The organism is Jutongia sp., assembly GCF_057878315.1.
Window position 1 is genome coordinate 1 of record NZ_DBLXSO010000016.1, and the last position, 56,012, is coordinate 56,012.

69 protein-coding genes and 1 pseudogene are annotated in these 56,012 nt (G+C 44.0%); 64 read left to right on the forward strand and 6 right to left on the reverse strand.

Features of this window, described 5'->3' with window-relative positions:
- Positions 1-372 precede the first annotated feature (372 nt).
- The 13 genes from ACZLMD_RS05370 to ACZLMD_RS05430 all read left to right on the forward strand — a co-directional run bounded on the left by ACZLMD_RS05370 (position 373) and on the right by ACZLMD_RS05430 (position 12,274).
- Positions 373-1,104 carry a LytR/AlgR family response regulator transcription factor gene (locus ACZLMD_RS05370; protein ID WP_022306740.1) on the forward strand — a complete coding sequence of 244 codons (732 nt, stop codon included), beginning with the start codon at positions 373-375 and terminating at the stop codon, positions 1,102-1,104.
- A gap of 199 nt (positions 1,105-1,303) precedes the next feature.
- Positions 1,304-2,236, forward strand: coding sequence for an Ig-like domain-containing protein (locus tag ACZLMD_RS05375; RefSeq protein WP_489495243.1), 933 nt, complete (start codon positions 1,304-1,306; stop codon positions 2,234-2,236).
- A 557-nt stretch (positions 2,237-2,793) separates the two neighbouring features.
- Positions 2,794-3,213: a hypothetical protein gene (locus tag ACZLMD_RS05380; protein ID WP_022305838.1), complete on the forward strand. Its 420-nt coding sequence runs from the start codon at positions 2,794-2,796 to the stop codon at positions 3,211-3,213.
- A 107-nt stretch (positions 3,214-3,320) separates the two neighbouring features.
- On the forward strand, positions 3,321-4,667 hold the full coding sequence (locus ACZLMD_RS05385) for a hypothetical protein (RefSeq protein ID WP_022305839.1): 1,347 nt from the start codon (positions 3,321-3,323) through the stop codon (positions 4,665-4,667).
- Positions 4,664-5,557, forward strand: coding sequence for an ABC transporter permease (locus ACZLMD_RS05390; RefSeq protein ID WP_022305840.1), 894 nt, complete (start codon positions 4,664-4,666; stop codon positions 5,555-5,557). The genes ACZLMD_RS05385 and ACZLMD_RS05390 overlap by 4 nt, the downstream gene beginning before the upstream one ends.
- Positions 5,550-6,410 carry a hypothetical protein gene (locus ACZLMD_RS05395; protein ID WP_022305841.1) on the forward strand — a complete coding sequence of 287 codons (861 nt, stop codon included), beginning with the start codon at positions 5,550-5,552 and terminating at the stop codon, positions 6,408-6,410. The genes ACZLMD_RS05390 and ACZLMD_RS05395 overlap by 8 nt, the downstream gene beginning before the upstream one ends.
- 30 nt (positions 6,411-6,440) lie before the next feature.
- Positions 6,441-7,079 (forward strand): ATP-binding cassette domain-containing protein, encoded by a 639-nt coding sequence (locus ACZLMD_RS05400; RefSeq protein WP_022305842.1) that lies wholly within the window; start codon positions 6,441-6,443, stop codon positions 7,077-7,079.
- A gap of 11 nt (positions 7,080-7,090) precedes the next feature.
- Entirely contained in the window at positions 7,091-8,872 is a 1,782-nt protein-coding gene (locus tag ACZLMD_RS05405) for a hypothetical protein (protein ID WP_489495244.1), read from the forward strand.
- 12 nt (positions 8,873-8,884) lie between these two features.
- Positions 8,885-9,727 (forward strand): ATP-binding cassette domain-containing protein, encoded by an 843-nt coding sequence (locus tag ACZLMD_RS05410; RefSeq protein ID WP_489495245.1) that lies wholly within the window; start codon positions 8,885-8,887, stop codon positions 9,725-9,727.
- A complete protein-coding gene (locus ACZLMD_RS05415) occupies positions 9,709-10,344 on the forward strand; it encodes a hypothetical protein (protein ID WP_118560842.1) in 636 nt (211 codons plus the stop codon). The genes ACZLMD_RS05410 and ACZLMD_RS05415 overlap by 19 nt, the downstream gene beginning before the upstream one ends.
- Before the next feature lie 86 nt (positions 10,345-10,430).
- Complete coding sequence (locus ACZLMD_RS05420; RefSeq protein WP_489495246.1) at positions 10,431-11,171, forward strand: hypothetical protein; 741 nt, start codon at positions 10,431-10,433, stop codon at positions 11,169-11,171.
- 131 nt (positions 11,172-11,302) lie between these two features.
- A complete protein-coding gene (locus tag ACZLMD_RS05425) occupies positions 11,303-11,722 on the forward strand; it encodes a hypothetical protein (protein WP_489495247.1) in 420 nt (139 codons plus the stop codon).
- A 408-nt stretch (positions 11,723-12,130) separates the two neighbouring features.
- On the forward strand, positions 12,131-12,274 hold the full coding sequence (locus ACZLMD_RS05430) for a hypothetical protein (protein WP_022305848.1): 144 nt from the start codon (positions 12,131-12,133) through the stop codon (positions 12,272-12,274).
- Positions 12,275-12,388: 114 nt separating this feature from the next.
- Here ACZLMD_RS05430 and ACZLMD_RS05435 read toward each other — a convergent pair whose 3' ends face one another.
- Positions 12,389-13,942: an Ig-like domain-containing protein gene (locus tag ACZLMD_RS05435; RefSeq protein WP_158577215.1), complete on the reverse strand. Its 1,554-nt coding sequence runs from the start codon at positions 13,940-13,942 to the stop codon at positions 12,389-12,391.
- Positions 13,943-14,213: 271 nt separating this feature from the next.
- Here ACZLMD_RS05435 and ACZLMD_RS05440 point away from each other — a divergent pair, with 271 nt between their 5' ends.
- The 4 genes and pseudogenes from ACZLMD_RS05440 to ACZLMD_RS05455 all read left to right on the forward strand — a co-directional run.
- Entirely contained in the window at positions 14,214-14,606 is a 393-nt protein-coding gene (locus tag ACZLMD_RS05440; protein WP_022305850.1) for a type II toxin-antitoxin system RelE family toxin, read from the forward strand.
- Positions 14,607-14,849: 243 nt separating this feature from the next.
- Positions 14,850-15,203 (forward strand): spore coat associated protein CotJA, encoded by a 354-nt coding sequence (locus ACZLMD_RS05445; RefSeq protein ID WP_022305851.1) that lies wholly within the window; start codon positions 14,850-14,852, stop codon positions 15,201-15,203.
- The gene (locus ACZLMD_RS05450; protein ID WP_022305852.1) at positions 15,200-15,448 is read left to right on the forward strand and encodes a spore coat protein CotJB; all 249 of its coding nucleotides are present in this window, start codon (positions 15,200-15,202) and stop codon (positions 15,446-15,448) included. The genes ACZLMD_RS05445 and ACZLMD_RS05450 overlap by 4 nt, the downstream gene beginning before the upstream one ends.
- Before the next feature lie 66 nt (positions 15,449-15,514).
- Positions 15,515-15,610: pseudogene (locus tag ACZLMD_RS05455) on the forward strand (manganese catalase family protein); the annotation flags it as partial.
- 50 nt (positions 15,611-15,660) lie between these two features.
- Here the strand turns inward: ACZLMD_RS05455 and ACZLMD_RS05460 are convergent.
- The 4 genes from ACZLMD_RS05460 to ACZLMD_RS05475 form a co-directional block, all read right to left on the reverse strand.
- Positions 15,661-17,145 (reverse strand): recombinase family protein, encoded by a 1,485-nt coding sequence (locus tag ACZLMD_RS05460; RefSeq protein WP_489495249.1) that lies wholly within the window; start codon positions 17,143-17,145, stop codon positions 15,661-15,663.
- Between the two features lie 187 nt (positions 17,146-17,332).
- Positions 17,333-18,397, reverse strand: a complete 1,065-nt coding sequence (locus ACZLMD_RS05465; RefSeq protein ID WP_178413775.1) for an Abi family protein — start codon at positions 18,395-18,397, stop codon at positions 17,333-17,335.
- Between the two features lie 301 nt (positions 18,398-18,698).
- Entirely contained in the window at positions 18,699-19,436 is a 738-nt protein-coding gene (locus tag ACZLMD_RS05470; RefSeq protein ID WP_489495250.1) for an SHOCT domain-containing protein, read from the reverse strand.
- Between the two features lie 256 nt (positions 19,437-19,692).
- Positions 19,693-20,088, reverse strand: a complete 396-nt coding sequence (locus ACZLMD_RS05475) for a helix-turn-helix transcriptional regulator (RefSeq protein ID WP_489495251.1) — start codon at positions 20,086-20,088, stop codon at positions 19,693-19,695.
- A gap of 142 nt (positions 20,089-20,230) precedes the next feature.
- On the opposite strand from ACZLMD_RS05475, the gene ACZLMD_RS05480 reads away from it, so the two are divergent.
- Together ACZLMD_RS05480 and ACZLMD_RS05485 are read left to right on the forward strand one after the other, a co-directional pair.
- Positions 20,231-20,440, forward strand: coding sequence for a helix-turn-helix transcriptional regulator (locus ACZLMD_RS05480; protein ID WP_489495252.1), 210 nt, complete (start codon positions 20,231-20,233; stop codon positions 20,438-20,440).
- A gap of 39 nt (positions 20,441-20,479) precedes the next feature.
- Positions 20,480-20,830, forward strand: a complete 351-nt coding sequence (locus tag ACZLMD_RS05485; protein WP_489495253.1) for a hypothetical protein — start codon at positions 20,480-20,482, stop codon at positions 20,828-20,830.
- A 185-nt stretch (positions 20,831-21,015) separates the two neighbouring features.
- Here ACZLMD_RS05485 and ACZLMD_RS05490 read toward each other — a convergent pair whose 3' ends face one another.
- Entirely contained in the window at positions 21,016-21,624 is a 609-nt protein-coding gene (locus tag ACZLMD_RS05490) for a hypothetical protein (protein WP_489495254.1), read from the reverse strand.
- A gap of 151 nt (positions 21,625-21,775) precedes the next feature.
- Here ACZLMD_RS05490 and ACZLMD_RS05495 point away from each other — a divergent pair, with 151 nt between their 5' ends.
- From ACZLMD_RS05495 to argJ, 45 genes are all read left to right on the forward strand, one after another.
- The gene (locus ACZLMD_RS05495) at positions 21,776-21,973 is read left to right on the forward strand and encodes a hypothetical protein (protein WP_489495255.1); all 198 of its coding nucleotides are present in this window, start codon (positions 21,776-21,778) and stop codon (positions 21,971-21,973) included.
- A 144-nt stretch (positions 21,974-22,117) separates the two neighbouring features.
- Entirely contained in the window at positions 22,118-22,534 is a 417-nt protein-coding gene (locus ACZLMD_RS05500; RefSeq protein ID WP_489495256.1) for a hypothetical protein, read from the forward strand.
- Between the two features lie 138 nt (positions 22,535-22,672).
- Positions 22,673-22,897 (forward strand): hypothetical protein, encoded by a 225-nt coding sequence (locus tag ACZLMD_RS05505; RefSeq protein ID WP_489495257.1) that lies wholly within the window; start codon positions 22,673-22,675, stop codon positions 22,895-22,897.
- Complete coding sequence (locus tag ACZLMD_RS05510) at positions 22,884-23,222, forward strand: hypothetical protein (protein WP_489495258.1); 339 nt, start codon at positions 22,884-22,886, stop codon at positions 23,220-23,222. Before ACZLMD_RS05505 ends, ACZLMD_RS05510 begins: the two co-directional genes overlap by 14 nt.
- Before the next feature lie 119 nt (positions 23,223-23,341).
- Positions 23,342-24,802, forward strand: coding sequence for a rolling circle replication-associated protein (locus ACZLMD_RS05515; RefSeq protein ID WP_489495259.1), 1,461 nt, complete (start codon positions 23,342-23,344; stop codon positions 24,800-24,802).
- 26 nt (positions 24,803-24,828) lie between these two features.
- A complete protein-coding gene (locus ACZLMD_RS05520; protein WP_489495260.1) occupies positions 24,829-26,250 on the forward strand; it encodes a ParB/RepB/Spo0J family partition protein in 1,422 nt (473 codons plus the stop codon).
- Complete coding sequence (locus ACZLMD_RS05525; protein WP_178413784.1) at positions 26,243-26,608, forward strand: HNH endonuclease; 366 nt, start codon at positions 26,243-26,245, stop codon at positions 26,606-26,608. The genes ACZLMD_RS05520 and ACZLMD_RS05525 overlap by 8 nt, the downstream gene beginning before the upstream one ends.
- A 22-nt stretch (positions 26,609-26,630) precedes the next feature.
- A complete protein-coding gene (locus ACZLMD_RS05530; protein WP_489495261.1) occupies positions 26,631-26,798 on the forward strand; it encodes a hypothetical protein in 168 nt (55 codons plus the stop codon).
- Between the two features lie 4 nt (positions 26,799-26,802).
- Complete coding sequence (locus ACZLMD_RS05535) at positions 26,803-27,183, forward strand: hypothetical protein (protein ID WP_118560363.1); 381 nt, start codon at positions 26,803-26,805, stop codon at positions 27,181-27,183.
- 32 nt (positions 27,184-27,215) lie between these two features.
- A complete protein-coding gene (locus ACZLMD_RS05540; protein ID WP_489495262.1) occupies positions 27,216-28,088 on the forward strand; it encodes a prohibitin family protein in 873 nt (290 codons plus the stop codon).
- 88 nt (positions 28,089-28,176) lie between these two features.
- Positions 28,177-28,518, forward strand: coding sequence for a hypothetical protein (locus ACZLMD_RS05545; protein ID WP_489495263.1), 342 nt, complete (start codon positions 28,177-28,179; stop codon positions 28,516-28,518).
- Positions 28,463-28,813: a hypothetical protein gene (locus tag ACZLMD_RS05550; protein WP_147403684.1), complete on the forward strand. Its 351-nt coding sequence runs from the start codon at positions 28,463-28,465 to the stop codon at positions 28,811-28,813. The genes ACZLMD_RS05545 and ACZLMD_RS05550 overlap by 56 nt, the downstream gene beginning before the upstream one ends.
- A 311-nt stretch (positions 28,814-29,124) precedes the next feature.
- Positions 29,125-29,364 carry a hypothetical protein gene (locus ACZLMD_RS05555; protein ID WP_489495264.1) on the forward strand — a complete coding sequence of 80 codons (240 nt, stop codon included), beginning with the start codon at positions 29,125-29,127 and terminating at the stop codon, positions 29,362-29,364.
- Positions 29,361-29,813 carry a single-stranded DNA-binding protein gene (locus ACZLMD_RS05560; RefSeq protein WP_489495265.1) on the forward strand — a complete coding sequence of 151 codons (453 nt, stop codon included), beginning with the start codon at positions 29,361-29,363 and terminating at the stop codon, positions 29,811-29,813. The genes ACZLMD_RS05555 and ACZLMD_RS05560 overlap by 4 nt, the downstream gene beginning before the upstream one ends.
- An 11-nt stretch (positions 29,814-29,824) precedes the next feature.
- Positions 29,825-30,094: a hypothetical protein gene (locus ACZLMD_RS05565; RefSeq protein WP_489495266.1), complete on the forward strand. Its 270-nt coding sequence runs from the start codon at positions 29,825-29,827 to the stop codon at positions 30,092-30,094.
- On the forward strand, positions 30,088-30,501 hold the full coding sequence (locus ACZLMD_RS05570) for a hypothetical protein (protein ID WP_489495267.1): 414 nt from the start codon (positions 30,088-30,090) through the stop codon (positions 30,499-30,501). The genes ACZLMD_RS05565 and ACZLMD_RS05570 overlap by 7 nt, the downstream gene beginning before the upstream one ends.
- A gap of 5 nt (positions 30,502-30,506) precedes the next feature.
- Positions 30,507-31,055, forward strand: coding sequence for a hypothetical protein (locus tag ACZLMD_RS05575; RefSeq protein WP_489495268.1), 549 nt, complete (start codon positions 30,507-30,509; stop codon positions 31,053-31,055).
- A gap of 134 nt (positions 31,056-31,189) precedes the next feature.
- Complete coding sequence (locus ACZLMD_RS05580) at positions 31,190-32,005, forward strand: terminase small subunit (protein WP_489495269.1); 816 nt, start codon at positions 31,190-31,192, stop codon at positions 32,003-32,005.
- A gap of 13 nt (positions 32,006-32,018) precedes the next feature.
- Entirely contained in the window at positions 32,019-33,398 is a 1,380-nt protein-coding gene (locus ACZLMD_RS05585) for a terminase (protein ID WP_489495270.1), read from the forward strand.
- Between the two features lie 73 nt (positions 33,399-33,471).
- The gene (locus tag ACZLMD_RS05590) at positions 33,472-35,055 is read left to right on the forward strand and encodes a phage portal protein (RefSeq protein WP_489495271.1); all 1,584 of its coding nucleotides are present in this window, start codon (positions 33,472-33,474) and stop codon (positions 35,053-35,055) included.
- Positions 34,991-35,209 carry a hypothetical protein gene (locus tag ACZLMD_RS05595; RefSeq protein WP_489495272.1) on the forward strand — a complete coding sequence of 73 codons (219 nt, stop codon included), beginning with the start codon at positions 34,991-34,993 and terminating at the stop codon, positions 35,207-35,209. Before ACZLMD_RS05590 ends, ACZLMD_RS05595 begins: the two co-directional genes overlap by 65 nt.
- 11 nt (positions 35,210-35,220) lie before the next feature.
- Positions 35,221-37,071: a phage minor capsid protein gene (locus ACZLMD_RS05600; protein WP_489495273.1), complete on the forward strand. Its 1,851-nt coding sequence runs from the start codon at positions 35,221-35,223 to the stop codon at positions 37,069-37,071.
- Positions 37,064-37,324 (forward strand): hypothetical protein, encoded by a 261-nt coding sequence (locus ACZLMD_RS05605; RefSeq protein ID WP_489495274.1) that lies wholly within the window; start codon positions 37,064-37,066, stop codon positions 37,322-37,324. The genes ACZLMD_RS05600 and ACZLMD_RS05605 overlap by 8 nt, the downstream gene beginning before the upstream one ends.
- Positions 37,325-37,393: 69 nt before the next feature.
- Positions 37,394-37,618: a hypothetical protein gene (locus ACZLMD_RS05610; protein WP_489495275.1), complete on the forward strand. Its 225-nt coding sequence runs from the start codon at positions 37,394-37,396 to the stop codon at positions 37,616-37,618.
- A 45-nt stretch (positions 37,619-37,663) separates the two neighbouring features.
- Positions 37,664-37,825, forward strand: coding sequence for a Thoeris anti-defense Tad2 family protein (locus ACZLMD_RS05615; protein WP_489495276.1), 162 nt, complete (start codon positions 37,664-37,666; stop codon positions 37,823-37,825).
- Positions 37,826-38,041: 216 nt separating this feature from the next.
- A complete protein-coding gene (locus ACZLMD_RS05620) occupies positions 38,042-38,704 on the forward strand; it encodes a hypothetical protein (protein ID WP_489495277.1) in 663 nt (220 codons plus the stop codon).
- Positions 38,705-38,730: 26 nt separating this feature from the next.
- A complete protein-coding gene (locus tag ACZLMD_RS05625) occupies positions 38,731-39,708 on the forward strand; it encodes a hypothetical protein (protein WP_489495279.1) in 978 nt (325 codons plus the stop codon).
- An 11-nt stretch (positions 39,709-39,719) separates the two neighbouring features.
- Entirely contained in the window at positions 39,720-40,091 is a 372-nt protein-coding gene (locus tag ACZLMD_RS05630; RefSeq protein ID WP_489495280.1) for a head-tail connector protein, read from the forward strand.
- Between the two features lie 11 nt (positions 40,092-40,102).
- Positions 40,103-40,441 (forward strand): hypothetical protein, encoded by a 339-nt coding sequence (locus ACZLMD_RS05635; protein ID WP_489495281.1) that lies wholly within the window; start codon positions 40,103-40,105, stop codon positions 40,439-40,441.
- Positions 40,441-40,824 (forward strand): hypothetical protein, encoded by a 384-nt coding sequence (locus ACZLMD_RS05640; RefSeq protein WP_489495282.1) that lies wholly within the window; start codon positions 40,441-40,443, stop codon positions 40,822-40,824. The genes ACZLMD_RS05635 and ACZLMD_RS05640 overlap by 1 nt, the downstream gene beginning before the upstream one ends.
- The gene (locus tag ACZLMD_RS05645) at positions 40,818-41,237 is read left to right on the forward strand and encodes a minor capsid protein (protein ID WP_489495283.1); all 420 of its coding nucleotides are present in this window, start codon (positions 40,818-40,820) and stop codon (positions 41,235-41,237) included. The genes ACZLMD_RS05640 and ACZLMD_RS05645 overlap by 7 nt, the downstream gene beginning before the upstream one ends.
- 2 nt (positions 41,238-41,239) lie before the next feature.
- A complete protein-coding gene (locus tag ACZLMD_RS05650; protein WP_489495284.1) occupies positions 41,240-41,674 on the forward strand; it encodes a phage tail tube protein in 435 nt (144 codons plus the stop codon).
- Positions 41,675-41,832: 158 nt separating this feature from the next.
- A complete protein-coding gene (locus ACZLMD_RS05655) occupies positions 41,833-42,132 on the forward strand; it encodes a hypothetical protein (protein ID WP_489495285.1) in 300 nt (99 codons plus the stop codon).
- Positions 42,110-42,475 (forward strand): Gp15 family bacteriophage protein, encoded by a 366-nt coding sequence (locus ACZLMD_RS05660; protein ID WP_489495286.1) that lies wholly within the window; start codon positions 42,110-42,112, stop codon positions 42,473-42,475. The genes ACZLMD_RS05655 and ACZLMD_RS05660 overlap by 23 nt, the downstream gene beginning before the upstream one ends.
- Positions 42,476-42,663: 188 nt before the next feature.
- Entirely contained in the window at positions 42,664-45,852 is a 3,189-nt protein-coding gene (locus ACZLMD_RS05665; RefSeq protein ID WP_489495287.1) for a phage tail protein, read from the forward strand.
- Between the two features lie 13 nt (positions 45,853-45,865).
- Positions 45,866-46,318, forward strand: coding sequence for a DUF6711 family protein (locus ACZLMD_RS05670; protein ID WP_489495288.1), 453 nt, complete (start codon positions 45,866-45,868; stop codon positions 46,316-46,318).
- 13 nt (positions 46,319-46,331) lie between these two features.
- On the forward strand, positions 46,332-48,935 hold the full coding sequence (locus ACZLMD_RS05675; protein ID WP_489495289.1) for a hypothetical protein: 2,604 nt from the start codon (positions 46,332-46,334) through the stop codon (positions 48,933-48,935).
- A 14-nt stretch (positions 48,936-48,949) separates the two neighbouring features.
- Complete coding sequence (locus ACZLMD_RS05680) at positions 48,950-50,065, forward strand: hypothetical protein (RefSeq protein WP_489495290.1); 1,116 nt, start codon at positions 48,950-48,952, stop codon at positions 50,063-50,065.
- 15 nt (positions 50,066-50,080) lie between these two features.
- Positions 50,081-50,905: a hypothetical protein gene (locus ACZLMD_RS05685; protein WP_489495291.1), complete on the forward strand. Its 825-nt coding sequence runs from the start codon at positions 50,081-50,083 to the stop codon at positions 50,903-50,905.
- Positions 50,902-51,582, forward strand: coding sequence for a hypothetical protein (locus ACZLMD_RS05690; RefSeq protein WP_489495292.1), 681 nt, complete (start codon positions 50,902-50,904; stop codon positions 51,580-51,582). Before ACZLMD_RS05685 ends, ACZLMD_RS05690 begins: the two co-directional genes overlap by 4 nt.
- Positions 51,583-51,675: 93 nt before the next feature.
- Positions 51,676-52,200 carry a phage holin family protein gene (locus ACZLMD_RS05695; RefSeq protein ID WP_489495293.1) on the forward strand — a complete coding sequence of 175 codons (525 nt, stop codon included), beginning with the start codon at positions 51,676-51,678 and terminating at the stop codon, positions 52,198-52,200.
- Positions 52,184-52,813 carry a M15 family metallopeptidase gene (locus tag ACZLMD_RS05700; protein ID WP_489495294.1) on the forward strand — a complete coding sequence of 210 codons (630 nt, stop codon included), beginning with the start codon at positions 52,184-52,186 and terminating at the stop codon, positions 52,811-52,813. Before ACZLMD_RS05695 ends, ACZLMD_RS05700 begins: the two co-directional genes overlap by 17 nt.
- A 34-nt stretch (positions 52,814-52,847) precedes the next feature.
- Complete coding sequence (locus ACZLMD_RS05705; protein WP_489495296.1) at positions 52,848-53,411, forward strand: manganese catalase family protein; 564 nt, start codon at positions 52,848-52,850, stop codon at positions 53,409-53,411.
- 314 nt (positions 53,412-53,725) lie between these two features.
- Positions 53,726-54,595, forward strand: a complete 870-nt coding sequence (locus ACZLMD_RS05710) for a phosphoribosylaminoimidazolesuccinocarboxamide synthase (RefSeq protein ID WP_022305854.1) — start codon at positions 53,726-53,728, stop codon at positions 54,593-54,595.
- Positions 54,596-54,746: 151 nt separating this feature from the next.
- Positions 54,747-55,988: a bifunctional glutamate N-acetyltransferase/amino-acid acetyltransferase ArgJ gene (argJ, locus tag ACZLMD_RS05715; protein ID WP_022305855.1), complete on the forward strand. Its 1,242-nt coding sequence runs from the start codon at positions 54,747-54,749 to the stop codon at positions 55,986-55,988.
- The last annotated feature ends 24 nt before the right edge of the window (positions 55,989-56,012 follow it).

Genomic DNA, 56,012 nt, shown 5'->3' on the forward strand with positions numbered 1-56,012 from the left:
GTTTTGTTTCTGTCGTTATGAATGTAATGGGATACAACCGTTATTCGACCTGTGTGGCGCTCGGAGTGATATTGACCGGTGTGCTGCAGCTGCCGGTGATTATCAGGAAGATAATGCGATGATATCGTGCCGTGCATTATACACAGAGGATCGGAAGCGTGTCTTACACGGATTGTATGAACCGTAATCTACAGGGTGGAGTAGAAGGGTTTTAACGATACAAAATTATAGTAACAACAGCACATTTGAGTATGTAAAATATCAGGTGCCGTTTTCCGGGAGGGGTTCGGAAAGTGGCATGATTTGAAAAATTAAAAGATCATTTATAAAGATACAAAATTATTATAATTCAGCAGGGTTAAAGAGGACAAAATGTTTAATATAATTTTTTTGGATAATAATCTGCAAGATTTACAGAGAACAAAGGAATATCTTGAGTCTGTACAGAGCGAGATAAAATATGATGTTAATATAAAATATTGTCATGAAGAAAGTCAGATGTTTCAAATTTTAAATGCAAAAACCTCTCCATACGATATATTTGTGACAGATATAAAAATGCGGAATTTATCGGGCATAGATATTGCCCAAAAAATTAGGGATGAGCAGAAGAATGCAATAGTGATATTTATGACTTCCTATACGAAGTATGTGTATCAATCTTTTGAGTATGCAGTGTTTCGTTATATTCGAAAGGATCATATGAATGAGGAATTGCTGCCGGCATTACAAGCAGCGTGTGAAAAACTTGCAGTTTCCAGACGAACATATATCATTATTAAGAATACCCAGGGAATTCAAAAAGTAAAGAGCAGTGATATTATGTATTTTGAATTAGAAAACAGAAAATGTATTATTTATACCAGAGAGGAACGGATAGAAGCATGGAAGAATATAACACAGTTAAAAAACGAATTGGGGGAAGAGGTTCAGTTATTCATAGAGATATACAGAGGATGTATGGTGAATAAAAAACATATAAAAAAGGTTTGGAAAAATGAGAATAAACTGGTTCTTGACAATAACATTGAGTTGTCCATCAGTAGAAGAAAAAAGAAAGTCGTTGAGGAGACAATGGTTGAATATTGGAATAAGCATAAATAGTGGGAAATAAGTATATCATGAAACGTCTATTTGGTTTGATGAGGTTTTGTAGTATGCAGTATTAAGAAAAGCTTAAATAACCAATATGACAATCAGAATGACCGAATAGATAATGTATGACATTTGTAATAAAATATGTGTTAAAATAAACAACAATTTACGCAAGAAACATTCACAAGAAAAACAAGGAGGTAGCTTTATGAAAAGAATCGTATCAATGGTAACCGCAGGAGCGTTGATCGCAACACTGATCGTGCCTGCTAATGTGGTTTCCACACAGGCAAAAATGAAAAAGCAGACAATTTCACTGACGGTTGGAGCAGTGAAGAAACTGCAGGTCAGCAAATCATTCGCAAAGAAAAATGTGAAATGGAAAAGCAGTAACAAATCGGTTGTCACCGTGAACAAATCCGGCAAAATCAAGGCAGTATCTGTTGGAAAAGCCAATGTCACAGCAAGAACAACCGGGAAAAAGGGTCAGCTTGCCGCTAAATTTGTGATCAAGGTGACAAAGAAAAAGGTAGAAGCAACGACAGCTCCGGCAACGACAACGGCACCGCAGGTAACACAGACGCCGGTTGCAACGCAGGCACCGGTTACAACACAGTCGGCAGCACCGCAGGTAACACAGACACCGGCACCAACGACAACACCGACACAGTCACCGAATGCGGATCTGGATATTTCAAAGGAATCGATTGATCTGATCTATACGACTGCAGAAGCAGCATATGCAGCAAAGAAACTCGAAGCCAAAGCATCAAAGAACAACAAGGCAGCGGCAGTTGCAGAGAAGTTAAAGAGTCTGGATGATGAGTATTTCCAGAAGTATACGGTTGCATTGGTAGGAGTGCCGGTTACCGATGGTTATGATGTAACATTAACTTCCACAGAGCAGAAGGATCAGGACATGGTCATCAATCTGCAGGCAGATTGGACAGCGAAAAATGGGATTGTCACAACTGTAATAGAAACGCAGTATGTTTTGGTGGAGCTTCCGTGGAGACTTCCGGGGATTGATACCGTAACAACACAGTTGACATATCATAATGACATGAGTTCAGCTGTTGACGGAAAAACGGTAGAGGTTTGTAAGATTAAGGTAGAATCGCTGGTTTGGCCGGAGAATTAAATGCAGAGAATTATTGTGCATAGCAGAAAAATCAAAGAATGAAATATTTAACAGGAGATTGTAAATCACTCTCTTATCAAGAAACGCCCGTTCCGGTAAAATACCGGTTCGGGCGCTTCCTCTATCTTTAAATTTATATTACGGATTGTTCTAAAAATCAAAATAAAATAACCAGTTAGTCAATAAAAGATACCTAATAGACGATGTATGACATTTATGAATAGAAATGTGTTAACATAAAAACAGAAAGGAGGAATAGAATATCAATAAGGCTGTTGAAAGAATAGTAAATGTTTAGAAAAACAAACGATTAACAATATAATATCGGTATCTATGTTTTGTTTTTGGAAATGAATGTTCCTAAACAGCTTCAAAAAGTATCACAGAAGAAACAAAAGCTTAGTTAAAAAGAGCAAAGAGAAATGGAGGGATGTAAAAAGAAGATTTAAATCTGGTAAAATGACAGTTTTGATGTTATATGACAGCTCATGCCAGAAAATATTTGACAGCAACTTATTTATAATTAAAGTTATTTATTTTGAAGGGAGATATGTATTATGAAAAAATTTAAAAAAACTATGAGTGTTTTGGCGGTAGCATTAATTGCAGCATTAGGGATCGGAGGTGCCAATGTAGGAGCGACAAGCTGGGCGGTTTCTCATGCAAATTATTCGGGTGCACCTAGTTCTGAAGGTGTTGCAAAAAGCATTATTGTTAAGCAGCGAGCAAAAGGTGCAACTGCAACGTGTAATTATAGCACTCACACGAATAGCAAGGCTACAACGGGTTATACATATATTCGCTGTGAAAATTATACTATGACTAAGAAAACAATAACGAATACAGGTAAAGCTACTTGCAACCCAAGTGTGGGAAGTCCGATTGCTAACATTTCGGTACAGTATAAAGTGTCTGCTTATACTCCGACAACAAATGATACATACAATTCTCAAGGAAACATTGTGGCAATAAATTAATAGCAAGTAATAAAGGATAAGTTTTTATAATAACAAGATCCACCAGATTCACATTGTTATGAGGATCTGGTGGACAAAATTATATAGGTATTATTAGGGGGAAGCTTATGAAGAAGACAACAATATACCTGACATTGTCAGTAATCGTGCTCCTTTGCTTTACCGGCTGCGGTGGAGGAAAGAATCATGGAACAGAGAGCAGGAAGCAAGTAGATAAGACATCCGCAGTAGATTTGCATATCAGCGATGACAAGGTGATAGATACGATCAATTCCTGTTCGAATCTTCAGGTCTCAAAGGAACTTTCCGTGAAGCTTCCATCAAAGAAGACGAGTGTATATCAATATACTGCCGATTATAACTTTGATGTGGATATGAAAGATTATGACAGTGAGTTTCGAGAAATGTTTCGATATTTATTCCCGGATCATTCTATGAATGAGAATCACCTGCTGTATAGTGGCGGAAGTTCGAAGCTGGAGTATGATGACGAGACGGGAGAACTTGTTCAGGATTATAATAAGGTGAAGGACTGGAAGGATCAGATTCTTTCCGGGAAAGAAGGACGAGTTTATTATATTTATGATGATACATGGAATGAAAACATGACGGAGTGGAAGCCCTCTGTTTGTCTGGAGCTTGGTAATCCGATCGGGTATGGGTACGGAACGGTTAATAAAGGGAAAACAGTTGCCCTCAATGGCAGTAAAGTTGAAAATGATGATACGCATGAGAAAGTGTATCCGGGACTGGATGGATATGATCCATCGGCTTACTTAGAATATGTTGCATCATATTCTCCGGACAGCACCGAGAAGTACCAGTTAGAGGATCGTAAAATTGCTGTCTGCGATGCGGTAAAATTTCTGGAAAAGTACATAAACAGTCTTCCAGGTGCAGGAGACAAGACGGCGAAAACAGTTGTGACAGAGGTGGATGTATACCGTGTAACAAAAAATATCTATGGATATAATATGATAACGACGAAGGAGTATGAGGGGATTCCTTTTGATTATATGAGAGCAGGAGAATATGAGGGACGTCTGGGATATGACAAGTATTCTTCGCTGATCGGTAACGCATTTATGGTAGAAAGTAAAGATGTCGATATTATAGATGGCTTTTATCTGAAGGAAAATGCGGTCAATAGAACAAATCTGTCGGAGATTATATCATTAGAAAGTGCGATCAAATCTGTCAGTAGCCAAATGACAGAGCATATCAAATTTAAGGTGAATGAGATTGAACTTGTCTATGCACAGCAATTTGCCAGAACAAAGAATGGATATATTGATACGGAGCATTCGTCTGCAAAGATTACGCCGGCATGGAAGATTACACTGGAAAATACAAACGATGAAATGACATATGTCTGTTATCTGGATGCGGCAGACGGACAAAATTACCGGTATGCCATGATACCGACAAAGTGGTGGAAAGGGAACGGAAAATGATACTGCGGAATATCAAAACGGATTTTCGGAAAATTCTGAGTGGATATGGTTTTTATCTGTGTATTATCTTTACCTGTCTGCTGTGTTTTGCGGCATACATTTATGAAGATGGCGTTACAGGAAACAAGTATTCTGTATTCCGCTCGCTGCTGACCTTTGACCGGCAGTTTATGTTGGATGATACAATGTTCTGCTCCTTTGAGGTTGTCCGGAATGGTGCGGGAAACTGGCTGTTTTTGTTTGTCCCGATCATTGCTTCCTTTGCCTTTGTGCCTCTGGTCTGCGATGAACATGAAGCGAAATCGGTACGTTTCGAGGTGTTTCGGACGAATCGGTTTTGTTATTATACATCCCGGTTTATGACAGGCTGTTTATGCGGAGGACTTGCAGTCATGATTGGATTTATCATTTTTGTGCTGGTCGTTCATGCGTTATTTCCATCTATCAACGCATACAGTCCCGAGTTGCAGACGCAATACAAAGAAATGATGGCAGCAATACATATACAAATTTCGGGCACACATTATATTCAGACGATTATGGTTAAAGTCGGCGGAATGTTTTTGTATGGTATGTTTTGGGCGGCACCGATTATGATGATGACAGCTCTGATCCGCAACAAATATCTGGTAATGTGCATTCCGTTTTTTATAAAATATGGAATCAACCAGACCTGCGAAAAAATACGATGGCGTATGTTGGAAGATCCGGAAAAAGTAAGTACATGGCTTCGGCGTATGACTGCATTTCTGGATCCGGATCAGTTGACGGATCTGGCAGGGAGTGGAAGTCAGATCGGAGAAGTACTGCTATACCATGGTTTGCTGGTGCTGTTTTTCTATATTGTGTATCTGGTGGTGCAAAGCAGGAGGGTTGATTGCGGTGAATAAAAGTATAAAGTGTATTCTGGCAGTTGCCAGAAGCGAATACATCAAATGGATTACAAACCCGAGAGTTATCATTGTGCCGGTTTTGCTGGTGTTTATGCGGATCCTTGCGGTGGAACCGCTGTTGACCCGGGCGGCAAAGCTGGGAGCGGAGCTGGAACGGATGGAGCCGTTCGTTGCAATCGGCAATTCGGGAATGCTGGTCATGCTTATGCCCTGTGTGTTTCTGGTACTGATCAGTGATTATCCGAAGGTGACAGGTAATACATTATTCTTCTTGCAGAGAACAGGGCGGTTTAACTGGTTTGCAGGGCAGCTTGTGTTCCTTATGATGACGATTCTTACATATCTGGGGGTTGTATTTGGAGGAAGTCTTTTGATGACAGGCGGTGATTTTACCGGAAGATGGAGTGATGTTGTTACGAAGTACAATGCAAATTTTCCGGATGAAGCAAACAGCTTTACTGCCCGGCTTTTGCCGTCCAATCTGTATAATCAGATTCCGCTGCGTGTGACGGTGATACAGACATTGTGTATGATGTGTGCATATTTGTTTCTGATCTGCCTGATCATTTATTTCTTTAAATTAAAACATGTTCAGACACTTGGACTTCTTGTGGCAGTTTTTGTGATCGCTGCCGGTGTTGTTACATGTTCATTGAAAACGGATACAATGTGGCTGTTTCCGATGGCAAATACGATTATCTGGCTGCATTATGATACGATTCTGAATGCGCCGAAAATGCCGGTGTGGTGTTCGTTTGCTTATTTTATGATTGCTATCGGTGTGATGCTGGTGCTTACTGCCCGGGCAGTGCATCGGATGGAATTATTTAATGTCGAACAGGTGGAATAAGGAGCTGTAATCGGAAAGGAATGGATCATTATGAAAGATATTATTGAGGTCAGAGGGCTCAGTCTTACGATCGGCAAAACGGCGATATTGAACGATGTGACGGTTTCTCTGGAAGCCGGAAAGATACATGGACTGATCGGCAGAAACGGCAGCGGTAAAACGATGCTGATGAAATGCATATGCGGATTTATCCGACCGACCCGGGGAGTGGTGGTCGTGGACGGGAAGAGAGTTGGAAAGGATGTGGATTTTCCGAAAAATATGGGGATCATCATTGAGACGCCCGGCTTTATTCCGTATTATTCCGGCTACAAAAATCTTAAGCTGCTGGCGGGGCTTCGGAACAAGATTGGCAAAGAGGAGATTATTCAGGCGATGGAGAGGACAGGGCTTGATCCGAAACTGAAGCGGCATGTGAAAAAGTATTCTCTTGGAATGCGGCAGAGGCTGGGTCTGGCACAGGCGATCATGGAGGATCCGGATATTCTGATTCTGGATGAGCCGATGAACGGGCTTGATAAGGACGGGGTTGAGGATATGCGACGGTATCTGATCGACCTGAGAGAGCAGGGGAAAACGATACTGATCGCTTCGCATTCTTCTGAGGATATCTCAGTATTATGTGATGCGGTCTATGAAATGGAGAAGGGTGTATTAGCAAATAGATAGTGGAGAGTGAAATGATAAAAACCAGTGTGATCCGATTTCTAAAAAGTCCCATCAAGGCAGGAGTGCTTCTTGTCTTCTGGGGCTGTGTGTCTTATTTTCTGTTTACGACCAAAATATACTGGAACGAAGTCAATAGACCGATTGATCTGATGATGGAGATTTTACCGTATATTTTTCTGGTTTATCTGGTGATTGCATACGAGTGTTTTTACGACATCAAACGTTTTCATATGGAGGAGCTGCTTCTTGGAAACGGACAACTGCTGCGGGCGCAGGGGAAAGAGTTTGTTGTATTATTAGGGGCGGATCTGCTGGGCTCCGTTTATCTGTTTGCATTTCACATTATGTGTTACAGTCAGGCGGATGTGCTTTGTAAAGCACTTGTCCTGTACACGGTGAGGGTTATCTTTATATACATATTTCTGATGATTCTGGTGGCCATATGTATCGGCTGGGTAATATCACTGGTTACCAGCCGGTTATATGGTCTGGCGTTGATCGCTCTTACATTTTATGTTTTCGATATGAGCTTTTTGTCGCTGTTAAGCAGTATGTCGGACAAGCATGAATTTCTGTGGAAACTGACAACGTTATTTAGCTTTTTCTTTCAAAGCAGACGTGGAATCTGCAGGGATGCGGATTATCTGTTGACGGCAGAAAACGTACATATTTACCGGGCGTTATTTTTTGCGTGTTTCATGCTGGCAATCATATTGTGGAAGCAGGCGGGACGAAAGGCTTGGAGTGTTGTTTCCGGAATGTTGGCAGTGACCTTTCTGGCGTTGTTTTTTCAGCCGACAGGAGCCGTTTATTTTATGATGAATATTCCGAATACATGGGACTCTGTGTCGTATGTGGAACGATACCGGCAGGCGGAATATTCCGATATTTCTCTGACGAAAAAGGGACAGAATAAGAAGGCTTTTCAGGTGGAGAGTTATGATATGAATGTTACGGTGACGGATCAGTTTCAGGCAGAAGCTTGTGTGGTTCCGACAGATGGGACGCAAAAGGAGTATCCGTTCACGCTGCAGTATATTTTTCAGGTTGATCAGGTGACGGATGAGCGGGGAGAGAAGTTGACTTTTGAGCAGGATGAGGATTATCTTCTGGTTCATAATTCCCGTGGGAAGCTGCATTCGATCCGGATTGTTTATCATGGTACGACCAAAGGCTTTTATGCAACGACGCAGGGAATGATGCTACCTGCCAATTATGCATATTATCCGATGCCGGGATGGCACAGGATCTTTTTGGAAAGTGGCGATCCGTATCCGGGGCTGAAAGGAAAGATCGTGGGCGACGACTGCTTTTCAAGGGAGGTATTTTCGGAGGAGACGGATTTTAAAGTGACGCTGCGGTGCAAAGGAAAATATCCGGTTGCCTCGAATCTAAAGACGCTCGCGCAAACAAAGGAGCATGGATTTGTGGTATGGAAGCTTTCCGGGAGAAGTGATGGCATCACGTTGATAGGAAATTCTTATCTTGTGGAGAGGAACATAGAAGGAGTGCGGGTGATATGTTCCCGTCTGGATTGTGAAAATGTTTCAAAATATAAAGAGCTTTTTCGCAAAATTGATCAGGAAACGAAATATTCCATGAAAGGGAAAACGTTTATTGTATCGCCGGATTATAATTATATTAACTGGTGCGTTGCAAACGATCACATTGTGGATACTTTGCTGGGAGAACGTGATATCATTGAGACATTAAACACAGGAATGCTGTATCCGGCAGAGGATGATACAGAGGTTAAACTGGGTATCGATAATTGGATAGAATCTTTAGAATAATGAGGGAAGTTTATGGAAACAAGGAATAGCTTGCAGTTAAAAGAGGTCAGAAAATCATTCCGGCGCAAAGAAATCCTGCATGGGATCAGCTGTGATCTGGAGAATGGTGTTTATGGTCTGCTCGGCACAAATGGAGCAGTGAAAACAACTCTGATGAGATGTATGACGGGGTATTATCAATATAAGGGAGATATTATTTTAAATGAAAGCAATGTCCGCAAAATGGGACTCAGGAAAATCGGATATCTTCCGCAGAAGTTTGTCGGATACCCGGAGCTTTCGGTATATCAGATGCTGGAATATTTCTGCAATATCAAAAAGCTTTCGAGAAGAGAGTGGAAGGATCAGATTGATCAGAGTCTGACCTATACGAATCTTGAGGACAAAAGGGACGCAAAGATTAGGACGTTGTCCGGAGGAATGGTGCGAAGAGTGGGAATTGCGCAGGCAATCCTGGGAGATCCGCAAGTGATTCTTTTGGATGAGCCGACATCAGGACTGGATCCGGAGGAACGAAACCGGTTCAAGAATGTCATTGACAATATTTCTGACGGAAGGATTGTTATCTTGTCCACGCATATCGTAGAGGATGTTGAGGCGAGCTGCGATAAAACAATTGTAATGGCAGATGGAAATTTTATTTATCAGGGAGATACCCTGGAGCTTTGCAGATATGCAGCCGGAAGGATCGTCGAGGTGGATGAGGAACAGGTGAAACAGGGAATTGATGGTGAGATTGAGAAGACATATCTCAAAAAGGGAAGAAAAATGCATCGTGTCATTCTGAGAGAAGCTGTTTCAAATGCGCTGGAGTCGACAGTGGAGGATGGTTATATATGCTTATTGAAAAAATAATGAACCGTTTTGACAGGACGGCGTTACAGTGGAGAGGAATGGGACCGTTAAAGTATCTTCCGTTTCTGGTGTGTTATGTTCTGGTTCCGGTTACGATTTACATACTGCAGTCTGCGGGGACAACGTATCATCTGCTGGATACCATGTGGAATCAGATAGCGCTGATCTATCCGATCATGGCGGCGTGGTGGACGGCGCTTTGTGTAGAGCCTGTCATGGGGCAGGAGGGAGAACTGTTCGGCTTATATGAGAGGAATAAATGGGTGGATGTCCTGATTTACTTTGTGCTGTATGACATTATGATCGTACCGGTATGTCTGTGGATCATGAATCGATGGCCGGATTATATCTACCCGGAAGATTTTATTGGTTTATTTATACAATGCTTCTTTTCGGCGTGTCTGGTCTATGGGATTGCATGCCTTGTTCGTTCGGTGGCGGTTTCTTTTTTGGCGATGCTGATCTTTAATCTGTTCCTGAACGGAAGGATTTCGTATATTTTAGTGGATAATCTGGATCTGCAGACCGGCAATATATTCGGACCGGCGGCATTGATCCTTACCGGTGTGATTTTCCTGATCCTGGGTAAGGAGATGCAGGAGAGAGGGAATTTATAATATTTAAATTACCCTGCAACATTTCTGCGACAAGCGCCACAGATAAACAGAAGAACCGATGAAATTCCTTGCAAGGAGGGGATCGTATGAAGAAGAAATATGTGGTCGGGGTGGTTTGTCTGGTGGCGGTGATTCTGTTCGTGCTGGTTGATCAGAGGAATCAGCAGGCATTGAAGAAGCAGGAAGAGGCTGAAATTGGGGAGACGGATGTACGGGCGGATTATGATGTTTTAAGAGCGGGGGAGCTTGAAATGGACCGGGTGACGGATGATTATCTGATCTCGGTGAAGGATCTGCTGGAACGCAGATCGGACGGGAAAGAGATTCGCGGAATGATCTGGTCGGTCGGACAGGAGCTGACGAAGAAAAAGAGCGGTAAATTATATGTGTCAGCGAGACCTGTGTATCTCTGGGATGCCGGGCAGAGCAAGGTCTACGAAAAGCAGGTCCTTTTGATCGTGTTTGATGAATCATTGTCGAAGATGGGGTACTGCAAGCTTACCTTCGATCGTACGAAGTCCGGGGATCAGCGAAGTCTTGCGGATGTGGAAGGAACTACGCTGGAGGACGCATGGTATTTGCGGCAGAATCCTTCGCAGGAGTATGTTTATGTGAGCGTGAGCAGGGATGACACCGAAAAGTCTGACTGGAGGGAGAATGTTCTGATGGACAGTGACAGCTCGATCGTGACCGGCACTAATGGCTGGGGATATTTTTCGGTGACGGCGAAGGGGGATTATTTCGGAGCGATACGGAAGGTGAAAGGGCTGACATTTTCTTATGACAGCCTGATGAAGCCGGAGAACCTGATCGAGATCACGGAGTGACGACTGCGGAGGAGTAAAGGGGCTTTTACTTGCTCCCTTGCCGGCTTGACGGGAGATGCGGGTGGTCCGAAAGGGGGACGTGACAAAACGTTTAAAATTTGATAAAATGTAGTCGAAACGAGGTATCACAGATGAGAGAGACTTATAAGATGAAGCGGTGGATGAGTATCTGCCTGATCGTGGTTTTATTCCTCTCAGGGATGTGTTTTGAGAAGGTCAAGACAGATCCTGAATTTGGTGTGTCCAAAACTGTGACGTCCGGCGTATTCCAGAGTCTGCAGAATCCGACAGACAGTCAGGATATGTGTTCGTCCGAGCAGCTTGGCGATTCGATGCTGCGCAGTACGGGCGAGGTTCTCAGACGGACCGAATCCGGTCAGAGGAACCGTACATTTTCAAAGCTTAGCTCCTTTGTGAAGCTGGGCGTGGCTGCCGGTGGTGCTTCGGACAATATATTCCGGAGCCGGGCAATGAATGCCGCAGGCGCAATCGTGACGTGTGAGTCAGTGATCATCGCATACATACATCAGCAGGACGGTTCTAAAGGCTGATATCATTCCTATCTATGATGCAATCGGGCAATCTGAGGCATCCGTCAGGGATACCTTTTGCCATGTACCGCATCATTCTGTTTTCAGAGACGGCAGTATGCCGTTTTCCGTCCGGAATCGGACATTTCAATGTTTTATATGAGGAGTTGCTTCTTCGGGAGAAAGGGGCTTCTTTCGGTATGAATTTTATGATGCAATGAAGCAATCCGTAGCATCAGTTGGGGTCAAAAGGTATTTTGCCCCAACATCATTTTATAAAGGTATGAATTAATATAAACGGAATAAATGCGGCAGCAGGCGGTGGAAGTGGAGAAGCCGGCGGCTGCTGCCGGTGATGCGCCTGCGGTCACGACAGGCTGCAGGCCTTTATTAAGCTGCGTCACGCAGTGAAAGAAAGGTTGATAATCAATGAAAATTTTAGGAATGATATTATTAGGAATTGGAGGAACATTTGGTATTGCACTTGTAGGAGGCACGGTTGTTGGTATGATCGGTGTGATCCTCTACAAGATTTACCGCAAGCTTCGTTATAATATTTCGCTGTACAATTAGAAGTGCTTTGAAGTATGATGCGAGAGGAAGGCGCGATCATGCGGCAAATGGTCTGATAAGGGGGTGTCCCAATATTGGGACACCCCCTTTGAAGTGCTAGTGATGTATGAGAAATTATTTTTTTACAGTGATCTGAACAACGACCTTCTTACCGTTGGACAGAGACAGTGTAATCTTACATTTTCCCTTCTTTTTGGCGGTAACAACGCCCTTGCTGTTGACCGTTGCAACCTTAGGGTTGGAGGTCTTTAAACGAACCAGACCGACATAACCCTTTGTGATCGTGTATTTGATCTTCTTTGATTTCTTCACCTTGATCTTCAGCTTCTTCTTGGCAACCGTGATCTTGTAGACCTTCTTCGCCGGTGTGGCAGTTGTGGAAGGAGTGGTTGTCTTACCCGGAGTCGGTGTCGTGACAGGTGTCCGTGTTGAAGCCGGTGTCTGCGTTGGCACCGGTGTTGCGGTTGGAATCACAACAACCTTTTCGATAACGCCGGACACCGTGAATGGAACCATCACATACAGTCCATCGGCCGTCTCAAGGCGGGCAACGTATTTACCGTTCTTCTTGATCGTTGTTGAAGTGCCGTTGATAACATTTACCCGGTTGGAGGTATTCCAGAATGTGTCGCTCATCACAATGGATGGATCATAATCTCCCTCCATAACACGGATCGTTCCGGTTTCTCCCTGGAAGGTAACGTTGGCACCGGAAGCATCGGCATTCAGTGTGTTGGATGTTACGGAGAAGCGTGGTGCATCCGGAATGAATCCAAGATATGTCGTAAAGGAAAGAGAATTGGTTCCGTTCCAGCGGTTGCCACGGTAATAGTAAGTTCCCGGTGTCAGATAGCAGCTATACATTGTGTCCTGCGTGCTCTGGAGGGTTTTTCCCTTGAAGATACGGGATGTGATCGCCGTGTCAGAGAAAAGCTCCCAAGTGATATAGTCATTTTCGCAAAGAGGCATCGCCAACAGCCAGCCGCTTTCCTCGACAACGAAGCTGTGTACATTACTGTAGCCCTTCCAGTCAGTCGTGATCGTGTCTGTCGTAATGGAAGCTTCTGCGTTGACAGCGGAGGTCAGATCCTCTTTCTTGCTGATGACCGGAACAGTCACATCGGTTGTAATGGTAAAGTCCGGGCGTACATTGGTGTAGCGCAGACCACCGGACTTAGCCGGGATAAAGCCGATGAAGGAAGAGATTGTCAGGGGATTGGTTCCGTTCCAGCGGGATGCCTGATAGTAGTATGTACCGGCGGCTATCGTATAAGAAGAAATCTCGTCGCGGCTGGAATCGCAGCCGTCCGCCTTAAACACAGGAGTCGTTTTGGCAAGGTCCATATAGACGGTGCCTTTGGCATAGCCCTCCGGGCTGATCGGTGCCACAAGAAGTGTACCCGGACATGGGAGGTTGATCTCATACAGAGGTGTATCTCCGCTCCAGTCCGTTTCAATGATATCCTGCGAGCTTGCCGGATAGTCGTTGTCAATGTAGCTGCGGAAATCCGCTACGTTTTCCACAATGGCATAATCAAGTGCCTGAATCACGTCAGCCGCTGCGGCATGTTGTGGCTTCGCTGCGTAGAAATCGCCGGAGGTAATCACCATGGCGGCGGACAAGGCGCAGACGATGATGTTTCGGAAAAGTTTGTTTCTTTTTTTCATAAATACCCTCATTTCTTTCATTTGTTCATGTGTTTCGTGTCAAAATGCTTCGATTTAAGTATATGGGGAAAGAAATGGGAAGTCAATGGAAATGGAGGGTGATGAGAAAATTTTACATGGATTACATATCCTCTTGATCATATTAACATCGAGGGGGATAAACTTATATGTTGATAAAACAATGTTTATATTGTTTTTTACATGAATCAGGGGTATACTCTATTAAATATCAGGTAATTATGGAGTTGTGATTGAGGGTGGTATATCTGATATGAAAGAAATTAAATATTCTAAGCAGGCAATCAAATTTTTAAAGAAACGTGATATGGTTACCAGGAAACGTATCGTGAACGCAATCAATCATCTTCCGGCTGGAGATGTTAAAAAGTTGCAGGGAGAAGAAAATTACCGCTTGCGGGTAGGAGATATTTATATGTCAGCAATTAAGGAACGAATTATGGGAGCGGTTGCTGTTATGAATGATAATGAAGCTGAGATTGTGTGGGATTTGATCATCCATAATTTTCCGCTACGCTCTTGGGATAATATAGAGACTGTTGCACCTGACGAGTGGGACAGAGTGATGTTGAGGGAAATACATGATGATCCGGATTGCAAAGAATTTGTTTCGAGTGAGGCTGCACTGAAAGAATTAGGTTTGTAGGCAGTATCAGGAGGCTGAATCGACATAATATATTGCTATAAAAGGTAACACCTTGCATAAAAGCAGAGGTGTTACCTTTTTCGTATTTTGATCCTTTTTACTCAAGCGAACGCTTTGATAATTATTTCGTCAAGACAATTCATGTCATCCAATTATCTGTAAACGATTTTTCGTTCCTGCATATATTAAAAGTATCACGGAAATATTCCTGATATTTCAAAAAAGCAGAAAGGAAGTATATCTATGAACTCAATGAATGGATGCCGCGGGAATATGGGATGCCGCGGAAACAGAAATTGTCGTGCCGTTCCGGAATCCTGCGACTGCATGCCGGACAATGTCCCATCCTGCAATATGACTCCTCAGGACGCCGCATGCCGCACGGCAGAGGGACAATGCCGGAATGATTCTGCCGGTGACAGCTGTACCGATCCTCTTTACGGCATGCCTCTCGCCATCGGCTATGTCCCGTGGCAGCAGTGGCGCAAAATCTACGATCCGGCAGATGGTCTCGCCAATGGAACGATCTTTCCGGAATTGAATTTGCAATTTTATGGATGCATCCCGCAGGGCTGCGCAAAAGGAGGCAGATTATGAGCAAGGATCAGATGCGATTACTGAAATATATCTCCCAGGTCAGCTTTGCTCTGACGGAGACAAACCTCTATCTGGACACCCACCCATGCGATAAGGTAGCACTGAGTTATTATCAGATGGTAAAAAAGCAGCGTGAGGAGGCAGTGCAGGAATACAGCGAGAAGTATGGACCGCTTCAGGCGGATCAGGTAAACTGCAAGGATTACTGGACATGGGTTGAAACCCCGTGGCCATGGGAGCTGTGACATTTACCGGCTCGCGTTTCTGACATTTTAATTTCATATTTAATAAAATAGAATGGAGTTTGTCATATGTTTAATTATGAAAAAAGACTGGAATATCCGGTTCATATTACCAGGACAGATCCGAAGGCGGCGATGGTGATCATCAGTCAATACGGCGGTCCGTATTCGGCAAGTTTAGGGGTGGAACAAAGCCCCTGTTTTCGGGGCTTTGTCTATTTTGAAATCTTTTCGATGGAAGTATTCAGGAAGCAGTCAAGCGTTCCGGCTTCCTTGTCATATACGAAATGATCAAACACTTTTCTTAATGAATTTCCCTTTACAATATAATCCTGATCCGGATCCTGCAGGACGGTCAGAAGATGATTCATATCAATCTGCTGATATCTTTCCTTGATGGGAGTTACTTTATGGGTATCGGCAAGCTGCTGTTCCAGTTCATCCCGTTTTTTCTGCAGGAGAGCTTTATTCTCCCGGTACTCCTCCAGTGAATCAATGCCGGAGATATAGGCATCCTTGATCCGGCGTTCCTTTTCGGACAGTTTGGAAAGCTCTCCGGTAAGGTATATGGTATCGTCTGCCTGCGGAGTATCCGAAAAGTGATACATCAGGTCAAAGGACTGTCCAAAATGGATAATAGCCTCCATCACCATCTGCTCCAGAGCGGCAGCAGAGATATACGAGTTGTGATCACACATTCCTTTGATGTGCTTCCAACACTGGAAGAATGGTGCAGCGTGTTTCTTCTGGCCGCCCTTGTTGTATCCCAGGGAAGCACCACAGGAGGAACAAAGAACCATACTGGAAAGCCAGTGCTTCGTAGCCACGACGCTTCGCTTTCGGCCGAAGCTGCTTGTGGTGCGTGCCTTTGCAAGAAGGCGTCCGGCAGCAGCAAAGGTATCTGCAGATATAATGGGTTCGTGCTGGCCATCGGACAGGATCACGTCTCCTGTATCCTTGCGCCGGTTCTGGTTCCGGTCGTAGAAGTTCCATCGGATCTTGCCGATATAAAACGGATTCTCCAAAATATAGGTAACGGTCCGGGTTTCCCATCGACCGCCCCGGTTGGTGGTGATCCCCTGCCGGTTTAATGTGCTTGCGATATCGTTCCGGCTCATATGCTGCTGGGTAAACATCCGGAAGATACGGCGGACCAGCTCCGCCCGTTCCGGATCGACCTGTGGTATCTCGCCACGTTTCTTGGTATATCCGATAGGAGGATTGGAGTTATAGCCGCCATTTAGAGCATTCTGCGTCATTCCGCGCATGACCTCCCCAGAAAGATTCACCAGGTAGAACTCGTCGGACCACTCGATCACCATCTCGATCAGCCGGCCATACATTCCTTCAATAATCGGTTCGGAAATGCTAATTACGTCTACATTACATTTCTTCCGGAGGATGGACTTGTAATAGGTGGCCTCATCCTGATTGCGGGCGAACCGGGAAAATTTCCAGAGCAAAACGGCATCGTAGGGGTGGCTTTTGTCTTTGCACGCAGCAATCATCTCTTGGAATGCCGGCCGCTTCTCAGAGGACTTGCCGGAGATGCCGTGCTCCTCCATATAGACATGGGTGAGAAGCATATCATGAGCCTGTGCGTATTCCTTGATCAGGCGAAGCTGACTGTCTGGGGAAAGCTCCTCCTGCTTGCCGGTAGAGACTCGAATATAGGCGCATACTTCTTTTAATTGTTTCATACGATCACATCCTTATCCTATGTTTATCTAAAAATGGGTACAAAAAGAACACCTGTTGCGTTGAATCGGGTGTTCTGATGTGATACAATATGCTTGTTTGGGGCATTCTGTATGTATTGCGTATCACATCAGAGTGTTTTTATCAGCAGTCCGGATTGCCGTCCGGGCTGTTGACTTTATTCTATGATTAACAACATTTTTTGCAAGGCGAATATCCTTGTTCTTCGGCTTCTTGCAGTTCTAATATTTGGCTGTTTATCATTCCGCTACAATGACGATTGCGATGATATTTTTTGTTGTTTTTATGAGGACATATGTAAACGGTATCCTGTAATGTGATGTTTAGATTTAATGTATTTCCTATAAAATCAACATCTTGAGGGTAGTCTTTTAAATGCCTGTTTAGTTCACGGTCAAGAGAATTTCGCAAACGCCCAAAAGGTGAATGGTAACGGAGTAAATTTAATAAAAACAATAATAATCCAATACCGTTTTCTTCTGCGGTGACCGGATTGCCAAAAATCTCAGTAAATCTCAATCGACTTCTTGATGTGTAATTATATATTCTTCCGCCATGAGCCGCTTTGTTTCGATAATCTACACAGATAAATAAAGTATCCATCATTAATTTTTTTATATTTTCATCAGCCAGATTTAAAAGCTTATAATTATAAATCCTATGTGCTAATGCGGTTTGTTCGGCAGGCTTTAATAAGGAAATATAATTAATTATCGTAGTAAAGTATACGTTTTTAAAAAGAATCCAAGGGGGAACTATTCCGTATTTACAACGATAATGACGTATAGGATCTTTATCAGACTGAATGGTATCATTTAGAGTTTTCAAAATACCAGGTAAAGAAAAACGGTATTTGCTCCTTTTTTTGTCACGATAATTCCTAAAATTCAAATAGTCTTTGGGATCTGTTCCGAAAGCATGAGCAACAACATCGGCAACATTTTCTTTAATGTATTCTTCTAAATCGAGCATAGCAGCCATAACGGAATTGCGAAGCCCTTTATCTAAAAGATATAAAGAGCAGATCTGTTCAAAGGTAACATTTGGTTTATAGATTTTTTTATCGTTTTGCAGAAAAACATAGGGCTCTCTATAGCTTTTGATTAAATTGGAATAGCCGTATAAAAGAAGACTCGTTTTGGCAGCGTGTTCATCGGCAATGATTAAGTGCTGAGATTTGAGCTTTTCAATTTGTTCTTCTGTCGATGTGTATAAAATTGTTTCTTTATCCATAGTACATTCTCCTTGATAAATAAAAAAAGCCTTGTTTAAACAAGGCTCTTTTTATGACCGGACACCAGTCATTCACTAATTAGTGATATTATAGCATATGCAGAAACCCTGTCAAGTATTCTTTATAAAAAATATAAAAATTATAAAATTTATAAAAATTATAAAATATATAAATGTGAATAGATCACTGTATGTAACCATCGGCACCAGCTCCCTCCTAAGTAAAAGTCCGGCAGCTGACGTAGCACCCTTTGGCTCCCTGGGTAAGGTTATTATATTTAATACAGATGGGTCAATAAAACTAATTATTGAGTAGCTGTTTTTTCTTTTCATCAAATTCTTCTTGAGTAATTGCGCCCATGTCCAATAATTCTTTCAGCGCTTTGATTCCCTTTAACGCATCAGTGGTGTCTTTCGAGACAGATTGGATAGTCTGTTTTTGTTCAGGAAAGAAACGGAATCCTTGTATATAACTGTCGATAATTGTATTACATGCGATGACAATGCTGATATATTCTCCGGTATTGTTGTTTTTTAATTTAATGGTAGCAGGCGTAAATTGTTCCACATTTTGCTGAGTTGAAGTTGACATAGTTGTTGACTGGTATTTTTGCTTTTTCTTACCACCGGAACCTATTGCTGTGCCAACTATAGCACCTCCGATTCCGCCAACGGCACCTCCCATTGCAGCACCGGTAGCCATGGCGCCTCGGTTTCCACTAGATTGCGCCATTCCGTTGGTATTTGCAATAGAATTTGTTGTTTTTTGAAAACGTGGACCATTCCAAATGTATTCAAGCAAAGTGAAACTATCATCTATGTTCTGATTGAAATAAATAGTACCGTCTGATCGCTGATACATATTTGATACTAAGGGAGAATGTACTAAAGCGGCACCGGCAGTAATTCGAAATCCCACTTTTACCTGCATTCTTTGTTCTGCGATAATCTGTTTCTGAGTTTGCGCTTTTTCAATCTCGTTTTTTGCCATCTCGACGGTTTTATCAGCTGCCGATTTGATGAGTCCTTTAAAATCCATGATATACCTCCCATATAAGTTGTTTAGTGTTTGTTGTGCAATTCTTTCGCTTCTACAGTATTGTGAGTAAAAAAATCATCTTTTTGAATATGTCGCATTTCATGCAGATATGCCTGCATACGCTGTTCGTAGGAAAGACGTGCATTCAAAAAGATGCTAAAACTCCCATCTTCATTAATAGTTACGGTTGCCGGAATTGAATTTCCGAAGTCTAAAACTTGTACATTTACATCATCCAGAAGCCTCACCCCCTATATTATTGTCCCTTTTCTTTACGCTTCAAAGCCATTAACATACTATGGACTGTTTGCAGATCTTCAGGATCAGCATCTCTGGCTGCATCGAAAAGAAGGGAAAGTTCTTTGTTGTCGTAAATCTCCTGTGCAATTTTGCTGGTTTCCGGATTGAGATAATAATCCGGAGTATGTGTATTATCTGTTTCATCTATCAAATCAGATTTTTTGATATTAAAATAGTCAGCTAGTAATTGAACTTTTCCCATACGCGGTAGCGCAATACCCTTACACCAGGTATTAAATGTCTGCGGGGAAACATTTATTGCTTCAGCAACTTCTTTTTGTGTTTTGTCGTGCTCTTGCAGCAATGTTGTAAGATTGTTTGAAAAAATCATTTTTTGCTGTTCATCAGTCATAGTATCACCCCGCTTTCTTTAAAATGATAATACAATAAAATTTGAACAAAATCAACCAAAAGTCAAAAAAAGTTTGATTATGGTATTGACATCAAATTTAATTTGATTTATATTTATAACCAAGACAAGGAGGTGAAGAACGTTGGAGAAGCTACAAATTAGTTTAGCGGCGGCTCGAGTCAATGCAAAAATGACACAATATGACGTAGCTAAGGCGTTATCTGTAAGTAAACAGACAATTAATAACTGGGAAAATGGAAAGACAGAGCCTAAAATGCAGCAGAGTAGACAGTTAAGTGAGCTCTATAAGATTCCCCTAGACAATATTTTTTTGCCTAGGAAATCAAATTAAATTTGATATAAATTTTAAAGATTAAGAGGTGAAACAAAAATGAATGAACATGAAAAGCTTTTAGAAATGTCAAAACCATTAATTGATTATTTGAAAGAGAACTACCACCCACATACAGCAATTGTAGTTACCGAGGAGCGGGTGATGGTTGTTGAAACCAGCGTTTCGGTGCCGAGTGTTGATCCAGTATCGGAATCAGATCAGGAAACAAAGACGGATGGTAAAAATCCAATGAAGCTTTCTGTAGAAGAAAACGATGGAGGGTACAAAATCAAACTTGATGATAAGGAGCTTCGATATGTAGAAAATTACAATATTGATGTGAATTCAAGATTAGAACCAGGGAAAGCAAAACTTACGTTGGAAATGTTGGTTCAGAATCTGGATTAGAAAGGTAATGAGAGGAGGGGTAGAAGAGATGGAAGCCACAATAATGAAAATGTTGTCAGTCACTGCATTATGTGCATGCCTTAAGGGAGCAATGCCAGATCACAATCGAAATGTGGAGTTTATTTATATCGTGGTCATGCTGATGATATTGATCAATTATGTCAGATCGCTCATATCCTTTTAGGTCAGTGATCAGCAAGATATGAAACGAGGAAAATAAACATCAGCAAAGTTGTTAGTATCGAAAAAAGAGGATTAAATATCCAACAAACTAACGAACAAGCAATTAAGGGAGGAAGATTTAGAGTAAATAATCCGGCAATCATACGAAATTTTGATGAATACTGGCGATAGTTCAGACGATAAGCAGTGCTACGCAAAGGAATATGAGCTCGCTTGCAGAGTTTATCGTAGTCGTTAGATATATAGTTGCAAATGAGAGTCCAGTCGTCGATATCATAATCATTTATCTTACAGGAAAGCTTTTTGTTGTCAATAATTCGATGCATATGTTGTCGGAGAGATGGATAGAGCAGGAGCGAGTGATCTTTTTCTATCTGGAGAAATGTTTCGATGAAGGGAGTTATATCTTGGAAAGAAACCTTTTTGTATAAAAAGGGTTCAACGCTAAGAAAAAGAGGATGATAGGCCAGTTCTAGTCGTTCTTTGGCAATTGGTGTTTGGCTTGAAAAATACTGATATGTCAGGGTGATAAAGCAAATAAAAAGTGATAAGGCGGGGCTGATTACAGAATTGAGTAAAGTTTCTAATTGCTGGAATGTTGGTAAAGACATTGTTATCTCCTTGTATTATATATTCTTTGAAATAGTAATTATAGGACAAATAAGATGAAAACGCAAGAGATGTAATGGATTAGTTGAAGGGGAGGGATCAACACCCGAACAACCCCATCAACATAGGATAAAGGGAAGGAGTGTGATAAATATGGCAAAAAAAGCAAAACCAGAGGTAAAGAACCGTTTTTTCATCCCACGGGATGGTAAATATGTCAACGTGGAAGATTTACCTCAGGAGGAACAGGACCTTATCCGGAAGAATTTCTCGGAACAGTTGGCAGACGCAATGATGGAGGGGCTTGGATATACCAGAGTCACACCATCAGGTAAAAAGACAACAGCATAAAGGCGAGCGGCAGGCATAGCAGGGGGCGTATCAGAATCCTTCTCCTATAGTAATAATTGCAGATTACCCCAAACATTTCGTTCTACAAACGACACGATGCGCCCTCCGCTGTGCCTGCCGGACAAGCAGGAAAGGAAAGAACATATGAAAGAGACATGTATGGCAGTGATCACAAAAGCCGTCATTGAATTTGATGATTATGGTCGCTTGCAGTTTGAATTGTGGCTGCAGGGATGGAGAGAAAACCAACACTTTACAAAAATAATCTCTGGCTATCCGCTCGGAAGAGGACATGTTGGAGCGACGATCTTTGAAGGAGATGCCAGAGGAGTGGTAGCTCTTATGCGGATCATGGATGTGGTTGGAGTATCAAGCTGGGATTGGCTGGAGAACAAAGCTGTACGCATCTTAGAGGATGAGATGAACGGCGGGATTCATACAATCGGAAATGCGACCGAAGATAAATGGCTGGATCTGTACGAGATTTATTTTCCTCATGAATTGAAGAGAAGAGCAGACTTTCAGTTTGGTGAAGCAGATCCGGAGACAAGAGAAATATAAGATATGACGCCGGGTGCAACAGAGGATATATCCAAACCTCCCTATAGTTTAACAACAATTTACAACAAAAAGACCAAGTTTGATGCCATAAACAAAAATGGATATATCCTTTGTTGTGCCCGGCGAGGAAAGGAAAATATGATGAATTTATTAAGAAATAAAGAAGCAAAGAGACAGACAAAGAAAGTAAAGATCGACACTGAGTATTACAGCACTCTTCAGTGCAAGGAATACCTGCTTGAGGCAGTCGCAAAGGTAGTGGTGGATGAGAGTGACGATGCATCTAAGGTTGCAAGGATCGCAGCTATTCTGCAAATCCAGATTCCGCCTGAATTTGAGGAGGGATATATTGGAGGATTTTAGACTCTTTTACGCCGCCGGTACCAAACCGGCAGAGCAGGCGGACAAGCTTTCGCCGGAATGGCAGCAGAGAGTAGATCAGGAGGACGTCCCTTCGGTGCGTCCATATATACCGGCAGAGCTGGAATATATCGGCACGGTGGATAGAGGACAGATCTGTTTTGATTATTATGCATTGCCGGATGGACAGCTCCGGCAGGAGTACCGCCGACCGAAACAGGATATCATCCTGTCGTATCGGGACGAGGAGAGCCTGCAGCACATTCGGCAGAGGGCAAGAAAAAAGAGAGCAGCTATAGCAGAGCCGCCCTCGGAAAATGTCGTATGACATATCAACAAACTCATCATACGGCATAAGTGGCAAAAAGTCAAGGAAAGCCAAGGGTTATAAGCCCTTTGGCGTCCTTGTAATTAGTATTACTAAATGAAGCACAGAGGATTTGCCGTATGAAGAACACACACACATATCATCAATATGACTTCGAGGATGTGTACGGGAAAGAATGGAAAATAAGTCCACTGCCGGTCAGCAGAGACGGGCAGTTAAATATAGAGGATTGTTATGACAGCTCCGTACTGGGAGAAGAGACGGCAGCAGAGAGGGTGGATAGACGCATGAAGGCGTTGGCATCCTGCCGGATCATGCTGCAGAGGATCATATCCGGAGACTATGTGGAGAGCAATATCTATCCGGTCTACCTAAACCGGAAGGATGTACCCAGAGCGGGGAAGTACCGAACCAGCCGGGAGACACAGAAGCGTCTCAATCAGAAGAACCGCCAGAAAAAATATATCCGGATCATCAACACAAATTTCCGGGTCGGTGATCTGATCGTCACGCTGACATATAAGGATGGAGAGTATCCGTCTCTGGACCGTGCCCGGAAAGATATCAAGAATTATTTAGCAGCCATCGGTCGTTATCGAAGAAAGCAGGGGATGACGCCGTTGAAATATATATATGTGATCGAGTATGTGGATGGACCCACCAACAAGGTGCGGATCCACCACCATCTGATCATGTCAGCCATGGACAGGGACGTGGCAGAAAGCAAATGGACAAAAGGCAGAGTTGAGAGTAAGTATGCCGATCCAGACGATGACTTTGGGCTGGAGGGCTTTGCACGCTACATCTGCAAGCTGGAATCGAGCGGAAGGCATCTGATCCAGCATTCCCGGAATTTAAAGAAACCGGTCATTCGGGAGAATGTGACAAAGCTTACACGCCGGAAGATGCGGGATCTGGTTCTCGCTGGCGACGATATGGGTCCGATGATGGAGAAGATCTTTCAGGGCTCCTGCCGGTATATTGATTCCAAGACTTATATATCTGACCTGACGGGAGGATTTTACATATATTCGAGATTAAAGAAAAAAGAGGTGAAAACCATGGAGACAAAAACGGCGTCCGATAAAGCAAATGCTAAAACGGACAATTTAAAACAAGTAAAAATATACATAGATATGCAATGGAAGGGGTCTCTGAAAAAAGGAAATGCTGTATATTCGATTGTTTTGGAGACATTGTTTAAGGGACGGACCTACACCGCCGTGCATCACGGCGAGGTGATGAACACCACCCAGAACCGTGCGATCCTGCATATTTCCAGAATCGCCCTGTCCCATCTGAGGGGAAATTATAATCTGGAGATTCATGCGGCGAGCGGGTATCTCGCCGGGGGATTTAACCTCTGCCGGTTCCAGTCGGCAGCATCGCGGGAGTATCAGGCGACGAAGAACGCTGACCTGATCGACAAGCTTCTCAAAGCGGCAGCAGGTCATGCCATTCGCATAGTACCGGAACAACATCATTGTTATACGGACTGGATGCGTAAGGAGAGGGAAAAAGGGCAGCAGGGCGAACAAAACTCGCAGGAGTGGGAAAAGACGATTGATGACAAGAGATAGCCGAAGACGGCGGAAAGGATAGAAAGATGGAGAATATAAGAATATCAGTGCTGCAGATGCCGGTACACCAACTGGTGCATCATCCGGACAACCCAAGAAAGGAGTTCGGGGATCTGTCAGAGCTTACAGAGAGTATCCGTAAGAAAGGCATTATGCAGAATCTGACGATCATCCCGGTGGAGTGCAGAGATCTTCCGGTGGAGCAGCAGCCGAGCATAAATGAGATCGACATGAACGGGAAATTCCTCGTACTGATCGGCAATCGCCGGATGGAGGCAGCCAAACAGGCAGGTGTTGAAAAACTTCCGTGCAGGATCGTCACAGGCATGTCAAAAAAGGATCAAATTGCCGTTATGCTGGAGGAGAATATGCAGAGGAACGATCTGAGCATTTCTGAGCAGGCGAACAGTTTTCAGATGATGTTAGATCTGGGAGATACCGTAGACGGTATCCAGGAAAAGACCGGCTTCAGTAAAAGCACCATCTACCACCGGCTGAATATCGCAAAACTGGACCCGGAAACGGTGGAGGAGAAAGTGAAAGACGAGAGCTTTCAGCTGAGTTTCGGAGATATGTACGCTCTGGAGAAGATTGAGAGTGCGGAGAAGAGGAGCGAGGTGCTGAAGAATGCCACGGATAGTCAAAATCTCCGCTACCTGATCGAAAATGCCGTGCAGGAAATTGAAAAAGAACGCAGATTAAATCTGTTTATCGAGACGGTGAAAAAACTCGGCATTCCCAAAGCACCCAAGGGAACCAGAACATGGTCATATGGTTGGAACACGGTGAAAAGTGTTTCATTGTCCCATATGGAAAAAGAATTTGACCAAAAGATCAAGGATATTGAAAACCAGCCGGATATCGAATCGCTTTTCTGGCTGGAGGAATATGACTGGGTATATATCTTGGAAAAGAGGAAGCAGGAGGAAGAGAAGAGAGAGCCGTCTCCGGAGGAACTGGAAAGAAAAAAGAGAAATGAAAATACAACGGAACTGAAAGCGCAGTGTAGTCATATTGTAGAGCGGATGAAGGAAGTGGTAAACACACTTGTAACAGATCAGATTGGAAACTCTGCCGACAAGGAAAAACACACAGAAGCTTTGTGGAAGATTATGGTGAAATGCGAAGCAGCACCAAGCTATGAAACTCTGTGGGATTTCTTTGATTGGGATGAACCGGAAGAGGATGATGAGGAAGAGTACGAAAGAATTGTAGAAGAAGAAACAGCCTCATTATCGATAACGGACCAGATGTTTATCTTTGCATGGGATGCAATAAAGTACAAGTCTTCTGCATATTATGATGGCAGCTACGACAAGAAAGACGGAAAAGCACTGATGGAGATGGCAGATATTTTGAAAGAATATGGTCTCATACTCTCCGAAACCGAACAAAGTGTTCTCGATGGCAGCAGTCCATTGTACACGAAGGAGGAAGACGATGCGTAGATGTGAGATCCCCGGCTGCATCCATGAGGGATGTCACAGTCACCATATTGTGTTCCGCTCCCAGGGCGGACCGGACATTACAATGAACCTGATACGGCTTTGCCCGTATCATCATAACATGTCTCCGGAAGGGGTACATATGAATCCTGCGCTGGACAAGCGCTTGAAGTGTGTGTTGCAGCAGGAATACGAAGTGTTATTTCCGGAAAACGAGCAGTCAGTGGAACTGGTAGCTGACCGGATCGGAATGAGCCGGAAGAAAGCAGAGAAGTATTTTTCAAAGGTTCAAAAGAATCCGGACGGCACCATGAACAGAGAAGATATTATCCGCCGGCTGATGGGCGGAAGACTTTATTGAAATTATCGAAAGGAGAAAGACAATGGCAAAAATCAAGATGTGCTGTATCCATTATGATGGTATGAGCAACAAGCCAATCCAGAGCCGGTGCAGAGCGTTGAAGAAGCTTTATTGCAGCTGCGAGGAAAAATGCAGCTTTTACAAGAGCCGGTCAGAATACAACATGGACGGCAGCAGGAAGAAAAGGTGATCACATGAGCAGAAAATTAACAGACTGCAAGTGGCCGGACTGCTTTCATTGTGATCGCCCGGACTGCGAATACAACGGAACGATCAAAGAGGATGGTAAGTATTTGAACAAGCTGATTTTATGGAGTAAATATCAGCACGCCTGCGAAGCAAGTGTAACGGCAAGGCAGGCGTATGAAAACCGTCATCCGGAGGTGATGGCAAACGAAATATATGCAAGAATAGTACATCCGCTGCCAAGGGCAGCAGAGAAAGGAGAACAAGATGTATTTAACACTGGGAATATTAGTCATATGCATTATGGCGATAACATGGATTCTCCTGTTACCTTTATTTCCGGCAATCGGGGAATATTACCTGATGCTGAAAAAGAGGTTAGCAGATGAAAATATAAAAGAAAAAGAAAAGGAGACAAACAATGAATAACACAAAAACTGGAGGAGTTATTGCAGGAATTATTATGGTGCTGGTGGTTGTAATGTTTGCGATTAATATTCAGGTCATTCCGGCCGGATATGTGGGCGTGCAGTACAACATTAACAAAGGCGTGGAAGAGAAGGTTCTGGGACAGGGCTGGCATATTACTGCGCCGACAGTGAAAGTAAAAACGTATACCGTAGGACTGGAGCAGTCATACCTGACGAAGGAGAAGAAAGGTGACTCCAAAAAGGACGAAAGCTTTTCGGCGAGCTCCTCAGAAGGAAAAGCTCTGCAGATTGATCTTACATATTCGTATCAGTTTAAGGCTGATAAGGTAAGCGAAGTATTTACCAGATTTAAGGGACAGAACGGTGAAGATGTTCGAGACAGGTTTATCAAGCCGAATATTGTTTCCTGGACCAAAGAGGTGATTTCACGGTATAAGGTATCGGACATTTTAGGATCTGAGAGGGCAAATGTCAATACGGCATTGACTGAATATCTGGCTGATAAGTTTGAAGAATATGGCATCACGATCAGCAACGTGTCTTTGATCGATATTACAGTAGACCAAAAGACCAGAGAAGCTATCAACGCTAAGATTACGGCGCAGCAGGAAGCAGAAACCCAGAAAATTAATAATCAGACTGCCATTGATAAGGCAAAGGCAGATGCAGAAGTACAGAAGACCGAAGCAGAAGCAAAGGCAAATGCGGAGCTGATATCGGCAGAAGCGGAGGCCAAAGCAAACAAGAAGCTCAGTAATTCCATTACGGACGAGCTGATTAAAATGAAAGAAGCGGAAGCCCGCCTCAAGCACGGATGGATTACAATTTCCGGAGCAGATAATACCATTGTGAAAGAAAAATAATTTGGCAGCAGATCAACAGGAGAATCACAGCCGGGTCCTGAAAAGGATCCGGCAAATATAAACTGCAATAACGAAATGAGAGGTAATTATGACAGATCAGGAATTAAAAGAAATAATATTGGAGATTAAAAACAGCACCATACCACTTCCAACGCAGCAGAAGATCATAAAGGAGCTGGAGGGCAGCAGATGGATTCCGACAACCTGCACCGTGGATCAAGTGATCAACGAATTGGAAGAGGAAAAAGAATATGCTTACGCAGATTTTGAAGCATATGTAAACGATGTCAGTCCCTGCTTGGATGCAGAATATGATGATCTATTCCACAGAGGACTGGAGAGAGCAATTAAGATAATAAAGGACGGTGGAAAGAATGACGCTGGATTTGGCAATACACGACCTAAAAGGAGCGTATGCAAGCGACTATAATAAGCAACTGGCTGAGTGGCTAGAAGAGCTGAAAATGCTTAGAGAATTAAAAAACGAGCATAGAAAGATTGGAAATATAGAGGGGTACAATCAAGGGTATAAAGAGGCTAACAATATTAAAAATGTACCAGTAGCATATGATGTGGATTGGGTTGTGAAACAGTTGAAAGAAAGACTATCTCTGTATCAAAGATTACAAAAATTACAAGACAGAGATTGTCTGCAATACGGCTACAAAATAGAAGCCACAAATGATGCAATCGAGATAGTAAAGGCGGGTGCGAAGAATGACTAATGCTGAAAGAATCAAACAGATGTCGGACAAAGATTTAGCAATATTTATTATGTGTCCAGCAGAGTACGATGTGGCATTTACTAAGAGTTGCGGATGCAACGGAGAAATGAATAAAAAACTGTTATCAATGCACATTGGAATGGCTACGGCAGGAAAGTGAGGGATGATATGGCAGAAAAAAGAATTGAGAAGAGTGAAAAAGAATGCGGTTAATTGATGCGGATAAGTTGGTATCGTACTTAAATGATTATGCATTACAGGAAGCACCATTCAGGGGAAGAGTGCAATTGAGATAGTAAAGGAGATTATCAATGATTAAAGCAGAAAAAGGAACAGTTATGGCAAATGGCCCAGCAGGAGAATTGCTTACAGAGTATTCAGAGATTACAAAGTGCATTTACGAGGCATTAAAAGAAAGAACAGATGAAGATTTTGCAAAAGAACAGATGGATCTAGCTCACAAAACGGGCTTTATGTCAGAAAAAGAAGCAATTATAACGCTTGCGAAATTATTGAATGAGGCGTTAATGAGAAAAGGAGGGAGATCATGAATAAAACAATCTTAATGGGTCGTTTGACCCGTGATCCGGAGATCAGATACAGCTCCGGCGATGAACCAACAGCGATTGCAAGATATACCCTTGCAGTCGACCGCAGATATAAGCGTCAGGGCGATGAGCAGACTGCGGACTTTATCAACTGTGTCGTATTCGGCAGGGGAGCAGAGTTTGCGGAGAATTATCTTCATCAGGGTACCAAGATCGTGGCAGTTGGACGGATCCAGACCGGAAGCTACACCAATAAAGACGGCCATAAGGTTTATACCACAGAGGTCATTGTTGAGGAACAGGAGTTTGCCGAGAGCAAAGCGGCAGCAGCACAGAATGAAAACAGAGGAAGCAGTACGGGAAACACACCAAGACCGGCGCCGGCGTCTGATCCGGGAGACGGCTTCATGGATATTCCGGATGCAATCGAGGAGGAGCTGCCGTTTAACTAAAGGAGGGTCGCATGGCAAAGAAAGAATTAACCAGGAAAGAATATGAGAAAATTAAACGCATGGATCATCACGCAATGAAGTGCTACATAGAAAGTGTTTACTGGTCCGGCTATGATGCCGGGGCAAGAGAAGAGCAGGCAGATCAAATACACAACAAAATGCCGACGATCGATCAGATCCGTGACGAGATAGGCAAGATCAAAGGCATTGGTGAAAAGAAGCAGCAGGCAGTGATAGATGCGATTATTATAATATGGGAACAGGAGGGCAGCAGATGTTAAGCGAGGAAGTAAAGAAGATGAGATTGCAGCATATGTCTCTGGTGCCGACAGAGGGAGTTTGTAAATTCTGTGGACAGATCACAGCCATAGAGGTACCAGAGGACTGGCTGGACGAAGAGAAGAATGAATATGCAACGGAAATGTGTAAGTGCCCCGAAGCGGACTGGTATCGACTGAATAAGCTTAAGAAAGAAAAAGGCCGGAAGCGGGTCAGATCATTATTTGAACGTGACCAGTCGGATGTAGTCAAGAAATTCCCGAAGGCAGCAGTGGAATTGATCGCAGATGAAGATATCAGCAGCATCACGGTCAAGATTGATGATGTAACAAAGGCAGACATTAAAACAGGATCAAAAGGCGGTATCCGGGTGGAGCGGACGGATACCACAAAACAGATGGAGGAGTAGACACAATGGTAAGTAAGGAGACAAAGGAAACGATCTTGGCTACAATAGACGAGGTGTTCCAAAAGATGAATTCCATCTCATGGATTGATCGTCAAAAGGCAATGTCCAAGGAAGCATTTAAGAATACAGAAAAGATCCTGTATTGTTTCAACGTTCTCAAGGAACATGTCTCGAACGAGCAGGAATACCTTGAGATTGCATTGCACAGGAAAAGTAAGTCGATCACCTCATACATAAAAAACGGCGGAGGACCGGTGGATGATGATACAAAGCTGCGTGACCGGATGGACTCGTATCATCGAAGTTTGAATGACGTGAAGCGAGTAGAAGCGGCGTTGGAGCACATCAAAGAAATGAAAGGCTATGAAATTATTGAGATACGGTATTTCAATCACAAGGCAGGTGGTGAAAAGTATACTTGGGAAGAAATTGCTTCAATGCTTGCTGGCTCTAACGGATATTCGGACAATCTAAACGAAAAGACCGTCCGAGCGTATAAAAGCAAGATCATCAAAGAGATGGCTGTTTATCTGTTTGGGTCCGATGCGATATAATATTGCCCGAATTGCGACCCTAGACATATGCTTTTTAACGTGTTAAAATTTTTACAATTAGTTTTTGTCATAATTCATTAAGGCGTATTTCCTTTGAAGGAAATGCGTCTTTTTTTCGTGGGGAAGGTGGTGAAATGTCAGATGTCAAGATAAAGGCGGAAGCGGATTATATGTCCGGGATGAAGTATAAGGACATTGCAGAGAAATACAACGTATCACTGAATACGGTCAAGAGCTGGAAAAAAAGATATGCTTGGGACAGATCCGGGGATGCAAAAAAAGGTGCACACAAAAATACAAAAAGGGTGCACACAAAATCAGATTCCAAAGGATGCAAAATGTCCGGCAGCAGTCCGCCTCCTTCAGAGGAAGTGGTGAATCTGGCGGATAATTCGGATCTGACTGAGAAACAAAGGCTTTTCTGTATTTATTATATTCGCAGTTTTAACGCTACGAAGGCGTACATGAAAGCATATGATTGCGAATATGAAACAGCGGCGGCAGCAGGTTCGCGAATGTTAAGAAATGTTAAGGTGAAAGAGGAAATTAACAATCTCAAACAGGGACGTCTCAACCGGGAGATGCTTTCTGAGGAGGATATCGTGCAGAAATACATTGATATCCTGTATGCAGATGCAAAGGATTACATTGATCCGAAGCGAAATAAGATCGACCTGAACAATCCGTTCGCTGATGGAACACTTGTGAAGAAGGTCAGCTTCGGTAAGACGGATAGTGTGGAGTTACTGGATAAGATGAGAGCATTGCAATGGCTGGCGGATCATATGAGTCTGGCTACAGAGAAGCAGAAAGCAGAGATTGAACTGTTGAAAGCGAAAGCGGAAGACAGCAGCCGGGCAGATGAGGAACAGCTTCAGGAGAAAGAGAACAATGTGGAAGAGATTCTGAAGCAGTTGCATGATGTGGATCCGGATGAAGTGATGGAGTGAGGATGGTGAGAATATGAAACTGGTATTATCGCCAAAGTTTAAAGATTTCCTGACTACCAGAACCAGGCGGGATTATCTGGAAGGGACCACGGCAGCAGGCAAGACCACGGTAGGAATCTTTAAATTTATGATGATGGTTGCAGACTCCGATCTTAAGTTTCATGTGATTGCCGGAGCAGATCTGGGTACCGTGGAGAAAAACGTGATCAATTCAGAGCTTGGCCTGATCGCCCAGATGGAAGGGTTGGCAGATTATTACCCGAAAGGACAGGGAAAGATCAGCCTCCCTCACATCAAGTACCGGACAAGAAAAGGAATGAAGATCATTTATGTATGCGGCTTTGATAACAAAGCCCGCTGGAAAAAGGTTCTTGGTTCACAATCCGGCTGCGTATACATTGATGAGGTAAATACGGCAGATATGGAGTTTCTGCGTGAGATCACCCACCGATGCAAGTATATGATGACTACCTCCAACCCGGATGCGCCGGATAAGCCAGTGTATAAAGAATTCATCAATCACAGCCGTCCTTTGAAGAGATATGCCGCAGATTATCCTGTGGAGCTTCTTGCGGAGCTGAAGGAAGAACCGGTTAAGGGGTATGTACACTGGTATTTCACATTTTATGACAATGCTTCCATGACACCGGAGGACATTCAGGAAAAGATCGATGCCGTTCCGAGAGGGACGAAGATGTATAAAAACAAAATACAGGGGTTACGAGGCAAGGCAACCGGTCTTGTCTTTTGTAATTTCAGCAAAAAGCACCATGTCATCACGAAGGAACAGGCAAAGAAATATATCCGGAGCACAGGGCAGCAGACAGAATGGTTTGAATACTTTACCTCCGGGCTGGATACGGCGTACTCTACGACATCCCCAGATACCATTGCTATGAGCTTCGTTGGGATCACGAACAAAGGGCGGTGCATTGTACTGGATGAGAGAGTTTACAACAACGCCAGTCAGACGGTCCCGATCGCTCCGAGCGATACCGTAGTCAATTATGTGGCATTTCTGGAGAGGAATCGAAAGGAATGGGGAGGTCAGGCAAGGAATGTTTTTGTGGATAGTGCAGATCAGGCAACATTGACGGAATGCGCAAAGTACAAACGTGCCCACCCGGAATGCCTTTATATATTTAACAATGCATACAAGAAAGTAACGATCATTGATCGTATTATGCTGCAGCTTGGCTGGATGGCATATAACGAGGAAAGACAGGCGCGCTATCAGGTGGTTGATACCTGTGTGAACTACATCCGGGAACTGGACAACTACAGCTGGAAAGAGGATAAGGATGAGGAGCCGGAAGACGCAAACGATCACATGATCAACAGTACACAGTATGCATGGATTCCATACAAGCACAAGATAGGAGGACGATCATGAGCACATTACATTTGATCATAATATGCGTAACCATAGTTTTTTGTGTAGCGCTGGCAAGCGATGGAGGAAATAGATGAGGTGGTTTAACAGAATGAGTGAGAATGTAAAACAGAGAATGCAGAGCTGGCTGCAGATCACGCCGGCAAACGTGCATAGTTTCAATATACAGGAGACGATGGACTTTCAGGCAAATGTGATCAAAAACAGAATATGGTATCTGGGAGATCCCGATGAGCTGGCACAGTTATACAGTCAGATTGACAGCAGCCAGAACAGACTCCGCTTCTGGGCGGCACGAAGCAGTACAGGCAGAGAGATCCGCAAGATGCACATCGGCCTGCCTGCGATCATGGTAGATATGCTGACCAGTATTATTATGACGGATTTTGATGAAGTCACTGTGCCGGACAAAAGAAAGGACGCATGGCAGCAGATCAGCCGAGAGAATAAATTTAAGTCCCTGCTGGAGGAGGCAGTCAGCCAGACATTATATCTGGGGGATGGAGCCTTTAAGATTTCACTGGATACCAGGATGAGTGAGTATCCGATCATAGAATGGTACCCGGCAGACCGGATCGATATCATCTATGACCGGGGGCGGATGAAAGAGGTGGTCTTTAAGACTGCCTACAAAGAAGGCAATAAACAATATGAGTTGCAGGAGCATTATGGTTATGGATATATCCGGAATGAGCTTCTGCATAATGGACAAAAGGCAGAACTGAAGAACGTCTCTGCGTTAGCCGGATTGAAAGATATCCGCTTTGATGATTCGTTCTGCATGGCGGTGCCTTTTTATATTTACAGCAACCCACGGACGAAAGGAAGAGGCAAGTCAATCTTTGACGGTAAAACAGATGACTTTGATTCTTTGGATGAAGTATGGAGCCAGTGGATCCAGGCAATGAGAGACGGACGTGCAACAAAGTATATTCCGCAGGACCTTATTCCTAAGAATCCGGAAACAGGAGCACTTCTAAAGCCTAACCCGTTCGACAACACATTTATCACAATGGACGGAGGAATGAGAGAAAATGATACCGACAAGGTGGAGGTTACACAGCCGAACATTCCCCATGAGTCGTATCTGAGCACATATATCACCGCATTGGATCTCTGCCTGCAGGGAATTATCAGTCCTTCGACCATCGGAATTGACGTGAAGAAACTGGATAATGCCGAGGCACAGCGTGAGAAAGAAAAGACCACGCTATACACCAGAGGTAAGATTATCGATGCGCTGCAGACCACAATACCGGAGCTGATCAATATCGTATTCAAATCGCTGGATACCTTGAATCAGGTAGCGGTGGAGGAGACAGAAATATCGGTGGAGTTTGGTGATTATGCAAATCCATCGTTCGAATCACAGATTGAGACTGTGGGGAAAGCTAAGTCCAGTGCCATTATGTCCAATGAGGCTGTTGTGGATGAGCTGTATGGTGATACCAAGACAGAGGAATGGAAGCAGGAAGAGATCAATCGTTTAAACGCCAGAGATGGAGTGGAGACGATGGAAGAGCCGGCGTTGAATATGGATGGGCTTGAAGTGAAAAAACAGTCGGCAGCAGAGAGCGAGGGAGGAATGACAGGTGAAAGTAAAAGTAAGTCAAAAGATGTACGGAATGTCCCGGAAGGAGTATCAGAAACTTCTTGAGGTTGCATCGGAACAGGTACCTTTTGGGATCTATGCGGTAGAGAAGACCGGTTACGCAGAGTTGCGGTGCGACCGGTGCAAATCCGTCACGCAGCTAAAGGCATTAACCAGACAGTTTAAATCACAGGGCTTCAAGGTACATTCTAACCGATAGGAGATATCACCATGGAGAATATGGATTATGATGTGGGGAAAGCATTTGCGGCCATAGAAAATGAGCTGCTGGATTCCATGATGCGGAATATGAAACGGCACCGTGTAGAGGAAACGAAAGAGGGCTTTCAGTGGGAACAGTGGCAGGCGAAACAGCTTGCCGGACTGGAAGAATACCGCAGAAAACACAAAGGAAAACTGGAAGAGCGGTATGAGGCGATCAATTCCAAGATGCGGATGGCGATCCTGCAGGCGAATGCTCAAGGGAAAATGGCGCAGGAGAAGAAAATACTGGAGGCAATCCGCAAGGGTGCTAAGCTGCACCGGGCAACGGATAAGCTGCAGGGAGAATTCTTTCGGGTCAATGACCGGAAGATGAACGCCCTGTTGGATGCCGTAGAGAGTGATATGAAGCGTGCTGAGAATGCAATCCTGCGAATGCATGATGATAAAGTTCGCCGGGCAATTTTTAATGCACAGGTATATGCAAACAGCGGAGCCGGTACCTATGAGAAAGCAGTCGATATGGCAGTGAAAGACTACGCTGCTGCAGGAATTAACTGCATTCGGTATAAAGACGGTAAGCAGGTCAATATAAAATCCTATGCCAGAATGGCACTCAAGACGGCAGGACTTAGAGCATACCTTACAGGAGAGGGAGCCAAGAGGCAGGAGTGGGGCATACATACTGTTATCATCAATAAACGTGGAAATCCATGTCCGTTATGTCTACCGTGGGTAGGCAGAGTGATGATTGATGATGTGTGGTCCGGAGGCACGGCAGCAGAAGCAAAGAAAATGGGGTACCCATTGATCAGCCAGGCGATGAAAGCTGGACTATATCATCCGAATTGCCGAGATTCCCATACCACATACTTTCCGGGGATATCCACACCTCCGGATAAGAAGTGGAAGAAATCAGAGCTTGCAGCTGTAGAGAAGAATGTAAAGCAGGAAGCCAGGCGGCAATACGCCGAGAGACAGGAGGAGAAGTTTGATCGTCTGGAACGGTGTGCGATAGATCCGGAAAATAAACGGGTGTATGCAATTCGGAGAAAAGAGTGGTTAGATAAGACAAAGAAAGCTGAGAATGCAAAATTACAGATTGAAGCTGAAAATGAGCAGATAACACTTTTAAAGAAGTATGGTAATCTGGCGAATATAATGCTGAATGGAACGTCTGATGATATGAGTAAGTGGAGTAAACTGCAAAGAATATCAGGAAAGACAGAAAAGAAATTATTATCCAAAATGTCAGAGAGCGCTGGTAACTGGGAGACTTTGCTCAAAATGCAGTCAGAGAGCACCATGAAGCCATTTTTAAGTCAGCTATTAGATGTGGCAACAGACACAGAACTTGGTGCGTTGAATCTTTGGAGTGGTACAACTTATGTTAATATCAATCGTTATTTAAGATTTGGCATAAATGTTGATGATATTTCAAAAAATGCTGCAAAGAATATTGAGACAGTCCTTAATAAAACCGCTACACCAAAAGAAATTATAGTCCGAAGGGGAACCGGGACAAAAGAGATATTTCAAAAGATGGTGGGTGATTGGAAAAGTGACCCAAGTGTTTTGACTGGTCAAGAGTTTTCAGATGCTGGATTTGTTGCAACGTCACCAATGAAAGAAGGTGGTTTTAGTGGTGTCGGTGAAAATCAGGCAGAATTGTTTATAAGAGTGCCAGAAGGCACACATGGAGCATATATTGCACATGAGGCCCATAATGAACTAGAAAAAGAATTTTTGTTGCAAAAAGGATATACATATAGGATAATTAAAGCAGAATACAGAAGTAATCCTATATTTCCAGAAGAAAAAGATTTAAAAGTATGGTGCGAGGTGATACTGAATGGATAAGTATTCATGGGATAACCCTGAATTACAGATTATTTGTGGCGAATGTCATCTGAAGGATGCTGATCCGAGATTGTGCCATTGCGTTGAACCGCCAATGGAAAAGAAATTTATTCCAACAGATACGGATCAATGCTCTTTTATTCGCGAATCTTATTGGCAGAGAGTTCCGCAAGAGCAAAGAGATGAATGGACAGAGTTCATAAGAAAAAGAAGTGAAAGATATTATTCAAACAATAATGGCGGGAAAGAATAAATTGAAAATATTAGGCAGGATAACTGCAGATGAAGAACATCACAGTCGAAAAATGAAAGAGGCATAACTATGGCTTATGAGGATATATACAAAGGATTAAATACCGAAGAAAGAGAAAGAATGTTGCGGCAGGATATTCCGAAGTTTGAGACGGTAGGAGAATTTGAACAGACAGAGGAAGATAGAAAAAAAGCGAGAGAAACTCTGATGAAGTTTATTCGTCTTGGAAGACGAGCAGAAAGAGAAAAAAGAGTGATCCCCTTGACAGAAGAAGAATTGAATCGAGAGGATTAAGTGAAAATAAAGAGATTTTAAGCATCCGAAGAGGGTGCTTTTTTAATGAAAAAATATATGCCGGATATCCGGAGAAAGCGAGGACAAGGAGAAGAGATTAATGACTTGCAGGAATTTATTGTTATGAAGTGTGCGAATAGAACATTAGTGCCGTGGCTTGCTTCACAGACTGATGTGCTCGCTGAAGATTGGAAAATTATAGATTAGGAGGTGATCCAATATCTCCCAACTGTGGGTAAAACAGTATACGACATCCGAAAGGGTGTTTTTTTATTGCAATTTTATATTGCAACTCTGCCCGAAGGCGAACCGAACACTTTGTTCGGGGATAAACTACGAGGAGACACCTGAGAACAAAACTGAGTGAGACACACGTAAAACTGGATGGGGAGACACCCCTACAACTGAAAGGAGCAATAAATTATGAGAAAGAACATGTTACCAATGAATCTGCAGCTTTTTGCTGATCCGGAACCAAGTGGTCAGAATGCCGGCGGACAGCCGGAGCCGAACGGCACACCGGCACCGCAGGCGGGGCAGCAGGAACCGCCAAAGACACCGGAGATTGATTATGAGAAGCTTGCAAGCGTGATCGAAGGAAAAAAGTCAGTTGCAGAGGATACCGTGCTGAAGAATTACTTCAAGAAGCAGGGATTGAGTAAGGAAGAAATGGACAGTGCCATTGGTGCATACAAGAAGCAGAAACAGGAATCCGAACCGGATCCGACTGCCTTACAGGCACAGGTGGTACAGGCACAGCAGTTGGCAGTTGCGTCTGAGATTGAGAAGGAGGGCGTGCTGATCGGCGTGGAGATGGGGCTTGATGTGAAAACAATTCCGTATGTGATGAAGCTGGTGGATACATCTGCAGCGGTGGCAGACGGTAAGGTGGACACAGATAAACTCAAGGAAGCAATCAACAAGGTACTGGAGGATGTTCCGGCGCTTAAGCAGGGAAAGTTGGAGGGGCAGTCCAAGGGATTTGTACAGGTAGGAGCCGGACAGACCGGCAGCCAGACAAGCACCGCAGGGCAGCAGTCGGCTACTCCGGTGATCCCGACAAAACGTTGGAATCGTTTTAATTAAAAAGAAAGGTGAAATAAGGTGATAATATGGCATTAAATTATGCAGAACAGTGGAGTCCGGAATTATTGGAGATCCTGATGCAGGGAACATTGACTTCCCCGTTTGTAACAAGCAACGTAAAATGGCTGGATGCAAAGACTTTTCATTTTACTCAGATGAGCGTGAGTGGTTATAAGAACCATGCTCGTAATGGTGGCTGGAATCGTGGAAATTACGCTCAGACAGATGTAGCGTACACGGTAGAACATGATCGAGATGTATCTTTTCTGGTGGACAAGGCAGATGTGGATGAGACCAATGAGACAGCGTCCATCCAGAATATCAGCAGAGTCTTTGAACAGACACAGGTGGTACCGGAGACGGATGCACTGTTTTTCTCAAAGGTGGCAAAGAAAGCGCAGGAGACGGATGGATATCATTCATCCACGGCGACATCTGCGTATACCAAGGCGAAGGTCTTTGGCATGCTTAAGGATATTCTGGCAAAGGGTAAGCTTCGCCGTTATAAGGCGAATGGTGCTCTGATCATGTATGTCCGCAGCGAGATCATGGATGCTCTGGAACAGTCTACGGAGTTTACCCGTAAGATTGAGATGACTCAGATCGCAGAGGGCGGCATGGGAATTGAGACCCGTGTAACTGAAATTGACGGTGTGCCGATCATGGAGGTCGTAGATGATGAGAGATTCTATGATGCCTTTGACTGGGATACGGAAGCTGGTGGATTTGCTCCGCTGAAGAAGGTGGCAGCAGACAGCAGCCACGGAGTAGAAGCCGTGACAGGTGCGCATAAGATCAATGTGCTGGTAGCATGCGGACAGACCTGTAAGACGGTACCGAAGATCTCCAGCATTTATTATTTCGCACCGGGAGCCCATACAGAGGGAGATGGATATCTGTATCAGAACCGTTCCCTGTCGGATGTATTTGTGTTCCCGAATGGCAAAGATGGCAAGATCGATTCTATCTTTGCAGATGTGGATACCACTGAGTATACCGCCTAGGAGGGATGCGGATGTATGCCGATAAGGAATACTACACGGAAACCTACGGCGGTTCTTTGATCGGAGAGAAAGAACTGACACGACTGTTAGAGAAAGCCAGCCGGCAGATCGATACGTTGACATTCTGCAGAATCCGTGAGATTGGTTTCGACCGTCTCACGGCATTCCAGCAGGATCAGATTCAGTATGTGACCTGCATGCTGGCTGATTTTATCTATGAGAATCAGGATGAGCTGGAGTCTATGTTGTCATCCTATGGAATCAATGGTGTGACCATGACCTTCTCAAGTGGAGTCAATGTCACGAAGGTGCAGGGCGTTGTGATCCGAACCGACATTTATGCGGAGCTGGATAAGACAGGGCTGTGCTGCAGAATGATTTAGGAGGTGGCAGTGTGCGTTATCCGTGTCTGGTAAAGAAACGTCAGTGTAAGACGCCGGTAAAAGTATCTCTGGAGCAGGAGGAGCTTAGCGTGTACGGTGAGCCGGTAATAGCAAAGGAGATTGAAACAACATGTAACTATCAGGACAGCGCTAAGACGGTGCTGACAGCAGAGAAAAAGCTGATCCAGTTGTCGGGGGTGGCTTTATTTCCGGGAGATATCGCTCCAGATCTGCCGAATCTCAGTGGAGGAACCATTGAGATAAACAGGGAGAAGAGGAGAATATTCCAGGGAAGAAAAGCCAGAAACCCGGATGGAACAGTAAATTACAGTGAATTGGATGTGATGTAATGGCAGTGAATTCAACGATCAAGATCGATCAGGGCAAAATAAGGAAGCTGACAAGGGCAAGCATCAGGGCTCTGGAAAAGACCGCAGAGGCGGTTCATACAGAAATTGTGCAGGCTCAGGTAATGCCGAGAGATACCGGAGCTTTGCAGAATGAAAGCACCTTTGTGGATTACAGCAACAGTAGTCAGGGAAGCTGCTCTATCGTATCAGATACCCCGTATGCCAGACGATTGTATTATCATCCGGAATATCAATTCTCGAAGGATGAGAACCCGAATGCAAGAGGTAAGTGGTATGAACCGTGGATGAAGGGCGGGGAACACGAGACATTTGCGAGGGATACCTTCAAAAAGAACTACAGAAGGGAGACAGGTTTATGGTGACTTTATCGGATATCAGAGATTATGTGGCAAAACTCGCTATTGTAAAAAATGAACGCTGCTACATGGGAAAGATGGACACAAAGCATGAAGAAAGTATCGGTTGTTATCATCTTCGCAGGAGTGGATCGCCTCGCATCCCACTGGGAGGACAGGAGAACATGACGTTCGATGTACTTCCGGTATCCTTCTTGATCCATTGGAACAAAAACGCTGCACAGACAGATCAGATAGCCAATGAGCTGTATCGGATCCTGCAGGATCTGAGAGATGTAACCGTAAACAATAAGCAGATAAAATTTTGCATCATGCAGGTACCGTATCCGCAGGATGTTGGAACAGATGAATCGGGTATTTTTGAGATGGTCATTGAAGTAGAGTTTTACTGCAGCAAAGAAGTGAAGGAGGAGAAATAATCATGGCAGCAAAAGAGGGAGTATTTCCTTGTTATGAAAATCAGTTCCACGTAGGAGCTACGAAGGCGGATAAGGTGACTATTGCAGAATGCGAAAGCTTCTCGGTATCCATCGACAATGGCGTCGAGACCTGGAACTCATTTACACAGGAGGGATGGCAGAGCGCATTACAGACGGCTAAAGCAATCACTATTTCGGTCAGCGGAAAACGTTGCATTGGCGATGCCGGTAACGATCTGGTTGCAGGCAAGTGGCTGGCAAATGGTCAGGATGCATACGTTTACTTTGACTGGACATTCCCGGATGGTACGGTAGTTGCATGGGATAAGGCGGTTATCAATGTAACGAATGTCAATGGCGGAGATTCTACGAATGTGGCTCCGCTGGAGTTTGATATTGTATCGAACGGTAAGCCGACAGTCACGAATCCCAGCTAATGCGGCGCAGGAGGCGTCGCTGACGAACCCAGCAGCCGTAGCTGACGAAAGTGAACCGGCTGCAAAATCAAAGAAATAGAAGATGATGAGGAGCTGATCTGCCAAGCAAACGGCAGCAGCTCCTTTTGTATTGCCGAAAGGCGGAACGGAGGAAGAACATGGCAAAGGTTATTGATATTACAGATAAGTTAAATTTTGAGGAAAGTCCTGCAATCACGATTAAAGGGCAGGTATATAAAGTGAACGATTCTGCAGAAACAATGTTGAAGCTGATGGGATTGTTTGATGACAGATCAGAGGCAGAGGCGGTGCCGGCAGCCTATGAGCTGCTCTTCTCGGAAGAGGACAGGGAGAGATTAAAGGGGCTGAATCTGAATTTCAAGGATTTCATGACTTTGATTGAGGAGGCAATGGATCTGGTCCGTGGAGGAGATGATGATACTCCCAGCGGGGAGTAGCGAGAGTTACTATGATCTGTTCGAGGACTGGGACCTGATTGTATCCAGTGTTCTGGAACAATATGGCATCCGTATTTATTCAGCGGAGTTTAAAGGAATGAAATGGCTGGAGTTTTCTGCTTTGATTTCCGGTATTGGTCCGGACACGGCTCTGGGAAGAGTTGTGGCAATCCGTGCTGAGACGGACAAAGAAGTGATTAAGCATTTTTCAGATGATCAGAGACGGATCTGGAGAGAATGGAGAAACAAGTCCGCAAAGCAGAAAAGTCCGGAAGAGGTACAGAACTACCTTGAGATGTTTAAGGCAGCATTTGTCAGAATGGCAGGTGATAGCGATGGATGAGAAAAAGCAGAAGAAAGTGAGATGTCCATATTGCGGATATGAGCTTCCGATATTTTATTCGTCAAAATCAGAAGCCAGAGATATTTATACGGTATGCAAAGGGAGAAACTGTAAAAAGAAATTTAGAATAACGTTGGTCAAGTAGATGCCATTATGAGCCGATGACCGCGCACTAGGAGGTGAGCGCATTGGCTGATGGTCAGAGTGTTGGTAAAATTCATCTTGATCTTGGAATTAACAGCAAAAATTTCAGCAAATCCATGTCCGGAATAGAGGGTATGGCAAAAAAGGCGGCGAAAACTCTGGCCGCTACGTTTGCAGTAAAGGGAATTACAGATTTTGGAAAACAGTGTTTGGATCTCGGTTCTGATCTGACCGAGGTGCAGAACGTAGTCGATTCGGCATTTGGTCCGAAGGTATCTAAAAAGGTGGACAGTTTTGCAAAGGATGCTGCGACCTCTTTTGGCTTATCGGAGACGATGGCTAAGAGGTATGCGGGTACCTTCGGAGCTATGGCTACTGCGTTTGGATTTTCTCAGGATCAGGCAGCGGACATGTCTACGCAGCTTACCGGGCTGGCAGGAGATGTTGCATCCTTTTACAATATTTCGCAGGATGAGGCGTACACAAAGCTGAAATCTGTATTTACCGGCGAGACGGAGTCGTTAAAAGATCTCGGAGTTGTTATGACGCAGACAGCGCTTGACAGCTACGCTATGGCGAACGGCTTTGGCAAAACGACAGATAAGATGACTGAAGCAGAGAAGGTGGCTCTGCGATACAAGTTCGTACAGGATCAGCTTAGCATTGCATCCGGAGACTTTGCAAAGACATCCGGGTCGTGGGCGAACCAGATGCGTATTCTGTCTCTGCAGTTCGATTCGTTAAAAGCATCTATCGGGCAGGGACTGATCAATCTGTTTACGCCGATCATTCAAAAGGTCAATGCCCTGATGAAGAAAATGGTCGGGCTGGCATCGATTTTCAAACAGTTTACCGAAATGCTCACCGGGAACAAGAACAAAGATGATGGTATCGCAGCTACGGCAAATATGGCAGCAGATGCAGACAGCAATATGTCGGGAGCATCTTCTTCAGCGGCGGATCTGGCAAAGAATACCACGGCAGCAGGAAAGGCTGCGAAAAAAGCGAAGAAGGACATGTTTGGTCTGGCGTCTTGGGATGAGCTTTCGAATAATTCTTCTTCGAAGGATTCTGATTCAGGAAGCACAAGTGCAGGAAACGGAACGGGAGCGGTAGGAGGGAGTAATGCTGCAGCAGGTTCCAGTGTTCTGGATAAGGTAGGAGAAAGCGCCGGAAAACTGTCTGGCATACTGGGGAAGGTAAAGGAAGAATTTGTTGATCTTGCCAAGAGATTTGCAGCCGGTTTTCAGCTGGGGCTTGGAAATACGAAACAGGTATTTCAGAGCATTAAGGACGAAATTCGTTCTATCGGTCAGTCTTTGATAGATATATTTACGGATCAAGCTGTAATCGATGCCGTAAAAAAGTGTGCGGAAAAGATAGCAACGGCACTTGGAAAGATTGCTGGAAGCATTGCAAGCGTTGGTCTCACGTTGGCAGATCTACTGGTGGGAAGCCTCGCAAAGTATCTGGAACAGCATAAGAGGGACTTGGTTAAGCATCTGGTGAACTTGTTTGATATTACAGGGAAAATTGCGGAAATTGTTGGAAACTTCGCTGTGGTAGTAGCGGATATTGCAGCAGTATTTCGTTCAGATGAAGCCAAACAGATCGGTGCAAATCTGCTTAATATTTTTGTAGAAACGAAGCTTAATGTGCTTACGCTGATGGCGAAAGTGGGTAGAGATATCATTGACACCCTGACCGCACCAATTATAGAGAACAAGGATAAGATCAAAGAAGTTTTAACAAATGTAATTAAATCCTTGTCATCGATAATTGGTACAATATCAGATGTTGTGACTAATACATGGGACAAGATTCAGAACGTATATGATCAGCACATTCATCCACTGTTTGAAAAAATAAAGGAAGCACTGTCAACATGGGTTGGAACAATTTTAGATGGCTACAATAAACATATTGTCCCTGTTTTAGATCAATTTGCGAAGAAGTTTAAAGATGTTGTTGAAAAATATGTTCAGCCAGCGATTGATGCTGCATTGGATGCTGTTGGGAATCTTGCTGACATGCTCTCCAGCGTACTAAACAAAGTACTGAAGCCGCTTATTAACTGGGTAATTGCAAATATCATTCCTGTTTTGGCGAAAAACTTCCAGAAAGCCGGAAATATTATACTTGCAGCGATGAAAGGTGTGTCACAGATCATACAGGGAGTTTCGGAAGTGTTTTCCGGAATCTGTAAGATTATCAAAGGCATCGTTGACGGTGAATGGAAAACGGTCTGGGAAGGGGAGAAGGACATTGTCGGAGGTGTTCTCACTGCAATTCAGGGACAGTTTACTGCCGGATGGACAGCTATTAAAACAACATTCCGACCGGCGGCAGTCTTCTTTGAAACGATAGCGTCTGCAATCAAGGGAGCCTTCCAAGGAATTGGAGAGTGGTTCAAAACTACCTTTAGCGGAGCAAGTGATAAGTTGAAAAGTGGCTTTTCGGGAGTAAAGTCGTTCTTCGGCGATAAAAGTAAAGAGGTAAAAGATGCCTTTACAGGTATTCCGGATTGGTTCAAAACAAAGTTCGCAAGTGCATACGATAAAGCCAGCGGAGCTTTCGCAAAAGCAAAAGATAATTTTAAAGCGATCAGAGATAATATCAAGGCGCCGTTTGGAGGAATAGCAGATTGGTTTGAATCGACATTCAAAGGTGCTTGGGAAAAAGTCAAGGACGTATTTTCTTCAAGAGGAAAGATCTTTGCCGGAATTAAAGAGGGAATGGAAAAGACCTTTAAGACAGTGGTGAATGGGCTGATCTCCGGCATTAACGTTATCGTATCGAAACCTTTTGACAAGATCAATAAAATGCTCAACACGATCCGCAAGGTTGGTGTTGGCAAGATCAAACCGTTTGAGAAGCTGTGGGAGGAGAATCCGATCACGGTACCGAAGGTTCCGGCACTGGCACAGGGCGGATATGTGAAAGCAAACACACCGCAGCTTGCAATGATCGGTGATAACCGTCATTACGGCGAGGTGGTATCGCCGGAGGATAAACTGCAGGCAATGGCGGTAGAAGCCGGGCGTTTGGCAGCAGAGTCTACTTCTGCAGCATTGGTACCGGTGATTGAAAGGTTGTGCAATGCGATCATCACATTGGAGAACACGTCCGGAGGAGTAGAGCTGGAGCAATACAAAGAGGGCGATCTGCTTCGCGTAGTAAGAAATGAAAACTCAAAATATAAAAAGCAGCATGGTGTGTCTGCATTGACGTAAGGAGGGGATGCGATTGTACGATGAAAGCAAAGGGTTGATCGCTATTGCGACCGGCTATTCAGATGGAAAATACACCTATGAGAAGCTAAATCACGATTTGCTGCAGCAGGATACGGTTCAGTCCACTCCGGATCAGATGCAGGACAAAGACTCTTATACAAATGCGAAAGGTTATCTCAAGAGAACTGTGATGGAGCATTCCAGATCGAAGTGGGAGGCAAATACACATATCATTTCCGACGAAGAACTGGATCAATTATTGAGCTTGTTCGATAAAGGCTTTGCGGTGAAAGATGGTGAATGCTCGAAGAAGAAAAGACAGCTGTGTGTTCGTTATTATAATGATTGGAAAAGGGACTATGCAACTATGATCTGCTATGTTCCGGATATTACATTTCAGTACAAAACAAAGCTTAAAGGCAGACTGTATTATCAGCCTGTCCGTTTTGCTTTTATAGAGTTGTAGGAGGTGGTTTTATATGGTGGATCTAACAGATGCCCAAAAGAAAATCTTTTGCAGCGGTACATATTTTCATGGCTATCAAATGCACTTCCCGGATCTGGGTCTGACGATCGGCAACGATACAATTCATTCCGAAGCGGTGACGATCAAGGAAAGTATCTGCGATGAAGAGGAGCTTGTACTCGGAGGCTGCATTGCATCCTCTTGCGAGTTTGAGGTGTCGGAGATCTTGCAGAACGAGCTGAACGGGCAGGGATTTATCGCCATTCAGGAGACGGTGGATGAAGATGGCGATACAGCGATACAGCTGCCGATGGGATATTATCAGGTTGATTCTGCGGAACTGGTGGATGACAAGGATTATAAGAAGGTCGTGGCGTATGACGCTTTATATGGAGCATCCGTGGATGTCTCTGAGTGGTATAACGCTCTTTTTCCGGCAGAGGAGAAGAGTGTCACAAAACTGCAGGACGGCAAAGAAGTCACCGTGAAGGTCGTGGAATACGGGACGGTGAAGCTTAAGGCGATGAGAGAATCGCTGTTGCAGCATTTAGGGATCCCGTTTAAATCGCAGGCACTGGTCAACGACGATATGGACGTGGAGAAAACCATTGCTCCGACGGCGGGAAGTCTGACAGGAACCACGGCGCTCAAGGCAATCTGCACGGTGAATGCCGGCTTTGGACGTATGGATCGGAGTGGAAGTTTCGAGGTGATATATCTGCCGGATATGCATTCTATTGGTTTGTATCCACACATTGGCTTATATCCGCATGTTGGGTTGTATCCTACAAGTTCCAGCGGCACATCACAGGACATGACAAAGCTGTCCGGCGCATCTGATACCGAAGCAGAATATAGGAGTATCCGGTGCGAGGAGTATACCACGGACAAGATCACCTGTCTTAATATTCAGACGGATGAAGAGGACATTGGTGTGACGGTCGGGACGGATCTGAGCAATCCATATCTTATCACCGGAAATTTCCTGCTATATGGAAAATCGGTGGAGGAACTTAAGACGATAGGCAGCAATATCCTCTCCAAGCTGAAAGGCATCTATTACCGCCCGGTATCGGAACTGAAGCTGAATGCTTTGCCGTATCTGGAGACGGGGGATATGATCGTGGCGGAGAAAGAAGCAGAGAAGGTTTATTCATATATATTCTCCCGCACGATCTCCGGCATTCAAGCGCAGATCGATACTTACGAAGCGAAGGGTAGTCAGAAACGACAGAACGAAGTAACACAGGAAAGCGAATTGATGCAGCTCAAAGGCCGGACGTTGAAGATTCAGAAGAACATCGACAGCGTTTACATTGAAATGGCAAATGTGGAAAAGAAGACGTCTACCAGATTCGAGCAGACGGATGAAGCAATCCGTCTGGAAGCAAAACGTGCCACAGGTGCGGAGAAAGAGCTGCAGTCCTCTATCGAGCTGCAGGCAGACAGCGTTGTCCTGAAGGTGGACTCTGACGGCAGACTGGTAGAGGTTGCTCTGGGTGTTGATCCGGATACGGCAAAGACTTACTTTAAAGCAGGGGCGGATAACATTGATCTTGAAGCGGAGGATGTATTCAATATTATATCCGGTGGCACACTGAATCTTTCCGGAAAAAAGATCACGATAGTCAGTGATAAATTCAATGTTACAGAAGATGGTACCGTTCAAGCTGAATCAATTGATATTTCCGGGGGACGGATTCATTTGGAGACAGTGAACAGTCCTGACAGTTTATTGAAACTGTCAAACTATAAGCCCAAGGTAATAGCGAATGGGGAAGAACTGGAAGTAAAATACATAGGAAATGGAAAACCAAAGGATGAGCTTACCATACCGGACGGTACCGTAGAGATAAAGGGACCGGCAATCGGGGATCTGTATTATGACTTGGATACAGATACGGTATATCGCTTTTATTATGGCAATGGAGCTCATTGGATGGAGTATGACTATGAGGAAAATCTGGATCAAAGACCTACATGTGATTATAATTCAACAGCAATGAATACGGAGGAAGGAGTGTCATCAGAATGTTATACGACCGTAACTCTTGATGTTGAAGATGGCAAAGGCGGTTATGTAAAACAACAGTTTAAGGATAGCAGCAAAACGATACACAATCCTTACGGTATTCATCTTGAAAAAACATCACATACAACAAGGATGGGAACTGCAGAAGAGGAGACGATCGCGGCAAATATAACACTGGACGAAGAGTACGATGGCGAATTAAAAAAACAGCCGGTAATAAAATCGAGCGCACCATTTAAAGTACAAGAAGTGACAATTGATGGAAGTGATGAAAATATTTTAAGAACATCTAGTATTGTATCCTGCACAGGCATGAGGATTAACGGAATGCAATACATGGCAGGGACTAAAGTTTTCACAGCTGATGCAATAACGGTATATACAGTAATAGATGTTGAAAATATTAACGGTATGATGCCTTTTGCGGCTGTAAATGCTGATTGGGATGCATGTCCATTTACGATAAATGTGGTTTCCTTATCGTTAAAAGGAACATCCGGAACTCCGCAATTAGTTATATCACATTCAAAAATAGAAAAAGGGCAAAGTTACAGGATAAATTACGGATATTGGGCGAATGTCTAGAAAGAGAGGCAACTATGGCGAGTTATTTAATACCGGAACCGACGGAAAGCATAAAGAGCTATACAGGATCTTTGCTGTTTACGAATAACAACAGAAAATATTATGCGTTAAAACTTAATCCCGATAATCACACAGAGAAATGGTGGGCGATCGGAATGATTGCCAGAATGGGCGGATGGTATAAGCCGATTCTCGTGTCTACAGTTCAGGATTATGCGAGCACAATGTCGGATGATGAGGATAGACCGTACAAAGCAAGTATTTCATTTGAATATGACGGTGTTCAATATTATGTTTCTTCTTATACGTCTGCACTGCAAAGCTTCAGCGGTTCGCAGAATATACCGACTTGTGAAACCACGTATTCGGTTGCAGACACAGACAGTAGTATGACGGAAGCCGGAAAAAAGCTTATTGATCTGTATGTTGCAGATGGAGGAGAACTGCCGGAAAGAGAAAAGGATCCTCAAAAATATCTGCTCAGCGAACCGACTGCAGAAACATCAAAGGTTCTCGCGCTCGGCACAAGGAAGGGATTGGGAAATCTTTTGATTTCGCAGAATGCGGAGCAGTATTCTTTTAAGCCGGACGGGAGCACAGAAGAGTGGTGGGCGATTGGAATGATCGCGCATAATGGAAACTACTGGCATCCCTTGATCGTATCAAACACAAAAGAATATTCGTATTCCTTTTCGACAAAGTATTATCCGAATAATGACCCTCTTTCGAATAATACAGCATCATTTGAGTATGAGGGGAAAATCTACCATGCAAGTTTCGGAGCCTTCGGGTCGATTGGCAGTAGCAGTGTAACGACCAGTGCAAAGATACCGGTCTACACGGCGACAAAATCCACCAACATTGAGGAAATGGCAAAGATCCTGATCGGGCTGCATCTTGCGGAGGGCGGGACATTGCCCGGCAAAAAGTCAGCATTTGAGCCGATGGAGTATGAAACGATCGGCTGGAAGAACGATGGACAACCGGACATATCGGCGGAAAATCTGGGGAAGATGGACGAGACAATCGGAAAACTGTGTGCCAATCTGAATATTGCGCATGAGGAGCTTGAAGCAGACATTCAGGAACTGGCAGAAACGATAGGAGCAATTACGACAACGCAGTTTTAGAAAGGAGGAATTTGAGTGAGCATATTGGATGATCTGCAATCTGTTGCGGATGCTATTCGTAGCAAAACCGGAAAAACGGACAAAATGATGTTGGCGGAAATGCCGGGTGAGATTGAAGGGATTACCGGAGGAGGTGAAATAACGAAATACAACATTTCAGGATTTAAGCTGCCGCAATACGGCTTATCTCTCACAGATAATTTCGAGATGCTTAATATGAACAATAATGCGGTTCGACCATTATGTAGTATTGATTATTCCAAACCCTGGGAAGTCGAAATGCGATTTACCCCCAGTTATTCTTCACCTCAGGATATGACATTGACAGGAACTTACGAAGCGAATTATAAAAACCCATCATATCAGTTGAAACTTATGGAAAAACGTTTATGGTGTGGATATTCGACGAGTGGAGCTACATGGGACTATCAAATATCTGTTCCGCTTGACGCAAGTGATTTTTCATCGGGAACAACATATATTGGAGTGTTTGGCTGGAATGGAACGACATTTTATGCAAAAACCTTAGATGAAAACAGAAACATATTACTTTCAGGCGAGCTTGAGGTAACGCAACAGCATTATCAGGATGAAAATTATCCATTTATTTTCGGAAGAAATGTTGCATCGAATATTTACTATGTGGGAGATATAGATTTTTCGAAAACGTATATAAAAAATGATGGAAAGATCGTCTGGGGATGTCAAAAAAATAGAAGCGAGTTTTCAATATATGAAGGCTCACAATTAATTTTGAAATTTGAAGAAGTTGAAGAAATAATAACAATAAATGAAGATTCGCTGTACATCGGTACAGCAGTGAGTGAGGTGACAGCATGAGAACAAAGACATGTAAAGCAATAACCAACCATTTTTTAAATGGAGGAAGATTTAATAACTATAAGGGCGATATTGTGCTTGCAGATGGAACAATATTAACTTATGCAGATTGGATGGGTAAAAATACAAGTCCGGAACAAATAGATCGCTGGGTCTGCTATTCGTATCAAAATGATCAGATGAAACTAAAACCAATGTCTTTGTATACTATTTCGGACAATTATTTTTGTTTTCTGAAATATTTGTTTCCATTTTTGAACCCATTTCGTACAAATGCCGACAAACCGTCAGCCACAAGCGCATTTCAGTATTCTTATAGAGTTTCTGGAAATTCTCGTCACAGAGCACCTGGTGAAACGTACATCTTTTTTGGATCAGATGCTACGGCAGAATCAGAAGATGATTATGCGTTAAAAAGCGGATTAGATGATGTTGTTCTTAATAGCGTGACATATGGATCAACTTATGATGCTTATGTTGCTCTTAACGTTAAAAATTGGAAAGATGAGGCGGTGACAATTAAAGAATTAGGTTCGTTTGTTGATATCACAAGTTCTTCTAAGTCTCCAGTCGATGAGGGTATTTCTGCGAGTAATATGATAATGCTAGCACGCTTAGCTCTTGAAAATCCAGTGACGATTGCCGCAGGTGAGACAGGACAAATTTATATCAAATAGTGAATGACCGATTAGAACAAAATGAGAATTGATAATTTAAGGAGCGTTAGCTCCTTATTTTTATGCCTAAAGAGGCGGAAAGGAAGGTACATTATGGACAAATTACAAATCTATGCAGCCCAGCTTGGGCTGTCAACAATTACGGCGGCAATTGCATCGAAGTGCGGCTTGCTCGGCTGGATGCTGGTGGCGGTAGCGGCAGCGATGGTCATTGATTTTCTTGCCGGGATGGCGGCAAGTGCAAAGGAAGCGGTAGAGCATCCGAACGATGAAAAGTACGGCTGGAGCAGCAGGAAGGGAATGATCGGCATTTTCAAAAAGTTCGGTTACATACTTGTGATCGTAGCATCAATGATCGTGGACTTCCTGATCTATAAGTTATCAGGGATCTTATCGGTTACGTTGCCGATGACGATGTTCTTCTCCACGCTTGTGACGGCGTGGTTCATCCTGAACGAATGCTTGAGCATCACGGAGAATGCTGGTCGGATGGGAGTGAAGGTACCGGCATTTCTAATGAAGGTCATTGCCGTGCTGAAGGGCACAGTGGAACACGAAGGGAATATATTGAAGGAAGATACAGAAATGGAGGAAACAGACTATGAAGAAAGAACATGACATTAGAATTGACAGATCCAAGCTGCACCCGTGGCTTGATCAGAAGCTGACTGTGTTACTGAGAAAGTGCGCAAAGAAAGGAATCTATCTGATCATTACGGAGGGTTTCAGAAGCAAAGAATACCAGGATTCGCTCTATGCACAGGGCAGAACAAAACCTGGTAAGATCGTCACAAATGCTAAGGGCAGCACATATTCCAGTCAGCACATGTGGGGAGTTGCATTTGATATTGCAATCAATGACAGCAAGCTCCTGTATGATGCAGCCACGATCCGCAAAGTGGCAGTGATTGCCAAGGGCATCGGTCTTGGCTGGGGTGGTGATTGGAAATCCATTGTCGACACACCACATTTCTATTTGCCAAAGTGGGGAAGCACTACATCGCAGCTGAAAGCTTTTTACGGTACTCCGGATAAGTTCGAGAGAACATGGAAAAAGACGGTGAAACGTGAGAAAGGAGCTCTTTTATGGAAAGCCTCTTCGAAAAAGACAGGATCGCACTGCAGGATCCCGAAGGGTGCAACCGTTGAAGTTTTGTACTCGAAAGACTGGTACACGAAAGTGAGATACAAAAATAAAGTGGGATATGTGAATAAGAAGTTTGTGGCATAACCACAGCGAATGTGATACAATAAATAAATTTTGAATTATAATAAAGCACAGTAATATTTCCCCTAAACTTGCCGAGTACGGCGGTCCGGATGGGGAAGCCGGGGCTGCATTTCGTTATCTTTCACAGCGCTATTCCATGGAAGACCGCAAGGTTGCCGGTGCGCTGACGGACATCGGCACAGAGGAGCTCGGTCACCTTGAGATTGTTGCCACGATCATCCACCAGCTCACGAAGGATCTGACACCGGAGGAGATCAAGGCATCAGGCTTTGATAAATATTATATTGACCATACGCTTGCAATCTGGCCGCAGGCTGCCAGTGGGGAGCCGTTCAGTGCCAGCCAGTTTCAGAGTACCGGTGACACGATCACAGATCTCTACGAAAATATGGCTGCGGAGCAGAAAGCACGTCTGACCTACGATAACATTCTGCGTATTATCAAGGATCCTGAAATTGCTGATCCGATCCGTTTCCTGCGAATGCGTGAGATCGTACATTTCCAGCGTTTCGGGGAATGTCTGCGCCGCATTCAGGATCAGAGAAATCCTAAGAACTTCTACGCATACAATCCACAGATTGATAAGAAGAAATGTTAGTGTAAATGAATGATCCGTATCGGATCTTTGTTGTACCGGAGAAATATTTTCGGAATTTTGCATTGCAACGTAAAATCGGTATCGCTATATTGCGATGGCATGAAAGAGAAGCAGCGTGCCGGCGGATCATTATGTGTCTGCCGGTGCAGCTGCTTTTTTGAGTGATATTTTCCGCAAAGACGTCTTTTCCCAATCCTGACTTGCATTTTTGCCAGAAAATATTATACTTAAAGAGATAATGACAAACTCTGCAATAAAATGACAGAATGCACGCACACAGACGACATAGAGCGGTGTGTGGGATTGGAGGAAAAATGAAAGAGCTAAAGCCGATGAAAGAAGGAAAGGTACGCGAGATTTATGACAATGGAGACAGCCTGATCATGGTTGCAACGGATCGAATCAGTTGTTTCGATGTGATCCTTCACAACGAAGTAACCAAAAAGGGAACCGTATTGACTCAGATGTCAAAGTTCTGGTTTGATCTGACACAGGATATTTTGCCGAATCACATGATCTCAGTCGATGTGAAGGATATGCCGGAATTCTTCCAGCAGCCGAAGTTTGACGGTAACAGCATGATGTGCCGCAAGCTGGAGATGCTTCCAATCGAGTGTATCGTTCGAGGATATATTACCGGAAGCGGCTGGGCAAGTTATCAGGAGAATGGCACGGTTTGTGGCATTAAGCTGCCGGAGGGACTCAAGGAGTCCGATAAGCTTCCTGAGCCGATCTACACACCATCTACAAAGGCAGAGATCGGTGATCATGATGAGAATATTTCTTATGAGCAGAGCGTGGCTCATCTCGAGAAGTATTTCCCGGGTAAGGGCGAGGAGTATGCACAGAAGCTTCGTGATTACACGATCGCATTATATAAGAAGTGCGCCGATTACGCACTGGAGAAGGGGATCATCATTGCTGATACAAAGTTTGAGTTTGGTCTTGATGAGAACGGTAACATTGTTCTGGGTGACGAGATGCTGACTCCGGACAGCTCAAGATTCTGGCCGGCAGAGGGCTATGAGCCGGGACATGGTCAGCCATCCTTTGATAAGCAGTTTGCGCGTGACTGGCTCAAGGCGAATCCGGACAACGACTGGACTCTTCCGGAGGATATTGTGGAGAAGACCATTTCCAAGTATCTTCAGGCATATGAGCTGCTGACCGGTGAGAAGCTGTAATTGATATATCGATATAAGACACGATCGCCGCAAATGTGTGATAAGCCCCTTACGAGTGAGAGGATAGGGGAACTTAAAGTGGGTCTGCCTAAAGCAAATACAATGAGGCTTGGACCAAAGGCGGGCTTAAGAAAGGAAGATTATTGTGAATATGACAGAATTTGAGGGTTACCGCTACGTAGACGGCGGTGTTTGTGCCGCACAGGGCTTTCAGGCGAATGGTCTGAACTGCGGACTGAACCCGGACAAAAATAAAAATGATCTTGGTATGGTGTTTAGCAAGGAGCCGTGTGAGACGGCGGCCGTATATACACAGAATAAGGTGAAGGGTGCTCCAATCCGTGTGACGAAGAAGCATCTGGCAGCTGGCAATGGAGTGACGCATGCGATCCTTGTTAACTCTAAGAATGCCAACACCGGTAATGCCGATGGCGAGAAGGTGGCAGCAGAGACATCAAAGCTTGCAGCAGAGGCTCTTGGCATTGATGAGGCGCAGGTGGTTGTTGCATCGACCGGTGTGATCGGTCAGCCGATGCCGGTTGCTCCGTTTGCGGATCATATGAAGGCGCTTGTGGACGGGCTGAGTGAGTCGGGTCATGAGAAAGCTGCCACAGCGATCATGACAACGGACACAGTCAGGAAAGAGGTTGCTGTGGAGTTTGAGATTGACGGTAAGAAGTGCTGCCTCGGTGGTATGGCAAAGGGAAGCGGCATGATCCATCCGAATATGGCAACTACGCTGAATTTTATCACCTCGGATGTGGCAATTTCCCATCAGATGATCCAGAAGGCACTGGATGAGATCGTTAAGATCACATACAACTGTCTGAGTATTGACGGCGATACCTCTACCAATGATATGGTGAGTGTTATGGCAAATGGTCTTGCCGGCAACGCCACGATCAGCACTGAGGAGGCAGAGGGCTTCGCGGTATTTAAGCAGGCGCTTTATATTGTCATGATGAATATGACACGGATGCTGGCAAAGGACGGCGAGGGAGCAACGAAACTTTTAGAATGCACCTGCAAGGGCGCTCCGGATCAGGAGACAGCGATTATTGTTGCCAAGAGCGTGATTCGTTCCCCTCTCTTTAAATGTGCGATGTTTGGAGAGGATGCAAACTGGGGACGTGTTCTTTGTGCGATCGGCTACGCAGATGCAGACTTTGCGATTGACACGATGGATGTGGATCTTTCGTCAACGGCGGGTACACTTGAGGTATGCAGAAACGGTGCCGGTATTGATTTCTCTGAGGAATTTGCGGCAAAGGTACTGGCAGAGGATGAGATTTACATCGACATTGATTTAAAGCAGGGTGATGGCTCAGCAAAGGCATGGGGTTGTGATCTGACCTATGATTATGTTAAAATAAACGGTGATTATCGCTCATAAATGTCAAAGAAGGCTTTGGCGTTC

What these genes read in the sequence shown, in the direction of transcription:
- ACZLMD_RS05700 (WP_489495294.1), top strand. Translation starts at nt 52,184, where the DNA reads ATGAAGAAAGAACATGACATTAGAATTGACAGATCCAAGCTGCACCCG.
- ACZLMD_RS05615 (WP_489495276.1), top strand. Translation starts at nt 37,664, where the DNA reads ATGAAAAAATATATGCCGGATATCCGGAGAAAGCGAGGACAAGGAGAA.
- ACZLMD_RS05565 (WP_489495266.1), top strand. Translation starts at nt 29,825, where the DNA reads ATGGCAAAGAAAGAATTAACCAGGAAAGAATATGAGAAAATTAAACGC.
- ACZLMD_RS05420 (WP_489495246.1), top strand. Translation starts at nt 10,431, where the DNA reads ATGAAGAAGAAATATGTGGTCGGGGTGGTTTGTCTGGTGGCGGTGATT.
- ACZLMD_RS05470 (WP_489495250.1), bottom strand. Translation starts at nt 19,436, where the DNA reads ATGGATTTTAAAGGACTCATCAAATCGGCAGCTGATAAAACCGTCGAG.
- ACZLMD_RS05370 (WP_022306740.1), top strand. Translation starts at nt 373, where the DNA reads ATGTTTAATATAATTTTTTTGGATAATAATCTGCAAGATTTACAGAGA.
- ACZLMD_RS05515 (WP_489495259.1), top strand. Translation starts at nt 23,342, where the DNA reads ATGAAGAACACACACACATATCATCAATATGACTTCGAGGATGTGTAC.
- ACZLMD_RS05630 (WP_489495280.1), top strand. Translation starts at nt 39,720, where the DNA reads ATGTATGCCGATAAGGAATACTACACGGAAACCTACGGCGGTTCTTTG.
- ACZLMD_RS05695 (WP_489495293.1), top strand. Translation starts at nt 51,676, where the DNA reads ATGGACAAATTACAAATCTATGCAGCCCAGCTTGGGCTGTCAACAATT.
- ACZLMD_RS05385 (WP_022305839.1), top strand. Translation starts at nt 3,321, where the DNA reads ATGAAGAAGACAACAATATACCTGACATTGTCAGTAATCGTGCTCCTT.
- ACZLMD_RS05710 (WP_022305854.1), top strand. Translation starts at nt 53,726, where the DNA reads ATGAAAGAGCTAAAGCCGATGAAAGAAGGAAAGGTACGCGAGATTTAT.
- ACZLMD_RS05535 (WP_118560363.1), top strand. Translation starts at nt 26,803, where the DNA reads ATGAGCAGAAAATTAACAGACTGCAAGTGGCCGGACTGCTTTCATTGT.
- ACZLMD_RS05640 (WP_489495282.1), top strand. Translation starts at nt 40,441, where the DNA reads ATGGCAGTGAATTCAACGATCAAGATCGATCAGGGCAAAATAAGGAAG.
- ACZLMD_RS05655 (WP_489495285.1), top strand. Translation starts at nt 41,833, where the DNA reads ATGGCAAAGGTTATTGATATTACAGATAAGTTAAATTTTGAGGAAAGT.
- ACZLMD_RS05680 (WP_489495290.1), top strand. Translation starts at nt 48,950, where the DNA reads ATGGCGAGTTATTTAATACCGGAACCGACGGAAAGCATAAAGAGCTAT.
- ACZLMD_RS05600 (WP_489495273.1), top strand. Translation starts at nt 35,221, where the DNA reads ATGGAGAATATGGATTATGATGTGGGGAAAGCATTTGCGGCCATAGAA.
- ACZLMD_RS05660 (WP_489495286.1), top strand. Translation starts at nt 42,110, where the DNA reads ATGATACTCCCAGCGGGGAGTAGCGAGAGTTACTATGATCTGTTCGAG.
- ACZLMD_RS05570 (WP_489495267.1), top strand. Translation starts at nt 30,088, where the DNA reads ATGTTAAGCGAGGAAGTAAAGAAGATGAGATTGCAGCATATGTCTCTG.
- ACZLMD_RS05405 (WP_489495244.1), top strand. Translation starts at nt 7,091, where the DNA reads ATGATAAAAACCAGTGTGATCCGATTTCTAAAAAGTCCCATCAAGGCA.
- ACZLMD_RS05485 (WP_489495253.1), top strand. Translation starts at nt 20,480, where the DNA reads ATGAATGAACATGAAAAGCTTTTAGAAATGTCAAAACCATTAATTGAT.
- ACZLMD_RS05585 (WP_489495270.1), top strand. Translation starts at nt 32,019, where the DNA reads ATGAAACTGGTATTATCGCCAAAGTTTAAAGATTTCCTGACTACCAGA.
- ACZLMD_RS05435 (WP_158577215.1), bottom strand. Translation starts at nt 13,942, where the DNA reads ATGAAAAAAAGAAACAAACTTTTCCGAAACATCATCGTCTGCGCCTTG.
- ACZLMD_RS05625 (WP_489495279.1), top strand. Translation starts at nt 38,731, where the DNA reads ATGGCATTAAATTATGCAGAACAGTGGAGTCCGGAATTATTGGAGATC.
- argJ (WP_022305855.1), top strand. Translation starts at nt 54,747, where the DNA reads ATGACAGAATTTGAGGGTTACCGCTACGTAGACGGCGGTGTTTGTGCC.
- ACZLMD_RS05540 (WP_489495262.1), top strand. Translation starts at nt 27,216, where the DNA reads ATGAATAACACAAAAACTGGAGGAGTTATTGCAGGAATTATTATGGTG.
- ACZLMD_RS05490 (WP_489495254.1), bottom strand. Translation starts at nt 21,624, where the DNA reads ATGTCTTTACCAACATTCCAGCAATTAGAAACTTTACTCAATTCTGTA.
- ACZLMD_RS05440 (WP_022305850.1), top strand. Translation starts at nt 14,214, where the DNA reads ATGAAAGAAATTAAATATTCTAAGCAGGCAATCAAATTTTTAAAGAAA.
- ACZLMD_RS05475 (WP_489495251.1), bottom strand. Translation starts at nt 20,088, where the DNA reads ATGACTGATGAACAGCAAAAAATGATTTTTTCAAACAATCTTACAACA.
- ACZLMD_RS05460 (WP_489495249.1), bottom strand. Translation starts at nt 17,145, where the DNA reads ATGAAACAATTAAAAGAAGTATGCGCCTATATTCGAGTCTCTACCGGC.
- ACZLMD_RS05520 (WP_489495260.1), top strand. Translation starts at nt 24,829, where the DNA reads ATGGAGAATATAAGAATATCAGTGCTGCAGATGCCGGTACACCAACTG.
- ACZLMD_RS05650 (WP_489495284.1), top strand. Translation starts at nt 41,240, where the DNA reads ATGGCAGCAAAAGAGGGAGTATTTCCTTGTTATGAAAATCAGTTCCAC.
- ACZLMD_RS05500 (WP_489495256.1), top strand. Translation starts at nt 22,118, where the DNA reads ATGAAAGAGACATGTATGGCAGTGATCACAAAAGCCGTCATTGAATTT.
- ACZLMD_RS05430 (WP_022305848.1), top strand. Translation starts at nt 12,131, where the DNA reads ATGAAAATTTTAGGAATGATATTATTAGGAATTGGAGGAACATTTGGT.
- ACZLMD_RS05445 (WP_022305851.1), top strand. Translation starts at nt 14,850, where the DNA reads ATGAACTCAATGAATGGATGCCGCGGGAATATGGGATGCCGCGGAAAC.
- ACZLMD_RS05675 (WP_489495289.1), top strand. Translation starts at nt 46,332, where the DNA reads ATGGTGGATCTAACAGATGCCCAAAAGAAAATCTTTTGCAGCGGTACA.
- ACZLMD_RS05525 (WP_178413784.1), top strand. Translation starts at nt 26,243, where the DNA reads ATGCGTAGATGTGAGATCCCCGGCTGCATCCATGAGGGATGTCACAGT.
- ACZLMD_RS05690 (WP_489495292.1), top strand. Translation starts at nt 50,902, where the DNA reads ATGAGAACAAAGACATGTAAAGCAATAACCAACCATTTTTTAAATGGA.
- ACZLMD_RS05550 (WP_147403684.1), top strand. Translation starts at nt 28,463, where the DNA reads ATGACGCTGGATTTGGCAATACACGACCTAAAAGGAGCGTATGCAAGC.
- ACZLMD_RS05380 (WP_022305838.1), top strand. Translation starts at nt 2,794, where the DNA reads ATGAAAAAATTTAAAAAAACTATGAGTGTTTTGGCGGTAGCATTAATT.
- ACZLMD_RS05580 (WP_489495269.1), top strand. Translation starts at nt 31,190, where the DNA reads ATGTCAGATGTCAAGATAAAGGCGGAAGCGGATTATATGTCCGGGATG.
- ACZLMD_RS05400 (WP_022305842.1), top strand. Translation starts at nt 6,441, where the DNA reads ATGAAAGATATTATTGAGGTCAGAGGGCTCAGTCTTACGATCGGCAAA.
- ACZLMD_RS05545 (WP_489495263.1), top strand. Translation starts at nt 28,177, where the DNA reads ATGACAGATCAGGAATTAAAAGAAATAATATTGGAGATTAAAAACAGC.
- ACZLMD_RS05560 (WP_489495265.1), top strand. Translation starts at nt 29,361, where the DNA reads ATGAATAAAACAATCTTAATGGGTCGTTTGACCCGTGATCCGGAGATC.
- ACZLMD_RS05575 (WP_489495268.1), top strand. Translation starts at nt 30,507, where the DNA reads ATGGTAAGTAAGGAGACAAAGGAAACGATCTTGGCTACAATAGACGAG.
- ACZLMD_RS05530 (WP_489495261.1), top strand. Translation starts at nt 26,631, where the DNA reads ATGGCAAAAATCAAGATGTGCTGTATCCATTATGATGGTATGAGCAAC.
- ACZLMD_RS05590 (WP_489495271.1), top strand. Translation starts at nt 33,472, where the DNA reads ATGAGGTGGTTTAACAGAATGAGTGAGAATGTAAAACAGAGAATGCAG.
- ACZLMD_RS05495 (WP_489495255.1), top strand. Translation starts at nt 21,776, where the DNA reads ATGGCAAAAAAAGCAAAACCAGAGGTAAAGAACCGTTTTTTCATCCCA.
- ACZLMD_RS05620 (WP_489495277.1), top strand. Translation starts at nt 38,042, where the DNA reads ATGAGAAAGAACATGTTACCAATGAATCTGCAGCTTTTTGCTGATCCG.
- ACZLMD_RS05465 (WP_178413775.1), bottom strand. Translation starts at nt 18,397, where the DNA reads ATGGATAAAGAAACAATTTTATACACATCGACAGAAGAACAAATTGAA.
- ACZLMD_RS05425 (WP_489495247.1), top strand. Translation starts at nt 11,303, where the DNA reads ATGAGAGAGACTTATAAGATGAAGCGGTGGATGAGTATCTGCCTGATC.
- ACZLMD_RS05605 (WP_489495274.1), top strand. Translation starts at nt 37,064, where the DNA reads ATGGATAAGTATTCATGGGATAACCCTGAATTACAGATTATTTGTGGC.
- ACZLMD_RS05415 (WP_118560842.1), top strand. Translation starts at nt 9,709, where the DNA reads ATGCTTATTGAAAAAATAATGAACCGTTTTGACAGGACGGCGTTACAG.
- ACZLMD_RS05375 (WP_489495243.1), top strand. Translation starts at nt 1,304, where the DNA reads ATGAAAAGAATCGTATCAATGGTAACCGCAGGAGCGTTGATCGCAACA.
- ACZLMD_RS05390 (WP_022305840.1), top strand. Translation starts at nt 4,664, where the DNA reads ATGATACTGCGGAATATCAAAACGGATTTTCGGAAAATTCTGAGTGGA.
- ACZLMD_RS05645 (WP_489495283.1), top strand. Translation starts at nt 40,818, where the DNA reads ATGGTGACTTTATCGGATATCAGAGATTATGTGGCAAAACTCGCTATT.
- ACZLMD_RS05610 (WP_489495275.1), top strand. Translation starts at nt 37,394, where the DNA reads ATGGCTTATGAGGATATATACAAAGGATTAAATACCGAAGAAAGAGAA.
- ACZLMD_RS05555 (WP_489495264.1), top strand. Translation starts at nt 29,125, where the DNA reads ATGATTAAAGCAGAAAAAGGAACAGTTATGGCAAATGGCCCAGCAGGA.
- ACZLMD_RS05505 (WP_489495257.1), top strand. Translation starts at nt 22,673, where the DNA reads ATGATGAATTTATTAAGAAATAAAGAAGCAAAGAGACAGACAAAGAAA.
- ACZLMD_RS05450 (WP_022305852.1), top strand. Translation starts at nt 15,200, where the DNA reads ATGAGCAAGGATCAGATGCGATTACTGAAATATATCTCCCAGGTCAGC.
- ACZLMD_RS05410 (WP_489495245.1), top strand. Translation starts at nt 8,885, where the DNA reads ATGGAAACAAGGAATAGCTTGCAGTTAAAAGAGGTCAGAAAATCATTC.